A 57,285-nucleotide genomic window follows, 5' to 3' on the forward strand; every position below is an offset into this window, starting at 1 on the left:
CGGCGCCAACATGCAGATCACCGCGATCGTCGACGGCGCGCTGTCCGTCGTGTTCGGTGCCGACGCGCTGTGGGCGATACCCGCGCTGCTGATCGGCAACGTGCTCGGCGGCGTCGTGATGGCGCTGCACTCCGCGCAGGGGCCGCGGCTCGGGGTGCCGCAGATGATCTCCAGCCGCGCGCAGTTCGGCGTGCACGGCGCCGTCCTGCCGCTGCTGCTGGTGATCCTCATGTACCTCGGCTTCGCCGCGACCGGCAGCGTGCTGGCCGGGCAGGCGCTGTCCGCGATGCTGCACATCGACGACACGTCCGTCGGCATCCTGGTCTTCGGCGTGCTGACCGCCGTGGTCGCCGTGACCGGATACCGGCTCATCCATGCCGCCGGCCGGGTCGCCACCGTCGTCGGCGTGCTCGGCCTCGGCTATCTGCTGGTGCGGGTGTTCACGCGGTACGACGTCGGCGCGCACGTCGGGACCAAGGGCTTCGAGGCGGCGACCTTCCTGCTCGCCGTGGGGCTCGGCGCCGGATGGCAGCTGACCTTCGGCCCGTACGTCGCCGACTACTCGCGCTATCTGCCGCGCCACACCAGCACCCGGGCGACGTTCTGGTCGACGTTCGCCGGTTCCGTGATCGGCTCCCAGTGGGCCATGACGCTGGGAGCGCTCACCGCCGCCGTCGCGGGGAAGGCCTTCCTCACCGACCAGGTGGGCTTCCTCGGCGAGCTCGCCGGGCCCGCGTCGCTCGCCTTCCTCGTCTATCTGGTGATCGTGGTCGGCAAGCTGACCGTCAACTGCCTGAACGCGTACGGCGGCTTCATGTCGATCCTGACCACCGTGACTGCGTTCGACGGGCGCTCGCGCATCTCGGCCGGCGCCCGCGCCGCGTACATCGTGTGCTTCACCGCGGTGTCGATCGGCATCGCGCTCGCCGCCAGCGCGGACTTCCTCAACAACTTCAAGAACTTCGTGCTGCTGATCCTGATGGTGTTCACGCCGTGGAGCGCGATCAACCTGGTCGACTACTACCTGGTCTCCCGCGAACGCGTCGACATCCCCGCCCTGTACGACCCGGCCGGCCGCTACGGGCGCTGGAACGTCACCGCGCTGACCTGTTACGTCGTGGGTGTGGCCGTGCAGATCCCGTTCCTGGCCACCAAGCTCTACACGGGCGCGATCACCAAGCGGCTGGACGGCGCGGACATCTCCTGGATCGTCGGTCTGCTGGTCACCGCGGCGCTGTACTGGGTGTGGGTGCGGCGCACCGCCGACCCGCCCGCCGCGACCGTGCACCCGGCCGGCACCGACGGCGGCGAGCGGGTCACCGCGCCCGTCGGCTGATCCGTACTCACCCCACGGGAACGACATCCGCCCACAGGGCGGTGGCGCCGGGCGAGAGCGGTACGACCGCTCGGCCGCCCGGCGCCCCGTCGTACCCGTGGCCCCGCTCGTACCCGTGCCCGCGCTCGGGCTCGGGCCCGCGCTCGTCCTCGTCCTCGTTCCACCACAGGCCCTGGCCGGCGGTCATGACCTGTCCGTCCGTCTCCGCCCGCCAGTGGCCGCTCAGCACGTAGCAGACGCCCGCGTGGCCGGCGGGCGGCACGAACGGACCGGTGAGCCGGTCCACCCGGGCCGTGCGCCGGCCACGCCGCACCATGACGTTGAGCACGCGGCAGGCGCCGCCCGGCAGTTCGGCGGTCAGCTCCAGGTCACCGGGGAACGCGAAGGGCTCGCCCGGGCGCGCCAGCAGCCGGTCGAACGTGCCGGGAGCGGTCAGCCGGACGCCGTCGCCCGCCAGGAGAGTGAGCGTGCGGTCGATCCCGGGAAACGCCGAGAACGGCCCGTCCCGGTCGATGTCGGCGACGCTCGCACGCCATGCGAACTCCTGGGCGCCGGCCGGCCACGAGACGATCTCCCGGGTGGCGCCGCCGCCGTTGCGCCACCGGCCCGCCGTCAGCGTCTCGACATCGAAGTGGTGCATGTGTGCGGCCTTTCCGGAGCTCGGGACCCCTCCAGGGTGTCACGGCCGCGCCACCGCGCCTCCTAGGGGCTTGGCACCACGACGGCCGTGCAGAGCAGGTCGCGGCTCAGCGACCAGCGGCCGGTGAAGACCGTGAGGCGGACGCCGGCGACGGTCGGTGGCGGGACGAGCAGGCGGGCGTGGAAGGTGCCGTCGTCCGGGTCGAGGGTGATCAGGGCCTCCTCGAAGTCCAGCCAGCGGCCGGTGAGCGGGAACCACGTCTTGTAGACGCTCTCCTTCGCGCTGAACAGCAGCCGGTCCCAGCACACCTCGGGCCGCGAGGCCGCGAGCCGGTCCAGCGCGCGGCGCTCCTCCGGGAGCGCCACGAGGTCGCGGGTGCCGGCGCTGGGCAACGGCAGATGGGGTTCGGCGTCGATGCCGAGGGACAGCAGGTGGTCCGTGCGGGCGACCGCCGCCGCGCGGTAGCCGGCGCAGTGGGTCAGGCTGCCGGTGGTCCCGGACGGCCAGCGGGGCGCGCCGCGCTCGCCCCGCAGGATCGGAGCGGGCGGCACGCCGAGGGCGGCGAGCGCGGTACGGGCGCAGTGGCGGGCGGTCGCGAACTCCCCGCGGCGCGACTCGACGCTCGTCGCGACGAGCGCCCGCTCCGCCTCGTACAGGACGGCGTCGGGCAGGTCGCCGAAGGCCTCCTCGACCTCGACGCCCGCCGGCAGCAGCTCCTCGATCACCCGGCGGCCCCCGTGGCCCCGGCCGGGCCGGGCGGGCCGGCGTCGGCGTCGGCGTCGGCCGCCGCGGGCAGGATCGGCACCAGACGGCCGGGCGGCGTGTCACGGCGCCGCCACTCGCGCGGATAGCCGAGCGAGACCTCCACGAACGGCACGCCGTCCTTGTGGAGGGTGCGAGGGATGTGGAGGTGCCCGTAGACGACGGCCTCGGCGTGGAACCTGCGGTGCCAGTCCGCGGTGGCCTCGGTGCCGCACCACAGCGCGAAGTCCGGCCGCCACAGCACCTCGGTGGGCTCCCGTACCAGCGGGAAGTGGTTGACCAGGACGGTCCTGGTGCCGGGCGGGAGGGCGGCCAGGCGCGCCTCGGTGGCCGCGACGCGGGCGCGACACCACGCGTCCCTGCTCGGGTACGGGTCCGGGTGCAGCAGGAACTCGTCCGTGCACACCACGCCCGCCTCGTAGGCCTGTTGGAGCGCGGCCTCCTTGGTGGTCACACCAGGGCGCCGGAAGGTGTAGTCGTACAGCAGGAAGAGCGGCGCGATCGTGACCGGCCCTCCGGCGCCGCGCCACACCGGGTAGGGATCCTCGGGCGTGACCACGCCGAGGGAGCGGCACATCTCGACGAGGTGGAGGTAGCGCTCCTCTCCGCGCAGGCGCACCGGGTCCTGCTTCGGTGTCCACAGTTCGTGGTTGCCGGGCGCCCAGATCACCTTCGCGAAGCGGTCGGAGAGCAGCTTCAGCGCCCACTCGACCTCGCTCGCGATCTCGCCGACGTCGCCGGCGACGAGCAGCCAGTCCGCGTCCGAGCGCGGGCGCAGCTCCTCCACGATGCGGCGGTTCTCGGCGTAGTGGATGTGCAGGTCGCTGATGGCGAGCAGCGAGCCGGCCGTCTCATGCTCCGTCACGGGTTCATTCTCCATGGCGGACCCGTGCTCCACGAGGGGTCGGTGCGCCAGGGCGGGTCCCGTTCGTGGCGTCCTCGCCGCGGAGGACGAGGAGCTGCTCCCGCAGCAGCGCGGACAGGCCCGCCTGGTCCTGGACGAGTCCGAAGTGGCCGCCCGGGACGGTCCGTTGCTCGAAGGTGCCGCTGGTGTACGCGGCCCAGTGGCGCGCCTCCTCGGTCGTGACCCGCGGGTCCGTCTCGCCCGCGAGGGCGAGGACGGGACAGCTCAGGACGGCCGGGGAGAGGGCGCGCCGGTAGGTCTCGACCGCCTGGTAGTCGCCCCGGACGGCGGGCAGGATCATGCGGACGAAGCCCTCGTCGGCGAGCAGGGCGTCATGGGTGCCGCCGAGCGCGCGCAGTTCGGCGACCAGTCCCTCGTCCGTCCGGGTGTGCACCAGGTCGCCGTCCGGGCGCCGCAGGTGCGGGGCGCGGCGGCCCGAGACGATCAGACCGCCGACGGGCACGCCCCGCGCCTGGAGCCGCTCCGCCGTCTCGAACGCCACGAGCGCGCCCATGCTGTGCCCGAACAGCACCAGCGGCCGCCCGTCGGCCGCCGCGGCGAGCCGGTCGGCGGCGTGGTCGGCGAGCACGGTCAGGTCCGTGACGACCGGTTCCGTACGGCGGTCCTGACGGCCCGGGTACTGCACGGCGAGGACCTCGGCGGCGTCGTCCCGCGCCAGGTCCTCGGCGAGCGGGCGGAAGAGGGTGGCGGCGCCGCCGGCGTGCGGGAAGCAGGCCAGGCGGACGGCGGCGGCGGGCGCGGGACGGGCGGTTCTGAGCCAGTCCCGGCCGGCGGTCTGTGTCGCGGTCATGGGCGGGTGACGTTCCTTTCGAGGTGCGGTGGCCGGTTCGACCAGGTCGGCCGGTTCGCGCCGGCCGGTGGGTTCGCGCCGGCCGGTCGGATCGACCGGGTCGGTCGGTTCGACCCGGTCGGTGTCACAGGTCGCGGCGCCGGCCGTCCGCGCCGAGCGGGGACCACCACTGGTCGTAGTTGGTGGCGCCGTCGCCGAAGAAGCCGGCCCGGCCCTCGACCACGCGGCCGTCCTCCCAGCGGAAGACCTGCACGCCGAGGGCGTCGAGGACGTCGAAGGGCGAGGTGCTGCCGGCCGGGGCGCCCGGGCGGACGGCGTGCACCTTCACGACGTCCATGTTCTCGTTGCCGCTGATCATGGAGGTGACCAGTTCGACCTGGAAGTCGCCGCCGGCGGCGTCGGTGAGGGCCTGCCGGAAGGCGAGCAGCGCGTCGAGGCCCTCGTGCCAGCCGGCCTGGCCGTGCCGGCCGGGGACCGAGAAGCGGACGTCCTCGGCCCAGTACTGGGCGGCCTCGTCCCGGTCGCAGGAGACGAGGGCGATGTAGGCCTTCTCGACGAGGGCGGGGGTTATCTCGGTCATGTCGTGCGCTCCTGTACGTGGTGGATGGCACCGTCCCGGCCCGAGAGCCAGTCGTGGACGGCGTGAGCGGTGGTGGCGGCGTGCTCCTCGAGCATCGAGAAGTGGTCGCCGGCGGTCTCCCGCGTGGTGGCGTCCGAGGCCCAGGCGGGCCGCGGTTCGTCCTCGGCGCCGGCCGGTGGCCGGGCCGCGCGCAGGAAGAGGGTGGGGGCGCCGGGCGGAGTGGGGCTCCACTCCTCGAAGACCCGGACGTAGGCGCCCATGGCGGTCAACGACGGTCCCCCGACGGCCGTCCGCTCCCCGTGCCGGGCGAACAGGCCGTCCGTGAGGGCGCCGGCGAGGGTCTCGCTCGTCTCGCTCTGCAGATACGTGTCGAGCAGGACGAGGGCGTGCGGGGCCTCGCCCGTGCGCGCGAGGCGGGCGGCCACGGCGTGGGCGATCCAGCCGCCCGAGGAGTAGCCGAGCAGGGCCACCGGCCCGGCGGCCGCGTGGCGGCGCACGGCCGCCGTCTGCACCTCGACGACGGCCTCCCAGTGGGCCGGGAGCGGCTCGCCGGGCCGGAAGCCGGGCTGCGGCAGCGCCACCACCTCGCGCCGTCCGCGCAGGGCGCCCGCGAACCGGGCGAACTGGTGCGGTCCGGAGAGCGCGACCACCGGCGGGAAGCACAGCAGCGGCACGGTCGTGCCGTCGCCCGCCGCGAGCCGTACGGGCTCGGGCGTACGGGTCAGGTCGGCGGCGCCGGTGAAGGACGGCAGGAGCCGGGAGGCGGTACGGAGCAGCTGGATGCCGTCGAGGGTGCGCCCGGCCGCCCTGGCCTGCCGGAAGAGCACGCCGACGGCGTCCTCGCCGGAGGGTTCGGCGGCGGGGGCCTGAGCGGGCCGGACGGAGCCGACGGCGGAGACGGTGGTGGAGGCAGTGGTGGTGGGCGCGGCGGCGGAATCGGGCGTGGACGGGGCGCCGCGCAGGGCGAGTTCGTCCCGCAGGTGCGTGACGAGGGCCGGGAGCGTCGGGTGGTCGAAGACCACGGTGGCCGCGAGCCGCAGGCCCGTCGCCCGGTCGAGGCGGTTGCGCAGTTCCACGGCCGTCAGCGAGTCGAGACCGAGTTCCGGCAGCGACCGGTGCTCGTCGACCTCGTCCGGTGACGGGAAGCCGAGGACGTTCGCCGTCTCGGTGCGCACGGTCGCGCGCAGCGCGTGCTCCAGCGCGGCGCCCTGGAGCGTGTCCAGGGCCGCGGTCCGTGGCGCGGGACCGTCCGCGCGGCCCGGCCGGTCCGGCCCGCGCGTCCGGTCCGGCCGGGGCCGGGCGAGGGCGCGGAGCGGTGCGGGCAGTGCCGGGTCGTCGGCGTGGGCCGCGAGCCGTCCCGGTACGAGCGCGAGCGGGGCGAGGACGGCGTCGGGCAGGTCGCGGCCGACGGCGGCGTCGAAGAGGGCGAGGCCCTGTTCCGGGGTGAGCGCCTCGATGCCGGCGCGGGCGATCCTGCGCAGTTCCGGGTCGCCCGCCATGCCGCCCCGCTGTGCCCAGGGGCCCCAGGCGAGCGACACGGCCGGCAGGCCGTGCGCCCGGCGGTGGGCGGCCAGGGCGTCGAGGAAGGTGTTGGCCGCCGCGTAGTTGGCCTGTCCGGGAGCGCCGAGCAGACCGGCCGCGGAGGAGAAGAGCACGAACGCGGAGACCTTGCTCTCCCGGGTCAGCTCGTGCAGGTGCCAGGCGGACGCGGCCTTGGCGCGCAGCACGCGTGCGGTCCGCTCGGGCGTCAGTGAGGCGATGACGCCGTCGTCGAGGATTCCGGCGCAGTGCACGATCCCGGTGACCGGGTGCTCCGCCGGCACGGCGGCCAGGACGGCGGCCAGCGCGGCCCGGTCGCCCACGTCGCAGCCGGCGACGGTCGCCGCGGCGCCGAGCCGTTCCAGCTCGGCCGCCAGGGCGTTCGTCCGCGGGTCGTCGGCGCGGCGGCCGACGAGCAGGACGCGGCGGACGCCGTGGGCGGCGACCAGGTGACGGGCGATCAGGCCGCCGAGGGCGCCGGCCGCTCCGGTGATCAGCACGGTGCCGTCGGGGCCGAAGGACGAGGCGGCGGCAGGTGCGCTCGCCGACGGCGTCAGGCGGGGCGTGCGCGGCCGTCCGTCGCGTATCGCCACCCGGTCCGCTCCGGCGGCCAGCGCGGACGGCAGCGCGCGCCAGGACGCGGCGCCGCCGTCGACGTCGACCACCGCGAAGCGCCCGGGATGCTCGGCGGCGGCCGAGCCCAGCAGGCCCCACAGGGGCGCGTGGGCCAGGTCGGGCGCCTCCTCGTCGCCGTCGGTCACGACCGCGCGCCGGGTGACGGCGACGAGCCGCGCGCCCGTCCGCCGTTCGTCGGCCAGCCAGTCCCGCACGAGCTCGAGGGCCCGTAGGACGGGCTGGGACGCGAGCGGCGTGTCGGAGGCCGGGAACGGTACGAGGACGACGTCGGCGTCCTCCGGTACGCGGGCGAGGTCGGGCACTCGCGGGAGGGAGCCGAGCGCGTCCATCTCCTGGGTGGCGGCGGGCAGTTCGGAGGTGAGGACCGCCCAGGTGGCGGGCGCCGGGGCGGGTCCGGCGGCGGTGTCGGGCACCGGCAGCTGCGGCCAGTCGAGCCGGAGCAGCGTCCCGGCGGCGCCGGCGGCCGGACGCAGGGTCAGGGAGTCGGCGGACAGGACCGGCGCTCCCGTGCGGTCGGTCAGTTCGAGGGCCACGGCGGCCGCGGAGCCCGACCGCGCCAGCGGTGTCAGCCGGACCCTCACCTCCCGGGCGCCGGTGCGGTGGAGGCGGATGCCCTGCCAGGCGAACGGCAGGGCTCCGGGCGCCGTCGGGCCGGCCGTACCGGAGCCGTGACCGGCGTCGGGACCGGCGTCGAAGCCGAGGCCGAGGGCGTGCAGGGCGGCGTCCAGGAGGGCCGGGTGGACGCCGAACCGCCCGGCGCCGGCGTCCTCCGGCAGCACGACCTCGGCGAGCAGGTCGTCGCCGTCGCGCCAGGCGGCCCGCAGGCCGTGGAAGGCGGGACCGTAGGCGAGGCCGGCCTCGGCGAGGCGCGCGTACGCGGCGTCCGGATCGAGGGCCGGCGCCCCGGCCGGCGGCCAGGGTCCGGCAGCGGCCGACGGCTCCGGACCGCTCCCGGGTGTCCCGGGTGTCCCGGGTGCGAGCGTGCCGGTGGCGTGCCGGGTCCAGTCGGTCTCGTGGGCGGCCCCGGTGGCGGCGTAGAGGCGGAAGGACCGCCGGCCGTCCTCGTCGGGTTCCGCGACGGACAGCCGCAGCGGCAGGGCGCCTCGGCCGGGCACGGGCAGCGGCGTCTCCAGGACGAGGTCGTCGACGACGGGGCAGCCGAGTGCGGCGCCCGCCCGCAGGGCCAGTTCGACGACGGCCGCACCGGGCAGGACCGGGGCGCCGGCGACCTGGTGCTGGTCGAGCCAGGGCAGCACGCGCGGGTCCAGGTCTCCGACGAAGACGGTGCCGGCGACGTCCGGCGCGGACACGCCCGGGCCGAGGACGGGATGGTCCCGTCCGGTGTCGGCGGTCTCGGCCGCGAGCCAGTAGCGGCGGCGCTGGAAGGCGTACGTCGGCAGGTCCACGGGCCGGGCGCCGGTGCCGTCGAAGTACGCCGTCCAGTCGACGGTGGCCCCGCTCACATGCGCCTCGGCCACGGCCGCGGCCAGCGCCCGGGGCTCCGGGAGCCCGGGCCTGAGGACGGCGACCACCGCGCGCTCGCGGTCGGCGAGGCTGTCGCGGGCGGCGGCGGTCAGGACGGCGCCGGGGCCGATCTCGAGGAACGTGGTGGCCCCGTCGGCCTCCAGGCGCGCGACGGCGTCCCGGAACCGCACCGGCCGGCGCAGCTGCCGTACCCAATAGGCGGGCGAGCACAGCTCGTCGGCGGTGGCGGGCCGCCCGGTGACGGTGGAGACGACGGGCAGGACGGGCGCGTGGAAGTCGACGTCCTCGGCGATCAGCCGGAACTCGTCGAGCAGGCCGTCCATGTGGGCGGAGTGGAACGCCCGGTTCACGCGCAGCGTCCGGGTCCGCCGGCCGTCCGCCGCGAGCCGGGCGACGGCCTCCTCGACGGCGTCGGTGTCGCCGGAGAGGACCACCGAGGCCGGGCCGTTGACGGCGGCGAGCGCCACCCGCTCCGAGAGCAGCGGCAGGACCTCCTCCTCGGACGCCTCCACGGCGGCCATGGCTCCGTGCCCGGCCCGCTCCCGCATCAGCCGGCCGCGGGCCGCGACGAGCCGGGCCGCGTCCGCCAGGTCGAGGACGCCGGCCGCGTGCGCGGCGGCCAGCTCCCCGACCGAGTGCCCGGCGACGGCGTCGGGCCGAAGGCCCCAGGCCTCGAGCCGCTTCAGCACGGCCCGCTGGAACGCGAACAGGGCCGGCTGGGTGTAGTCGGTGCGGTCCAGGAGCGCGGCCGTGGCGGGATCGTCGCCGTCCGGGCCGGCGAACAGGACGTCGCGCAGCGGCCGGTCGAGGAAGGGATCGAAAGCCGCGCACGCCTCGTCCAGGGCCGCGGCGAAGACCGGGTCGGAGGCGGCCAGTTCGCGTCCCATGCCGGGCCGCTGGCTGCCCTGGCCGCTGAAGAGGAAGGCCACGGTGCCCTCGCCCGCCCGTGCGGCCACGAGCCGTCCCGGGCCGGTCGCGCCGGTGTCGGCGAACCGTTCCAGGGCGGCGGCCCGCTCCTCCCGGCCGCCGGTGAGGACGGCGGCCCGATGGCGCAGCGCGCTGCGGGTGGTGGCGAGGCTGAAGGCGAGGTCGCGGTCCGAGGCCGTGGTCGCGGTGGTCCGCGCGTGCGCGGCCAGGCGTCGCGCCTGCGCGCGCAACGCCTGCGGCGTCTCGGCCGCGAGCAGCCACGGCGCGCCCTCGTCCTCGCCGGTGTCGGACGGGGAGGAGGACACGGAGCCGGCGGGAGCGGCGGGAACGGCAGGGGTCTCGGGAGTGGCGGGAGCGGCCGGAACGGCAGGGGCCTCGGGGACCTCCGGGACCTCGGGAACGGCGGGGCCGGTCGGAACGGCCAGGTCGTCGGGGGCCTGCTCGATGATGACGTGGGCGTTGGTGCCGCTGATCCCGAAGGACGACACACCGGCCCGCCGCGGTGCACCGGTGTCGGGCCAGCTCCTCGGCTCCGTCAGGAGCCGCATTCCGTCACCGGACCAGTCGACATGCGGCGTGGGCCGGTCGACGTGCAGGGTGCGGGGCAGCGTGCCGTGGCGCATCGCCTGCACCATCTTGATCACGCCGCCGACACCCGCGGCGGCCTGGGTGTGGCCGATGTTCGACTTGAGCGAGCCGAGCCAGAGCGGCCGCTGCCCGGTGCGCTCGCTCCCGTACGTCGCGAGCAGCGCCTGCGCCTCGATCGGGTCGCCGAGCCGGGTGCCGGTGCCGTGCGCCTCCACGGCGTCGACCTGGCCCGGCGTCAGGCCGGCGGCGGCCAGCGCCTTGCGGATCACCCGCTGCTGCGCGGGACCGCTCGGCGCGGTGAGCCCGTTGCTGGCGCCGTCCTGGTTGACGGCGCTGCCGCGCAGGACGGCGAGCACCGGATGGCCGAGGCGGCGGGCGTCGGAGAGCCGCTCCACGAGGAGGACGCCGACGCCCTCCGCCCACCCGGTGCCGTCCGCCGCGGCGGCGAACGACTTGCAGCGGCCGTCCGGCGCGAGTCCGCGCTGCCGGCTGAACTCGACGAAGGGGCCGGGCGTCGCCATGACGGTGGCGCCGCCGGCCAGCGCGAGGGAACACTCCCCCGCGCGCAGCGCCTGAGCGGCGAGGTGCAGGGCGACCAGAGAGGAGGAGCAGGCCGTGTCCACCGTGACGGCGGGCCCTTCGAGACCGAGGGCGTAGGCGACGCGGCCGGAGGCGACACTGCCCGCGGTGCCGGAGCCGAGGTAGCCCTCGACGTCCTCCGGTGCGCGCCGCACCCAGGAACCGTAGTCGTGGTACATCACGCCGGTGAAGACGCCGGTGCCGGTGCCCCGGACCGCGCGCGGGTCGATCCGCGCCGCCTCCAGGGCCTCCCAGGAGACTTCCAGGAGCAGCCGCTGCTGCGGGTCCATGGCCAGGGCCTCGCGCGGGCTGATGCCGAAGAAGCCCGCGTCGAAGTCGGCGGCGCCGTGCAGGAAGCCGCCGTGCCGGGTGGCGATGGTGCCGCTCCGGCGGCCGGTGGCACCGGGCCGGGACTCGGAGGCGGGGTCGGGGCCGGGGTCGTAGAGTCCGTCGATGTCCCAGCCGCGGTCGCGCGGCATCTCGGTGACGGCGTCGCGGCCGGACAGCACGAGCTGCCACAGGTCCTCGGGCGAGTTCACGCCGCCCGGGTAGCGGCAGGCCATGCCGATGACGGCGATCGGCTCGTCCGGGTCGGCGGCCCTCGTCGCCGCGGACCGCGCGGAGGCGGCCGCCGGGGCGGCGGAACCGGTGGACGGCGACGGGCCGAAGAGCGTCAGGCGCAGATGGCCGGCGAGCTCGGCCGGGGTGGGATGGTCGAAGACCATGGTCGTGGGCAGCCGCAGGCCGGTGGCGGCGTTGAGGCGGTTGCGCAGTTCGATCGCGCCGAGCGAGTCGAAGCCGAGCTCGGCGAACGTGCGGCCGTCCGGCAGTTCCCGCGCTCCCGCGTGGCCGAGCACGCCCGCGGCCTCGCCGCGGACCAGCGCGGTCAGTTCCCGCAGCTGCTCGGCCTCGGGCAGGGCGGCGAGGGTCCGTACGGGGTGGGCGCGGCGGGGTTCGCCGGCGGCGGCACGCGACCGGCGCCGTGCGGGGCGGGCGCCCGGCAGGTCGTGCAGCAGCGCCGGTACGGAGGTGCCGTCGCCGCCGCCCAGACGGCGCGGGTCCAGGTGGAGCGGGGCGGCCACCGGTACGTCGCCGGCGAGGGCCGCGTCGAAGAGCGCGAGCCCCTCCGCCGCCGGGATCGGCCGCATCCCGAGCCGGGCAAGACGGCGGCGCGTGGCCGCGTCGGCTCCCGCGACCATGCCGGACGCGCCGTCCCACAGGCCCCAGGCCAGGGACAGGGCGGGCAGGCCGAGCCGGCGGCGGTGGACGGCGAGGGCGTCGAGGAAGCCGTTGGCCGCCGCGTAGTTGGCCTGGCCCGGCGCCCCGAGCAGACCGGCCGCCGAGGAGAAGAGCACGAACGCGGCCAGGTCCTTCCGGTCCTTGGTCAGCTCGTGCAGATGCCAGGCGGCGTCCGCCTTGGGCGCCATGACGGCGCGCACCCGCCCGGGAGTGAGCGTCTCGACGGTGCCGTCGTCGAGGACGCCGGCCGCGTGGACGACGGCGGTCAGCGGATGCTCCGCCGGAACGCCCGCGAGGAGCGCGGCGAGCGCTTCGCGGTCCGCCACGTCGCACGCCGCGAGGGTGACGCGCGCGCCCAATGCCCGCAATTCTTCGGCGAGTTCGGCGGCGCCGTCGGCGTCGGGCCCGCGCCGGCTCGTCAGCAGCAGCCCGCGCACCCCGTGCTCGGCCACGAGGTGCCGCGCGAGCAGCCCGCCGAGGACTCCGGTGCCGCCGGTGATCAGCACGGTGCCGTCGGGGTCGAGGCCGAGGGCGGCGCCGGGGCCCGGCGCAGCCGGGTCCGCAGGCGGGGCGGGCTCGGGGGCCGGTGTGGCGGGGACCGGGGCGAGGCGTGGGGCCAGGAGGCGGCCGGCGCGGAGGGCGAGGGCGGGTTCGTCCGCGGCGAGGACGGCCGGCAGGTCCCGGGCCAGGGCCCCGGGGTCGTCGGTGTCCACCAGCACGATCCGTCCCGGGTGCTCGGACTGGGCCGAGCGCAGGATGCCCAGGGCGGCGGCGTGGGCGAGGTCCGTCACGTCCTCGGTCCGCGCGGTCGCGACGGCGCCGCGGGTGACGGCGACCAGCCGCGTGTCGGCGAGCCGGGGATCGGCGAGCCAGGCCTGGACGCGCTCGAGGACGTGGACGGCGGCCGCGCTCGCGGCGCCCGCGGGGCTCGCGGGACTCGGCGAACTGTCGGTGGCGGGCGGGTCGAGGAGCGGCAGCAGGACGGTGTCGGGCGGCGGCGCGGTGGAGGCCAGTGCCTCGTCGAGGGGTGCGCTCACGCCGTACGCCGCCGCTTCGGCGGGGACGCGGGGCTCGGTCCAGAGCACGTGGAGGAGCGGTTCGCGTGCCGCCTTCGCCGCGCTTTCGGCGAGTCGCCCGGCCGGGCGCAGGGCCAGGGACTCGACGCTGAGCAGCGGCCGGCCCGCCGGGTCGACGGCTTCGATGGAGACCGCTCCGGGACCGGCGGGTGCGAGGCGGACGCGTGCCCGGCCGGCTCCGGCGGCGTGGAGCCGGACGCCGCGCCAGGCGAACGGCAGCTGGGCGCCGTCGGACGTGCCCGGGAGCTCGCCCAGGGCCAGGGCGTGCAGGGCGGAGTCGAGCAGGGCGGGGTGGAGCCCGAACGCCTCGGCCGTGCCGTCGTGTTCGTCGTCCAGGGCCACCTCGGCGGCCAGCTCGTCGCCGCGCCGCCAGACGGCCCGGAGTCCCTGGAACGCGGGGCCGTAACGCAGTCCTTCGGCGGCGAGCCGGTCGTAGAGGCCGTCCAGGTCGAGCGCGGTCGCGCCGGCGGGCGGCCAGACCCAGGCCGGTGAATCGCCGACGGACGGGGCGCCGACGGATGGGGCGCCAAGGGACGGATCGCCGGCGGACCGAACACCGGCGGCTCGGTCGCCGACGGTCGGGACTTCGGCGGCCGGAACATCAGCGGCCGGGTCGACGACGGACCGGCCACCGACGGACGGAACATCGGCGGACGGCTCACCGACGGCCGGGTCAACGACGGACGGGCCACCGACGGCCGGGCCGGCCACGACCGGGTCACTGGTCGGGGCCGCCGACAGCAGGCCCGAGGCGTGCCGTACCCACGGCCGGCCGGGCAGGGCGGTCTCGTCGCGCGCGTACACCTCGATCGCCCGGCGGCCCTCGCCGTCGGGCGTGCCGACCCGGATCTGGACGAGCACCGCGCCGTCGGCCGGGATCACCAGCGGGGCGAGGAGCGTGAGTTCGTCGAGCCGGTCGCAGTCCGCCTGACGGCCCGCGCGCAGCGCGAGCTCCAGGAACGCGGTGCCGGGCAGCAGGACCTGGTCGCCGACGGCGTGGTCGGACAGCCAGGGCTGGGCGCCGGGGGCGAGCCGGCCGGTGAGGAGCAGTTCCTCGGAGTCCGCGACGACGACGCTCGCGCCGAGCAGCGGGTGGTCCGGGAAGCCGAGGCCGGCCGCGGACACGTCGAGCCGGCGCCGGGGCGGCGCCTCCAGCCAGTGGCGGGTGCGCTGGAAGGCGTACGTGGGCAGCTCCACCGTCCGCGCTCCGGTGCCCCGGAAGAAGGCCGCCCAGTCGACGGCGGTGCCACGGGCGTGCAGCCGGCCGACGGCCGCGGTCAGGGCGGCGACCTCGTCGTCGCCGGCGTGCTGCGCGGACAGCGCCGCCGCGCCGGTGCCGTCGAGGCAGGCCTCCGCCATGGGCGTGAGGGCGGCGGTCGGTCCCAGTTCGAGGAAGGTGCCGACGCCGGACTCCTGGAGGTGGCGGACGGCGTCGGCGAACAGGACGGGCCGGCGGGCGTTGCGTACCCAGTACTCGGGAGTGCACAGCTCCTGTTCGCTCACCGGGCGGCCGGTGACGGTGGAGACGAAGTCGATGCGCGGCGCCCGGTAGGCGAGACGGGCGGCGACCTCGCGCAGTTCGTCGAGCATCGGCTCGACGCGGGCGGAGTGCGAGGCGTAGCTGACGTCGAGGCGCCGGGTCCTGCGGCCCTGGCCGGCCAGGGTGGCGGCGAGGGCGGTGACGGGTTCCTCGTCGCCGGCGAGGACGACGGCGCCGGGGCTGTTGACGGCGGCGATCTCGACGCCGTCGGTCAGCAGCGGAGTGACCTCGTCCGCCGAGGCGGCGACCGCCACCATGGCCCCGCCGGCGGCGAGCGCCTGGGTGAGCCGGCCGCGGGCGGCGACCAGGGTCGCGGCGTCGGCGAGGGTGAGCACTCCGGCGACGTGGGCGGCGGCCAGTTCGCCGCCCGAGTGGCCGACCACGTGGTCGGGTTCGACGCCCCAGGAGGCGAACAGCCGGTAGAGCGCCACCTCGATCGCGAACAGCGCGGGCTGGGCGTAGGCCTGCCCCGCGAGCAGCCGGTCCGCGTCACCGCGCCGTGCTCCGCCCGCGGCGGACTCGTCGCTGTCGCCGCCCGCGCCCTGCTCGCTGCCCGCGCCGTCCTCACCGCTCTCGCTGCCCGCGCCGTCCGCGCCGCTCTCGCCGAGGACGAGGGGCCGCAGCGGGTGCGGGAGGTGCCGGTCGAACTCCGCGCAGACGGCGTCGAAGGCCTCGGCGAAGGCGGGGAACGCGGCATAGAGGTCGCGGCCCATGCCGGGCCGCTGGCTGCCGCCTCCGGTGAACATCACCGCGAGGGCGCCCGGAGCGGTACGCCCGTGCCGCAGCGCGGCGGTGGGCCGGCCGGCCGCGAACGCCTCGAGCTCGCGCAGCAGTTCCTCGCGGTCGTGTCCGGCCACCACCGCCCGGTGCTCCATGGGCGTGCGGGTGGTGAGCAGCGAGTGCCCGACGTCGAGCGAGCCGTGCCCGGGGCGGCCGCGCAGGTACGCGGCGAGCTTTCCGGCCTGGGCCCGCAGGGCCTGCTCCGAGACGGCCGACAGGGCCCAGAGCGGGGCCGGGCGGGCGGTCGCCTCGCCCGAGCGCGCCGACGGGATCTCCGCTGCGTCCGCGGCGTCCGCAGCTTTGACGGCTCCCGAGGCGTCCGCGGACGTCGTACGGGCCGCCGAGGCGACGGTCTCGCCGTCGGCGGAGGACGTCGGGGACGCGGCGGCCGGTGCACCGGCCCGTACGTCGTCCTCGGCGGCCGGCGGCTCCTCGACGACGACGTGGGCGTTGGTGCCGCTGAAGCCGAAGGAGGACACGCCGGCCCGGCGCGGCCGGTCGCCGCGGGGCCAGGGCCGGGCCTCGGTGAGCAGCTCGACCGCGCCCGACGACCAGTCGACGTGCGGGTTGGGCGCGTCGACGTGGAGCGTCCGCGGAAGCTCCTCCTCCCGCAGCGCGAGGATCATCTTCATCACGCCGCCCACGCCCGCGGCGGCCTGGGTGTGGCCGATGTTCGACTTCAGCGAGCCCAGCCGCAGCGGCCGGTCCTCGGGCCGCCCGGCGCCGTAGGTGGCGAGGAGCGCCTGCGCCTCGATCGGGTCGCCGAGCTTGGTGCCGGTGCCGTGCGCCTCCACTGCCTCCACGTCGGCGGTCGTGAGGCCGGCGTCGGCGAGCGCCTGCCGGATGACCCGCTGTTGCGCGGGGCCGTTGGGGGCCGTGAGCCCGTTGCTGGCCCCGTCGGAGTTGACCGCGGTGCCGCGGATCACGGCGAGCACGCGGTGCCCGAGGCGGCGGGCGTCCGAGAGCCGCTCGACCAGGAGCATGCCGGCGCCTTCGGCCCAGCCCGTACCGTCGGCGGAGGCGGAGAAGGACTTGCACCGGCCGTCCGAGGCGAGGCCCTCCTGGCGGCTGAAGTCGACGAAGGGCAGCGGCGAGGCCATGACGGTGGCGCCGCCGGCCAGCGCGAGGGAGCACTCGCCGCGGCGCAGCGCGGCGACGGCGAGGTGGAGGGCGACGAGGGAGGAGGAGCAGGCGGTGTCGACGGTGACGGCCGGGCCCTCCAGACCGAAGGTGTAGGCGACGCGGCCGGAGGCGATGCTGCCGGAGGTCCCGGTGCCGAGGTAGCCCATGACCTCCTCGGGCAGTTCGGGGAGCCGGGCCGCGTAGTCGTGGTACATGACGCCGGCGTAGACGCCGGTCCTGCTGCCGCGCAGCGTGGCCGGGTCGATGCCGGCGTGCTCGATCGCCTCCCACGCGGTCTCCAGGAGCAGCCGCTGCTGCGGGTCCATGGCGGTCGCCTCGCGCGGGCCGATGCCGAAGGGCGCCGGGTCGAAGTCGGCGACGTCGTAGAGGAATCCGCCCGCGTGCGCGTCGCTGGTGCCGGCGGCGTCGGCGTCCGGGCCGTGCAGGGCGTCGAGGTCCCAGTCGCGGTCGGTGGGGAACGCGGACACGGCGTCGCGGCCCTGGGCGACGAGCCGCCACAGGTCCTCGGGCGTGCGGACGCCGCCCGGGTAGCGGCAGGCCATGCCGACCACGGCGACGGGCTCGTGCGCCGCGTCCTGCGTGTCGCGCAGTCGCTTGCGGGTCTGCCGGAGTTCGGTGGTCAGCCGCTTGAGCGAGTCCAGGACCTTCCGGGAGTCGGCTGCGGTGGTGTCGGCGGTGCCCGTCATCAGGCGTCCCCCAGTTCCTCGTCGATGATGGCGAGCAGTTCGTCGATGTCGGCGGAGTCGAGCGCGTCGGCGTCCACGGTGTCCACGGTGTCCACGGCGCCGTTCGGGCCGCCGGCGCCGCCCGTGCCGTCCGCGCGTGCGGTGGCCTGGTCCCAGGCGGTGAGCAGCGCCTTGAGCCGCATGCGGACGGGTTCGGCCGCCGCGGGGTCGGTGGCGAGCTCGGGCAGGGCGTCGCGCAGCCGGTCGAGGTCGGCGAGCGCGGTGTCGGCGGCGCCGGGTCCGGCCGGCAGGAGTTCGTCCCCGAGCCAGGCGGCGAGCGCCGCGGGCGTGGGGTGGTCGAAGACCACGGTGGCGGGCAGCCGCACGCCGGTGGCCGCGTCGAGCCGGCCGCGGATCTCGACGGCGCCGAGCGAGTCGAGTCCCGCCTCGGTGAAGGGCCGGTCGGCGGCGACGGAGCGCGGTGTGCTGTGGCCGAGCACCAGGGCGGTCTCGGTGAGCACGAGGTCGAGCAGCAGGCTCGCGCGTCCGGCGGCGTCGAGCGGCCGCAGCCGCTCGACGAGCGCGGGTCCGCCGCCCCCGGCGGCGCCGGCGGGGCCGGCGGGTGCGGTGCCGGCGGAGGCGGCGCTCCCGGTGGCCGGGGCGGCCGGGGCGTTACGGGCGGGGAGCGGGCGCACGAGGCGCTTCAGGACCGCCGGGAAGACGGCTTCCTCGCGGCGCGAACGGAGCGCCGACAGGTCGAACCGGGCGGCGACCAGGTCGGGTTCGGGCCGGCGCAGGGCCTGGTCGAGCAGCGCGAGCCCGTCGGCCGGCGCGATCGCGCCGAACCCGGCGCGGACGATCCGGTTCCGCTCGGCGTCGGTGAGTCCGCCCGCCATTCCGCCTCCCGCCTGGTCCCACAGGCCCCAGGCGATCGAGGTGGCGGGCAGTCCGGCGGCGGCGCGCCGCCGGGCGAGGCCGTCGAGGTAGCTGTTGGCGGCGGCGTAGGCGGCCTGCCCGGCGGAGCCGAGCACACCCGACGCCGAGGAGAACAGCACGAAGGCGGACAGGTCCTGGTTCTTCGTCAGCTCGTGCAGGTGCAGCGCGGCGAGGGCCTTGGGGCCCATGACGCGCGCCAGGCGCTCCGGTGTGAGCGAGGCGATCACGCCGTCCTCCAGGACGCCGGCGGCGTGCACCACTCCGGTCAGGGGCCGTTCGGCCGGTACGGCGGCGAGCAGCGCGGCCAAGGCCTCGCGGTCCGACACGTCGCAGGCCGCGACCGTCACCTCCGCTCCCGCCGCCCGCAGCTCGGCGGCCAGCTCCGCGGCTCCTTCGGCCTCGGGCCCGCGCCGGCTCGTGAGCAGCAGGCTCCGCACGCCGTACGCGGCGACGAGATGCCGCGCGACGAGCGCGCCGAGGTCACCGGTGCCTCCGGTGACGAGCACGGTGCCGCTGCCGCCGAACGGGTCCCGGCCGGGAGCCGCGGGCCCGGCGACGGCGGACGCGGCGGACGCGGCGCCGTCGGCGCCGTCGGCGCCGGGCACGGCGGGCGTGGACGGCCCTGCGGACGTGGCCGGGTCGACGGGCGTGGGCGGGTCGGCGGGCGTGAGCGGGCCGGCGGGCGTGGACGGGCCGGCGGGCGTGAGCGGGCCGGCGGGCGTGGACGGGTTGACGGACGTGGGCGGGTCGGCGGGCTCGGTGAGGCGCGGGAGCAGGAGGCGGTCCTCGCGCAGGGCGAACTGGTCGTGGCCCGAGGCGAGGGCGGCCGGGAGGCTGTGCCAGGAGGTGTCGCCGCCGTCCAGGTCGGCCAGGACGACCCGGCCCGGGTACTCGGCCTGGGCGGCACGGGCGAGGCCCCAGACCGCCGAGCGGGCCGGGTCGACCGCGGGCTCGCCGGACCCGGCGGCGATGGCGCCGGTGGTGAGCAGCACCAACCGGCCTCGCCCGGAACGCTCCTCGTCGGAGAGCCAGGCCCGCACCGCGTCCAGCGCGGTCCGCGCCGGGCCGTCGGCGTCCTCAACAGCCCCGGTGTCCCCGGCCGTCACCGGTACGAGCGCGAAGGCGGCCTCCCGGTCGGCCGGGGCTATCGGGGCAGCCGTGTCAGCCGGGTCCGTCAGGTCGGTCCGGTCGACCAGGTGGGCGAGCGGCGCCGGGGGCGGCGCGGCACCGAGCCAGGTCATGGTGGGCGGTTCGGCGGGGCGCGCCAGGTCCTCCGGCACCCAGTCCATCCGGTACAGCGCACCGGTCGTGCCCGCGTCCGCGCCGCCCAGCCGGCGGGCGGACGCCCGCCGTGCCATGAGGCGTTCGACCGTGACCACCGGGTCGCCGTGGGCGTCGGCGAGGTCCATCGTCACGGTGGACTCGCCGGCCGGTGCGACCCGGACCCGGAGCCGGGTGGACCCGGCCGCGTGCGGCCGGACGCCCGCCCAGGAGAACGGCACCGCCGCGCCCGACGCGGAGCCGAGGCCGTCCATCGCGGCCGGATGCTGCGCCGCGTCCCAGAGCGCCGGGTGCAGGGCGAAGGCGCCCGGGTCCGCGTCGTCGGGCAGGGCCACTTCCGCGTACAGCGTCTCGCCGTCCCGCCAGGCCGACCGTACGCCGCGGAACAGCGGCCCGTACCGGACGCCTTGGGCCGCGAAGTCCTCGTACAGACCGTCGACCGGTACGGCGTCGGCACCCGGCGGCGGCCACGCGCGCAGGTCGCGCGCGGGCGCCGGGGCGTCGTCGCCGAGGGCGCCGCTCGCGTGCAGCGTCCACTCCCCCGCGTCCCCCGCGTCGGCGGCCGGGCGGGTGTAGAGGTGCAGGGACCGGGCGCCGGAGTCGTCCGGCGCGCCGACCAGCACTTGCAGGTCCACGGCCTCGGCGGCGCCGGTGGTGGTGCCGTCGGCGCCGAGCAGCAGCGGCGCGTGGAGGGTCAGCTCCCGCACCGTCGGAAGCGCGACCGCCGCCCCGGCCCGTACCGCCAGTTCCAGCCACAGCGTGCCCGGCACCACCGTCGCGCCGAAGATCTCGTGCTCCGCGAGCCAGGGCAGGGCCTCGGTCGAGAGCCGGCCGGTGGCCAGCCACCGGTCCGCGTCGGCGATCCGTACGAACCCGCCGAGGACCGGATGTCCCGCGCCCCGAGCCTCCGTCGGGAAGGCGCCGGGCGTGCCCTGTCCGGCGAGGCCCCGGCGCGGCCAGTAGCGGCTGCGCTGGAAGGCGTACGTGGGCAGGCCGACGACGCGGGCACCGCGGCCGGCGAGGACGGCGCGCCAGTCCACCGGGACGCCGTGGGCGTGCAGCAGGCCGACGGCGTGCAGCAGCGCCGCCTCCTGGGGCCGGTCCTTGCGCTGCGCGGCGACGACGGTGCCCGCCCGGCCCTCCAGGCTGTCGGCGGCCGACGACGCGAGCGCGCCGGCGGGCCCCACCTCCACGTAGAAGGTGGCGCCGTCCTCGTCGAGGGCGCGGACGGCGTCGTGGAACCGTACGGTGCCCCGGACGTGGCGGACCCAGTGCTCCGGCGAGGTCAGCTCGTCGGCGGTCGCCGGGCGGCCGGTGAGGGTGGAGACGACGGGAATGCGCGGCGGGTGGTACGTGAGCCGCTCGGCGACGCGCGCGAACGCGTCGAGCATCGGGTCCATCAGCGGGGAGTGGAAGGCGTGGCTCACCCGCAGCCAGGAGACCCGGTGGCCCCGGTCGGCGAGGGTGGTGACCAGCGCCGCGACGGCGTCGCGCTCGCCGGACAGGACGGTGGACCGGGGCCCGTTGACGGCCGCGACACCGACCCGGCGCTCCGCACCGTCGCCGGCGGCGGAGCCGTGCGTGTCGATCAGCGCGGCCACCTCGGCCGGGCCGGCACCGACGGCGGCCATGGCGCCGCCCTCGGGCAGGGCCTGCATCAAACGGCCCCGGGCAGCGACGAGTTCGGCGGCGTCGGACAGCGAGAGCACGCCCGCCACGTGGGCGGCGGCGATCTCGCCGACCGAGTGCCCGGCGAGGAGGTCCGGGACGACGCCCCACGACTCCAGGAGCCGGAACAGCGCGACCTCGTAGGCGAACAGGGCGGGCTGGGCGTACTCGGTGCGGTCGATCGCCGCGTCCGTACGCCCGGCCTGCCCGGCCCCGTCGGCCTCGCCGCCCAGGACGACCTCGCGCAGCGGTCGCGAGAGGTGCGGGTCGAGGGCGGCGCAGGCCGCGTCGAAGGCCTCGGCGAAGACCGGGTGGGCGGCGTACAGTTCGCGGCCCATGCCGACGGTCTGGCTGCCCTGGCCGGCGAAGAGGAACGCGACGCGGTGTCCTTCGCGCGCCTCGGCGAGCACCAGTCCCGGCGCGTCCCGGCCCTCGGCGAGCGCGGCCAGTGTGGCCCGGTTCCCGGCCGGGTCCTCCGCGACGACGACGGCGCGGTGGCGCAGCGCGGCGCGGGTGGTGGCGAGCGACCAGCCCACGTCCAGCGGCGCCAGGCCCGGCTCCGCTGCCGTCTCCGCCTCCAACTCCAGCTCCAGCTCCAGCTCCGGCGCCGGCTTCGACCCCGTCTCCCGCTCCGACTTCGGCTCCAGCTCCGGCCCCGCCTCCCGGTCCGACTGCGGCTCCGACTCGGACTGCGGCCCCGGCCCCGGCTCCGGCCGGGCGGTCGTCAGGTGGTCGACGAGCCGGCGCGCCTGCTCCCGCAGCGCCTCCGGGCTGCGGGCGGACAGCACCCACGGCACCGGACGGCCGTGCGCCGGGTCCACCGCGGCGGCCGCGGTGGTCTCCGCGGGACCGGCCGGCGGTTCCTCGATCACCACATGGGCGTTGGTGCCGCTGATGCCGAACGAGGACACACCCGCGCGGCGCGGCCGCTCGCCGCGCGGCCAGGGCCGCGGCTCGGCGAGGAGTTCCACCGCGCCGGACGCCCAGTCCACGTGCGGCGTCGGCTCGGTCAGGTGCAGGGTCTTCGGGAGCCGTTCGTGGCGCAGGGCCTCGACCAGCTTGATGATGCCCGCGACGCCGGACGCGGCCTGGGTGTGGCCGATGTTGGACTTCACCGAGCCGAGCAGCAGCGGCCGGTCCTCGGGCCGGCCGGCACCATAGGTGGCGAGCAGCGCCTGCGCCTCGATCGGGTCGCCCAGCTTCGTGCCCGTGCCGTGCGCCTCCACGGCCTCCACGTCGGCGGTCGTCAGGCCGGCGTCGGCGAGCGCCTGCCGGATGACCCGCTCCTGCGCCGGGCCGTTGGGCGCCGAGAGGCCGTTGCTCGCCCCGTCGGAGTTGACGGCGGAGCCGCGGACCACGGCGAGCACCCGGTGGCCGAGCCGGCGGGCGTCCGACAGCCGCTCCACCAGGAGCACGCCGACGCCCTCGCTCCAGCTGGTGCCGTCCGCGTCCGCCGAGAAGGAGCGGCAGCGGCCGCCGGGCGACAGCACCTTCTGCCGGTTGAACTCGGTGAAGAGCAGCGGACTCGCCATGAGCGTGACGCCGCCGACCAGGGCGAGCGAGCACTCGCGCCGGCGCAGCGCCTGCGCGGCCCAGTGCAGCGCGACCAGCGAGGAGGAGCAGGCGGTGTCCACGGTGACGGCCGGGCCGTCGAAGCCGAAGGCGTACGCGAGGCGTCCGGCCAGGACGCTCGCGGCGTTGCCCGTCCCGACGTAACCCTCCAGGTCGTCCTTCCCGGTGGCCAGCACCCGCGGGTAGTCCTGGCCGTTGGTGCCGACGAAGACGCCGACCGGCGCGCCGGAGGCCGACCGCGGGTCGATGCCGCCGCGCTCGAACGCCTCCCACGTCGTCTCCAGGAGCAGCCGCTGCTGCGGGTCCATGGCCAGGGCCTCGCGCGGCGAGATGCCGAAGAAGGCCGCGTCGAAGTCGGCGACGCCGTCGACGAAACCGCCCTGCCGGGCGTAGGTGGTGCCGGGGCGGTCCGGGTCGGGGTGGAACAGCTCGGCCAGGTTCCAGCCGCGGTCGCGCGGGAAGTCGCCGATGACGTCGGCGCCGCTGTCGAGGACCTGCCAGAGCTCCTCGGGAGAGTTCACTCCGCCCGGGAAGCGGCAGCTCATCGCGACGACGGCGATCGGGTCGTCCGCGGTGGCGGACGGAGCCGGTGCGGCGGAGCCGAGGGCGGCCGCGCCGGGCGGGGCGGCGTCAGCGGCATCGGCGGAGGCGTCGGCCGGCTGATCGGCCGTGAGGGCCAGGACGAGGTCGGCGACGGCTGCCGGGGTCGGGTGGTCGTACACGAGCGTGGCCGGAAGCCGCAGCCCGGTCGCCGCACCCAGCCGGTTGCGCAGCTGGACGGCGGTGAGCGAGTCGAGGCCGAGTTCCTGGAAGCGGGCGTCGGACGCGATCGCGTCCGTGTCCGGGTGGCCGAGCACGGCGGCGGCTTCGGTACGGACGAGGCGGACGAGCGCCGCGCGGTCCCGGACCGGCGCGGCGGGCACGGCGGGCGAGCCGGCGTCCGAGCGCGGCGCGGCGGCGGGCGGGGCCAGGAGGACCGCCTGCCCGGAGTGCCGGGCCTCGGTGAGGTGCTCCAGGGCCCGCCCGGCCCGCTCGGTCGGCCAGCTCGGGACCTCCGGCGGCGGCAGCGTGCCGTCGGCGAACAGCGGGGCCAGCTCGGCGAAGAGCGAGCGGACCCGGTCGCGCCCGGCCTCGGCCAGGTCGGCGGTCAGATAGCGCACGCCGGGGTGGTCCGCGGCCACGCGGGACGGCTCGCGGCGCTCGGTGCGGCCGGTCTCCACGAACCGGCCGCCGTGCGGCAGCATCCGCAGGCCGGCGTCGATGTGCTCGCCCGCGAGGCAGTTGACGACGACGTCCGCTCCGCGCCCGTCGGTGGCGCGAAGCAGCGGCTCGACGAAGCCGGGCGTGGCCGCGGAGGCGATCCGTTCCTCGGGCAGTCCCAGGTCCCGCAGGGCCGCGGCGCCGTCAGGAAGGTCGGTGGCGAGGTCGGTGGCGAGGACCCGTGCCCCGTGGTGGAGCGCGAGCCGCGCCGCCGCCAGGCCGGTGGAGCCGCCCGCGGCGTGGACGAGGACGGTCTCGCCCGGGGCGAGGCCGGCCACCCCGAACAGGGCCTGGTGGGCGGTGAGATGGGCGAGCGGGGCGGCCGCGGCCTGGGCGAAGGACCAGCCCTCCGGGACCGGGGCGGCGTAGCGGTGGTCGGTGACGGCGAGCGGGCCGGCGGCGCCGTCGGGGAAGAGGCCCATGACGCGGTCGCCCGGGGCGAGGCCGGTGACCTCGTCGCCCGTCTCCAGGACGACGCCCGCCGCCTCGACGCCGAATCCGGTGCCGTCGGCGTCGGTATCGGTTGCTTCCGAGGCGTGGGTGGCGAGGCCGAGACCGACCAGGACGTCGCCGAAGTGCAGGCCGGTGGCCCGGACCGCGACGCGGATCTCGTACGGGGCGAGCGCGCGCAGGACGTCGGGCGCGGGCACGGGAGCGAGGGCGGCGAGGCTGCCGGGCTCGGTCACCGCGAGGCGCCACGGCTCCTCGTCCGCGCCGGCGGCCGCGAGCCCGTCGGCGGCCCGGACTCCGGCGCCGGGGCCCGGAATTCCGGCCGCCGGCGTCCGCTCGTCGTCACCCGGCAGCCAGAAGCGGGTGCGCTGGAAGGCGTACGTGGGCAGGTCCACGCGCTGCGCCGGGCCGAAGTACCGGTCGGCGTCCAGCCGTGCGCCGGCGGCCACCGCCTCGGCGACCGAGCCGGCGAACCGGCGCGCGGTCGCGTCCTCGCGGTGCAGGGAGCCCACGACGGCGACGTCGGCTCCGGCGTCCTCGGCCGTCTCGTACAGGGCCTGGGCGAGGACGGGATGCGGGCCGCACTCGACGAAGAGGTCGAAGCCGTCCGCCAGCATGGCGCGGGTGGCCTCCTCGAACCGCACCGGCTCGCGCAGGCTCCGGTACCAGAAGCCGGCGTCCTGCGCGGCCGGTTCGAGGAGGTTGCCGGTGGCGGCGGAGTACACGGGCAGCCGGGCCTCGCGGGGCACCACGGGCGCGAGGGCGGCGGACAGCTCCTCCCGTACCGCTTCGACCTGCGGCGAGTGGGCGGCGTAGTCGAGGGCGACGCGCCGGGACCGTACGCCCTCGGCCTCGCACCGCGCGTGCAGCGCGTCGAGCTCGGCCGGTGTGCCGGCGACGACGACGGAGCGCGGTCCGTTGACCACCGCGACCGACAGCGAGCCGGGTGCGGGCAGGCCGGCCAGCAGGGCGCGGACGTCGTCGGCGGCGGCGGACACGGCGAGCAGGCCGCCGCGGCCGCTGATGGCGGCGAGCGCCCGGGCGCGCAGGGCGACCACGCGGGCCGCGTCCGGCAGGGACAGCGCGCCGCTGACGGCCGCGGCGGCGATCTCGCCCTGGGAGTGCCCCACCACGCCGGAGATCTCGACGCCGCAGGACTCCCACAGGGCCGCGAGCGAGACCATCACGGCCCACAGCGCCGGCTGGACGACCTCGACGCGCTCCAGGTCGGCGGCGTCGGCCTCGCCGCGCAGGACGGCGGTCAGCGACCAGTCGGTGTACGGGCGCAGGGCCTCGGCGCACTCGTCGATGCGCCGGGCGAACACGGGCGAGGCGTCGAGCAGTTCGCGGACGCGGCCGGACCACTGGCCGCCGGCACCGGGGAAGACGAGGGCCACCCGGCCGGCGCCGGCGAGGGCCGGCGCGGCACCCGGGGCGGCGGTGCCGGCCGCGATCGCGTCGACGGCGGCGAGGAGTTCGGCACGGTCGCCGCCGACGGCGGTGGCGCGGTGCGCGAAGGCGGTACGGGTCCGGGCGAGCGACCAGCCGACGTCCGCGGGACGCAGTGCGGGGTGGGCGCGGACGTGCTCGGCCAGGCGGGCGGCCTGGGCCCGCAGCGCCTCGGCGCTGCGGGCGGACAGCGTCCACACCGGCGGGAGTCCGGGCAGGTCGGAGCTCCCCGCCGTGTCCGCGCCCGCACCCGGGCCCGTGTCCGTGTCCGCACCCGGACCGGTGGCCGCGCGTACGGCTACGTCAGGGCCCGTGTCCGCGGCGACGGCCGGCCCGGGTGCCGTCCCCGATGTCGGTTCCGGCCCGGCCTCGGGCGCCTCCTCCAGGACGACGTGCGCGTTGGTGCCGCTGATCCCGAACGCGGACACACCCGCGCGACGCGGCTCGCCGGTGGCCGGCCAGGGCCGGGCCTCGGTGAGCAGTTCGAGCGGACCGCCCCGCCAGTCCACGTGCGGTGAGGGCTCGTCCGCGTGCAGGGTCCGCGGCAGCACGCCGTGCCGCATCGCCATGACCGTCTTGATGACGCCGGCGACGCCCGCGGCGGCCTGGGTGTGGCCGATGTTCGACTTGAGCGAGCCGAGCAGGAGCGGCCGCCCGGCCGGCCGGTCCGGCCCGTACACCGCCGCGAGCGCCTGGGCCTCGATCGGGTCGCCGAGCGTGGTGCCGGTGCCGTGCGCCTCGACGGCGTCGACCTGGGCGGGCCGGAGGCGGGCGTGGGCGAGGGCCTGGGTGATGACGGCCTGCTGGGCGGGCCCGTTGGGCGCGGTGAGCGCGCCGCTCGCACCGTCCTGGTTGACGGCGCTGCCGCGGACGACGGCCAGGACCGGGTGGCCGTTGGCGCGGGCGGCGGAGAGCCGTTCGAGGAGGAGCAGGCCCGCGCCCTCGGCCCAGCCGGTGCCGTCGGCGCCCGCGCCGAACGCCTTGCAGCGGCCGTCCGCGGCCAGGCCGCGCTGCCTGCTGAAGCCGACGAAGGTGGCCGGCGTGGCCATCAGCGACACGCCGCCGGCCAGGGCCAGGTCGCAGTCGCCCTGCCGCAGCGCCTGGGCGGCGAGGTGCACGGCGACGAGGGAGGAGGAGCAGGCGGTGTCGAGCGTGACGGCCGGGCCCTCCAGGCCGAAGGTGTAGGCGAGGCGCCCGGAGGCCACGCTGCCGGCGCTGCCGGTGCCGAGGTAGCCCTCGGTGTCCTCGTCGGGCCGCCGGACCCGGCTGCCGTAGTCGTGGTACATGACGCCCGCGAACACGCCGGTACGGCTGCCGCGCATCCGCTCGGCGGGGATGCCGGCCCGCTCGAACGCCTCCCAGGCGACCTCGAGGAGAAGTCGCTGCTGGGGGTCCATGGCGAGCGCCTCGCGCGGGCTGATGCCGAAGAACGCCGGGTCGAAGTCGGCGTAGCCGTCGACGAACCCGCCGTGGCGCGTGTACGAGGTGCCCGGGTGGTCCGGGTCGGGGTGGTAGAGCGCGTCGAGGTCCCAGCCGCGGTCGTCGGGGAAGCCGGTCACGGCGTCGGTGCCGTCGGCGACGAGGCGCCACAGCTCCTCGGGCGAGCGGACGCCGCCGGGGAGCCGGCAGCTCATCGCGACGACGGCGATCGGCTCCTGGGCGGCCGCCTCGGCCTCGTCGAGCTTGCGGCGGGTCTCCTGCAGGTCGGCGGTCACCCACCGCAGGTATTCGACGAGTTTGTCGTCGTCGGCCATCGGAACCAACCTCATCTGTGGTCGTGGGAGGGGCGGGCGGGTGTCGGGTTCAGGGGAGGGCGGGCCGCGCCGGGCGCGGCCCGGCCGGTCAGCGGCGGCGGAGGTTCTCGTCGATGAAGGCGAGCAGCTCGTCGGCGGTGGCGGGCGGGCCGGGCGGCGGCCCGTCGGGATCCGTGCCGGCGGCGGACGGGTCCCGAGGCGCCGGAAGGTCCTCCCGTGCCTCGGCCGGACCGTCGCCGTTCGCCGGGGCGAGCGCCGGGAGGAGCGCCGCGAGGCGGGCGCGGACCCGTGGGTCGGGCGGCGCGGCGGCGAGGGAACGTTCCAGCCGGTCCAGTACGGCGAGCAGCTCGTCGGCCGGATCCTGCGCGCCCCGCTCTCGGTGTGGCTCCTTGTCCGGCGCCGTCTCGGCCAGCAGCTCGCCGAGACGCCCGGCCAGGCGGGCCGGCGTCGGATGGTCGAAGACGAGGGTCGTGGGCAGCTGCAGGCCGCTCAACTCGGTGAGCCGGTTGCGCAGTTCGACCGCCGTGAGGGAGTCGAGGCCCAGGTCGAGCAGCCGGTCGTGGGCGTCGACGCCCGCGTGCGAGGACCGGCCGAGCACCGTGGCGACCTCCCGTCGGACCAGGTCGAGGAGCAGGTCGGGACGCCGGTCGGGCGCGGCGGCCCGCAGACGGTCGCGCCATCCTCCGGCGCAGCGGGCCGCGCGGTGACGGGAGGTGCCGGTGGCCGGACCGGTGCCGGTGGCCGGGCTGGCGTCGGTGCCGCTGCCGCTGCCGGTGCCAGGGTCGGTGCCGCTGCCGGCTCCGGGCACGACGTCCGCCAGGAGCGGGTCGAGCCGTCCCTCCGCGGCCCGCGCGCGCAGGGCGGCGGTGTCGAGGCGGACCGGGGCGAGGGCGGCGGCGCCGTGCCGGAGCGCCGCGTCGAACAGGGCGAGGCCCTCGCCGGGCGCGAAGGCCGCGACTCCGGACGCGGCCATCCTGGCCCGGTCGGCGGCGCCGAGCGCGCCCGCCATGCCCCGGTCCTCGTCCCACCAGCCCCAGGCCAGGGCCGTGGCGGGACGCCCCTGGGCCCGGCGCAGGGCGGCGAGGGCGTCGAGGAAGGCGTTGGCGGCGGCGTAGTTACCCTGGCCGGCCGAGCCGAGCACTCCGGCGGCCGACGAGAAGAGCACGAACGCGGTCAGCTCCCGGTCCCGGGTCAGCTCGTGCAGGTGCCAGGCGGCATCGGCCTTGGGCCGCAGCACGCGGTCGAAGCGGTCGGGCGTGAGGGTTTCGAGGACGCCGTCGTCGAGGACGCCGGCGCAGTGCACGACGGCCCGCAGCGGCCGGTCGGCGGGCACGGAGTCGAGCAGCCGGGCGAGCGCCGCGCGGTCGGAGACGTCGCAGGCCTCGACGCGCACGTGGGCGCCGGGACCGCCGCGTTCGGCGAGTGCGGTGAGTTCGGCGGCCAGCAGCGCGGCGCCGGGAGCCTCCTGGCCGCGCCGGCCGGTCAGCAGCAGATGCCGTACGCCGTGCTCGGTGACCAGGTGCCGCGCGAGCGAGGCGCCCAGCGCTCCGGTGCCTCCCGTGACCAGGACGGTGCCGGTGACGTCGAACCGCGGCCACTCCTCGAGTCCGTCCTGCGACCGTGCGGCCGGTTCGGACACGAGGCGGGACACGGAGAACTCGCCTCGCCGCAAGGCGAGTCGGGGCTCGCCGACAGCCGGGAGCGAGCGCAGGGCGGCCGTGGAGACGGCCTCGCCGTCGGTGTCCAGGAGGAGCACGCGGCCCGGGTGTTCGCGCTGCGCGGACCGCCCGAGGCCCCAGACGGCCGCGGCCGCGGGATCGGCGGGCGCGTCGTCGGGCCCGGTGGCCACGGCACCGCGCGTCACGAGGACCAGGCGGGTGGCGCCGAGGCGCGGTGCTGCCGCCCAGGACCGCAGCAGCGCGGCCGTGTGGTCAAGTGCGGCGCGTGTCCGGGCCGGGAGGTCGGCCTCGTCGCCGGCCAGGGGCACGGGTGCGAGGACGAACTCCGGTGCGGGATCCCCGCCGTCGAGCGCAGCCGTCAGGGCGTCGAGCCCGTCGTACCGCACGGCGCCGGGCACGGCGTGAAGCCCGTACGACAGGTCCGGTCCGACGACCGCGAGGCGTACGGGAGCGCTCGCTGCGGCCTCCGCCGTGGCCCTCGTCCACCGCACCGCGTACAGCGCGCCGGCCGGTCCGTCGCCGGCCGGTCCGCCACCCAGCGGTGCCCCGTCCAGCGGTCCGTCGCCCGCCGGTCCGCCGTCCAGCGGTCCGGCCTCGGCGGTCGGCGCGGCGGTCTCGCTACGGGCCGGGGCCGGGCGCAGCAGCAGGGAGCGGACGGTGGCGACGGGCCGGCCGGCCGGGTCGGCGAGGTCGAGCGCCACGGTCGTGTCCCGGACGGTGAGCCGGACCCGCAGCCGGTCCGCGCCCTCGGCGCGCAGCGCCACGTCGCTCCAGGCGAAGGGCAGCAGCGGCGCCGTGCCCGGGCCGTCCCGGTGCGTCCGGAGAGCGGCGGCGTGCAGGGCCGCGTCCAGCAGGGCGGGATGCACGGCGAACCGCCCGGCCTCGGCCGCCTCCTCCGGCTCCAGGACCACCTCGGCGAAGACGTGCCCGCCGAGGGTCCAGGCCGAGCGCAGCGCCCGGAACGCCGGGCCGTAGCCGACGCCGCCGGCCGAGACCCGCTCGTACAGCGGGCCGACCGGGACGGGTTCGGCGCCGGCCGGCGGCCAGGCGGCGTCCGCCGCCCATCCGGCGTCGCCGGCGGGCGCGTCGGTCGTGTCCGGCGCCGTGGGCGCGAGGGTGCCCGAGGCGTGCAGCGTCCACGGTTCACCGGACGCGGCCCGGGCCTCCGCCTCGCCGGGGGCGGGCTCGGGCCGGGCGTGGACGGTCAGCCGGCGCAGGCCGTCGGGGCCGGCCGCCGCGAGGCGCACGTTCAGCCGGACGGCTCCGTGCTCGGGCAGGACCAGCGGCCGGCCGAGGGTCAGTTCGGCGAGGTGGCCGAGGCCGAGCCGGTCGCCGGCCCGCAGCGCCAGCTCCACGAAGGCGGTGCCGGGCAGCAGGGCCTCGCCGCCGACGCGGTGGTCGGCGAGCCAGGGATGGGCGGCGAGGGACACGGTGCCGGTGAGGACCAGGTCGCCGGTCTCCGGGAGTTCCAGCGGCGGGCCGACGAACGGATGGCCGGACGTCTCCCGGGCGGTGGCGGACGGCGCCTCGGCGTCGGTCGCGAGCCAGTAGCGCTCGGGTCGGAAGGCGGCGGTCGGCAGGTCGACGCGGCGGGCGCCGCTGCCGGCGAAGAAGGCGTGCCAGTCGACGGCCGCACCGCGCACGTGCAGGCGTCCGAGGGCGTCGGCCAGGGCGTCGGGCTCGGGCCGGTCGCGGCGCAGGGCGGCGACGGCGGTCAGGTCCGGGTCGCCCCAGCCCGTGACGAGGCCGGCGAGGGAGCCGTCGGGCCCGGCGTCCAGGAGGGTCCGTACGCCGTCGTCGGCGAGGTGGCGCACGGCGTCGTGGAACCGCACCGGACGGCGCACCTGTTCGGCCCAGTACGCGGGCGAGCACAGGGTCTCGGCGGTCGCCGGGCGTCCGGTCACGGTGGAGACGACCGGGATCGTGGGCGCGTGGTAGGTCAGCTTGTCGGCGACGGCCCGGAGTTCGTCGAGCATCGGGTCCATCAGCGGGGAGTGGAACGCGTGGCTGACGCGGAGCCGGGTGACGCGGTGCCCGTCGTCGCCGAGCCGCCGCGCGAGGGCGAGGACCGGGTCCGTACGGCCCGAGAGGACCACGGCCGAGGGGCCGTTGACGGCGGCGACGGCCACGTCGTCGGTGAGCAGGGGCAGGATCTTCTCCTCCGGCGCGTCCACGGCGACCATCGCGCCGCCCGGCGGCAGGGCCTGCATGAGCCGGCCCCGGGCCGTCACCAGCGCGGCGGCGTCGGACAGGTTCAGCACTCCCGCCACGTGGGCGGCGGCGAGTTCGCCGACGGAGTGGCCGACGAGGGCGTCGGGGCGAACGCCCCAGCGGGCGAGGAGCCGGAAGAGCGCCACCTCGACGGCGAAGAGCGCGGGCTGGGTGTAGGCGGTGGTGTGCAGCAGGTCGGCCTCGTGCGTGTCCTCCTCGGCGTCGATCACCTCGAGCAGCGGCCGCGGCAGGTGCGGGTCGAGCGCGGCGCGGACGGCGTCGAACGCCTCGGCGAAGACCGGGTGGCGCTCCCTCAGCCGGCGTCCCATGGCGAGCCGTTGGCTGCCCTGGCCCGCGAACGCGAGGGCGAGGCGGCCGCCGGCCGTGCGTCCCCACGCCTGTCCGGGCGTCTCCTCGCCCGAGACCAGGTCGTCGAGACGCTCCAGGAAGTCCTCGCGGGAGGCGGCGACCAGGGCCGCCCGGTGTTCGAAGGCGGCCCGGCCGGTGGCCAGGACGTGGCCGACGTCGAGCGGGCGCAGGTCGGGCCGCTCGTCGAGGCGGCGGCGCAGCTTCGCGGCCTGGGCACGCAGGTGCTCGGGGCTGCGGCCGGACAGGAGCCAGGGCACGGCGCCGGGACCGGCGGGCCCGTGGGCCCGGGAGGCCGTGGTCGCGGGCGGTGCCGCCGGCGCGGCCGGCTCGGGCGCGGCGGCCGGGGCGGCCGGGGCGGCCGGGGCCTGTTCGAGGATGACGTGGGCGTTGGTGCCGCTGATCCCGAAGGACGACACGCCCGCCCGGCGGGGCCGGCCCGCGGCGGGCCAGGGAAGGCTTTCGGTGAGCAGCCGGACCGCGCCGGAGGACCAGTCGACGTGCGGTGTGGGCTCGTCGACGTGCAGCGTCCTCGGCAGGGCGCCGTGACGCATCGCCATCACCATCTTGATGACGCCGGCGACACCGGCCGCGGCCTGGGTGTGGCCGATGTTCGACTTGACCGAGCCGAGGAACAGCGGCCGGTCCGGGGCGCGGTCGGCTCCGTAGACGGCGAGGATCGCCTCGGCCTCGATGGGGTCGCCGAGCGAGGTGCCGGTGCCGTGCGCCTCGACGGCGTCCACGTCGGCCGGGGCGAGGCCGGCGCCGGCGAGCGCCTGGCGGATGACCCGCTGCTGCGAGGGCCCGTTGGGCGCGGTCAGTCCGTTGCTGGCGCCGTCCTGGTTGACGGCGGAGCCGCGGAGCACGGCGAGGACGGGGTGGCCGTTGCGGCGGGCGTCCGAGAGCCGTTCGAGGAGCAGGACGCCCGCGCCCTCGCCCCAGCCGGTGCCGTCGGCGGCCGCGGCGAACGGCTTGCAGCGTCCGTCGGCGGCCAGGCCGCGCTGGCGCGAGAACTCGACGAAGGGTGTGGGCGTGGCCATCACGGTCACGCCGCCGGCCAGGGCGAGGTCGCTCTCGCCCGACCGCAGCGACTGCGCCGCCAGGTGCAGGGCGACCAGCGAGGAGGAGCAGGCGGTGTCGACGGACACGGCGGGACCTTCGAGACCCAGGGTGTACGCGATACGGCCGGAGGCCACGCTGCCGGCCGTGCCCGAGCCGAGGTAGCCCTCGACCTCCTCGGGGACACGGCGGACCCAGGAGCCGTAGTCGTGGTACATGACGCCGGCGAAGACACCGGTGCGGCTGCCGCGCAGCGAGGCCGGGTCGATGCCGGCCCGCTCGACGACCTCCCAGGAGGTCTCCAGGAGCAGCCGCTGCTGCGGGTCCATGGCGAGCGCCTCGCGGGCGTTGATCCCGAAGAAGGCGGCGTCGAAGTCGGCCGCTCCGCGCAGGAACGCGCCGCGCCGGGTGTAGCTGCGGCCCGGCCGGCCCGGCTCGGGGTCGTACAGCTCGTCCGGGTTCCAGCCGCGGTCGGACGGCATGTCGCCGACGGCGTCGACGCCTCCGGCGACCAGCGCCCACAGGGCTTCCGGGCTGGTGACGTCGCCCGTGGCGGCGTCGCCGCCGGGATAGCGGCAGGCCATGGAGACGACGGCGATCGGGTCGTCGTCGGCGGGCGCCGCCGGGCGCCGCCGGGGACGGTCCTGTGCCGGGAGCCCGCCTTCGAGCCCGCCTTCGAGCTCGCCCTGGATCTGGCGCTGGAGCTGTTCGGCCAGGTAGGCGGCGAGCTCGCGCGGGGTGGGACGGTCGAAGACGAGTCCCGCGGGCAGGGTGAGGCCGGTCTCGGAGCCCAGGCGGTTGCGCAGTTCGAGCGCGGTGAGGGAGTCCATCCCGAGCTCGGAGAAGGGCCGTTCGTCCTGGGTCTCGTCGAGAGTGTCGAGCCCGAGCACTGCCGCGGCCTGGGCCCGTACGAGTGCGGTGAGCGTCCTCGTCCGTTCGGCGTCCGCCAGGGTCCGCAACGGCCCGGCGAAGGCGCCGGCCGGTGCGGTGGTGGCGGCGGCGCGCCGGGCGGCGGCCGGCCGGACGAGCCCGCGCAGCGGCGCCGGGACCGTCCGTCGCCCGTCCGCGGCGGGCCCCGCGAGACCGTCGGGATCCAGCCGTACGGGTACGAGGACGGGCTCCTCCCGCGCGGCGAGCGCGGCGTCGAGGAGCGCGAGGGCGTCGTCCGTCGCCAAGGGCCGCACACCGGTGCGCGCGAGCCGCCTGAGGTCGGTCTCGTCGAGCGCCGCGGTCATGGCGCTGCGCTCCTGCCACAGTCCCCACGCGAGCGAGGTCGCGGGACGTCCCTGGGCGCGGCGCTGCGAGGCAAGGGCGTCGAGGAAGGCGTTGGCGGCGGCGTAGTTGCCCTGCCCGGCCGAGCCGAGCACGCCGGCGGCCGACGAGAACAGCACGAACGCGGTCGGCTCCCGGTCCCGGGTCAGCTCGTGCAGCAGCCAGGCGGCCTCGGCCTTGGGCCGCAGCACGCGGTGCAGGCGGTCGGGCGTCAGTGCCGTGACCGCGCCGTCGTCCAGCACGCCGGCGGCGTGCACCACGGCCGTCAGCGGATGCTCCTCGGCGATGCCGTCGAGCAGGTCGCCCACCGCCTCGGCGTCGGCGAGGTCGCAGGCGGCCACCGTGACCCGCGCGCCCAGCTCCTTCAGCTCCTCGCGCACCCCCTCGGCCCCGGCCGCCCGGGCGCCGCTCCGGCTGGCCAGCACCAGATGCCGCACGCCGTGCCGCACGACGAGGTGCCGCGCGACGATCCGCCCGAGCACGCCCGTACCACCGGTGACGAGCACGGTCCCGTCCGGGTCGAACGCGGGAGCGGCGGCGTCACCGCCGTGCGGCGCGGCGACGGGGACGAGGCGGGGAGCGTGGAGGCGGTCGGCGCGGAAGGCCAGTTGGGGTTCGTCTCCCAGGGCGGCGGACAGCAGGGTGCCGGGCAGACCGGCGGTGCCGTCGAGGTCGGCGAGGACGAAACGGCCGGGGTGCTCGGTCTGGGCGGAGCGGATCAGGCCCCAGGCCGTGGCCTGGGCGGGGTCGGCGGTGTCGGCGGGCGTGACGGCGACGGCCGACCGGGTCACGACGACGAGCCGGGAGCGTGCAAACCGGGTGTCGGCCAGCCAGTCCTGGGCGAGCGCGAGGACGTGGGCCGCGGTGGCCTCGGCGAGGGCGGGCACGCTGTCGCTCGTCCCCGCCGGCTCGGCGGTGGCGAGGACCAGGTCCGGTACCGCTTCGCCCGCGTCGAGCGCGCCGCGCAGGGCGGCGAGGTCGGCGTGGCGGCGTACCGGCGCGTGCGTTCCGAGCCCGTCGGCGGAGCCGAGCAGGACGGCCGCGGCCTCCGCGACCGGCGCGGGAGCCGGAACGACCGGCCACGCGAGCCGGTGCAGCGCCGGGTCCCCGGCGGCCGCGGGACGGCCGGCTGTCAGGTTCTCGGGCGCGGGCCGCAGGACGACGGCGCCGACGGACGCCACCCGCCGTCCGCTCTCGTTGTACGCGGTCAGCCGGCCCGCGTCCGGGCCCTCGGTCGTGAGCGTAACCCGCAGGCTCGTCGCGCCCTCGGCCACGACGGTGGTGTCCTGCCAGGCGAACGGCAGGAGGACGGGATCGTCCTCCGAGGCGCCGGCGGCCAGGCCGAGGGTGTGCAGCGCCGCGTCGAGAAGGGCGGGATGGAGCACGTGACGGCCGGCCGTGGCGGCCTCGGGCGCGGCGAGGGCGACCTCGGCGAAGACGGTCTCCTGTGTCCGCCAGGCACGCGAAAGGCCCTGGAAGGCGGGGCCGTAGCCGTAACCGCGGCGGTCAAGGCGGTCGTAGAGATCGGTGACGTCGATCGCCGTCGCGGCGGCCGGCGGCCAGACGCCGAGCGTTTCGTCCTCGGTCCCTTCGGCCGACTCGGTCCCTTCGGCCGTCTCCGCCGTGTCCGCCGTGTCCGCCGTGTCCGCCGTGTCCGCCGTCTCGGCCGATTCCGCGAGGGCGGCGGGCGCGAGCAGGCCCGTGGCGTGCTCCGTCCACGCCGCGGCCTCGTCCGCGCTCTCGGGCCGGGAGAAGATCCGTACGGTGCGCCGGCCGTGCTCGTCGGCCGCGCCGACCGCGACCTGGAGCGCGACCGCGCCGGACGGCGGCGGCACGAGCGGGGCGGTCACGCCGAGTTCGGCGAGCGCGGCGCAGTCGGCGTGGGCGCCGGCCCGCAGCGCCAGGTCGACGAAGGCGGTGCCCGGCAGCAGCACGGTGTCGCCGACGCGGTGGTCCGTGAGCCAGGGCAGCGTGTCCTCGGACAGCCGGCCGGTGAGGACGTACTCGTCGGTGCCCGCGAGGCGCAGGGCCGCCGACAACAGCGGGTGGTCCAGCGGCTCCTGGCCGGGTCCGCGCGAGCCGGCGGTGCGGCCGGCGGAGGCGGCGGAGGCGGGCAGCCAGTACCGCCTGCGCTGGAAGGGATACGTGGGCAGCTCGGCCTGCGGGCCGTCCGCCCGGCCGAGGACGGCCGTCCAGTCGACCTCGCCGCCCCGGGCGAACTCCTCCGCGACGGCGGTGACAGCGGTGACGGCGGCGCCGTCGTCACCGGCGTCACCGGCGGGCAGGGCGGCGGGGGCCACGACACCCTCGGCGCCGGCGGCGACCGCCGCGAGGCCGGTGAGCAGCTCCTCGCGGTCGGCGCCGAGGACCACCGCACGGTGCTCGAACGCCGTACGGGTCGTGGCCAGCGCCCGGGCCACCGCGATCGGCTCGGGCTCCGGTGCCGCGTCCGCCGGCTCGCTCAAGGAGGCGTGCAGGCGGGTGGCCTGGGCGCGCAGGGCCTCAGGAGTACGGCCGGAGAGCGTCCAGGGAACGGTGCCGCCGGAGCCACCGGTGCCGCCGGTGCTGCCGTTGCCATCGACGTCACGGACCCGGTCCTCCGGCTCGGCCGGCGTGGCGGGCTCTTCGAGGATGACGTGGGCGTTGGTGCCGCTGATGCCGAAGGAGGAGACCGCGGCCCGGCGCGGGCGGTCGGCGGTGGCGGCCGGGGCACCGGCGGCGGGCCAGGGAAGCGGTTCGGTGAGCAGTTCCACCGCGCCGGAGGACCAGTCGACGTGCGGCGTCGGCTCCTCGGCGTGGAGCGTCTTCGGCAGCAGGCCGTGGCGCATCGCCATCACCATCTTGATGACGCCGCCGACGCCGGCCGCGGCCTGCGTGTGGCCGATGTTCGACTTGAGCGAGCCGAGCCGGACCGGAGCACCGGCCTCCCGCCCTCGGCCGTACGTGGCGAGGAGGGCCCGCGCCTCGATCGGGTCGCCGAGCCGGGTGCCGGTGCCGTGGGCCTCGACGGCGTCCACATCCGCGGCGGTCAGCCCGGCGTTCGAAAGCGCCTGCCGGATGACCCGCTCCTGCGCCAGGCCGTTGGGCGCCGTCAGACCGTTGCTCGCTCCGTCCTGGTTGACCGCCGAGCCGCGCACCACCGCCAGCACCCGGTGGCCGTTGCGCCGCGCGTCCGACAGCCGCTCGAGCACCACGACGCCGACGCCCTCGCCCCAGCCCGTACCGTCGGCGTCCGCGGCGAAGGCCCGGCACCGTCCGTCCGGCGAAAGGCCGCGCTGACGCGAGAACTCCAGGAACACGCCCGGGCTCGACATCACCGTCACACCGCCCGCGAGGGCCAGCGAGCACTCGCCCTGCCGCAGCGACTGCGCCGCCAGGTGCAGGGCCACCAGGGAGGTGGAGCAGGCGGTGTCGACGGAGACGGCCGGGCCCTCCAGACCGAGGGCGTAGGCGATACGGCCGGAGGCCACGCTGCCCGCGCTGCCGGTCAGGACGTAGCCGTCGGCGCCCTCGGCCGGCTCGGCGAGACGCGGACCGTACTCGCCGAGTGAGGTGCCGACGTAGACGCCGGTGTCGCTGCCGCGCAGGGACGCCGGGTCGATCCCGGCCCGCTCGAACGCCTCCCAGCCCGTCTCCAGGAGCAGCCGCTGCTGCGGGTCCATGGCGAGCGCCTCGCGCGGGCTGATCCCGAAGAAGGCCGCGTCGAACTCGGCGGCGTCGTAGAGGAATCCGCCGTGGCGGGTGTACGTGGTGCCCGGCCGGCCCGGCTCCGGGTGGAACAGCCGCTCGACGTCCCAGCCCCGGTCACGGGGCATCTCGCCGATGGCGTCGGCGCCCGAGGCGACGAGCCGCCACAGGTCCTCGGGACCGGTGACGCCGCCGGGATAGCGGCAGGCCATGCCGACGATGACGACCGGGTCGTCCTGGCCGCCGTCGGCGGCGGGCGCCGGCCGGGGCGCGGCCGGGGCGGGGTCCTGGGCGTCGCCGGTGAGCATCGACAGGACGAGGCGGGTCACGGCCTTCGGCGTGGGGTGGTCGAAGACGAGGGTGGCGGGCAGGGCGAGTCCGGTGGCGGCGCCGAGCCGGTTGCGGAGTTCGAGGGCGGTCATCGAGGTCAGGCCCAGTTCGGAGAAGGGCCGCCCGTCCCGTACGCGTGCGGGGTCGGCGAAGCCGAGGACGGCGGCGACCGCGCCGCGTACGACTCCGGCGGCCTCGCGCTCCCGCTCGGCGGCGTCGAGGCCCGCGAGGCGGAGGGCCAGTCCGTCGCGAGCGGGCTCCCGGCCGCCCGCGTCCCCGCCCGCGCCCGTGCCCGTACCCGTCAGGACGACGGAGCCGGGGCCGTCGGCGGAAAGGCGGCGCGCCTCGGGCAGTTCGGCGAAGAGAGGGCGGGGCCCGGCGACCGTGGCGGCGGGCAGGAAGGTCGCCCAGTCGACCCGGGCGACGGTGACGCAGACGTCGTCGTCCGCGAGCGCCACGTCCAGGGCGGCGAGGCCCTCGTCGGCGCCGAGGCGGCCGAGGCCGAAGCGCGCGAACTCCTGCGCCACGGCGGCGTCCGCGGCCATGCCGGCGCCTTCCCACGCGCCCCAGGCGACCGAGGTGGCGGGCAGCCCTGCGGCACGGCGGTTCTCGGCCAGCGCGTCGAGGAAGGCGTTGCCGGGCGCGTAGCCGCCCTGGCCGGGCATGCCCCAGGTGGCGGCGACGGAGGAGAAGAGCACGAAGGCGTCGAGTTCCGTGCCGCGGGTCAGCTCGTCCAGGTGGCGGGCGCCCACGGTCTTGGCGCGCAGGGCCCGTTCGAGCTGGGCGGGCGTGAGCGCGGCGACGAGGGCGTCGTCGACCCGGCCCGCGGCGTGGACGACGGTGGTGAGGGGCAGGTCGTCGGGCACGGCGGCGAGTACGGCGCCGAGGGCCTCACGGTCGGCGACGTCGCACGCGGCGAAGGTGACGCGGGCGCCGAGCGCGGTCAGTTCCGCGCGCAGTGCGTCTGCTCCCGGAGCCTGTTCGCCGCTGCGGCTGACCAGCACCAGGTGTTCGGTCCCGGTCGCGGCGAGCCGTCGGGCGACGCGCGCGCCGAGGGCGCCGGTACCGCCGGTGACCAGGGCGGTGCCACCGGTGCGCCGGCCGCGCCGGCCGGTGGCCCGCCCGCCGGCCCGGTGACCGGGCCGCCGAGGAGCGCGCTCCAGACGGCGGGCGAGGAGGTCGCCGCCCGGCCGCAGGGCGAGCTGGTCCTCGGCGCCCGCGCCGCCGGCGAGGACGCCGCCGAGCGCTTCGGCCGTGGAGGCGTCCGGCCGTGCGGGCAGATCGAGGAGTCCGCCCCGGCGCTCCGGGTGCTCCAGGGCCACGACCCGGCCGAGGCCCCACAGTTGGGCCTGGTCGGCGTCGCCCGGCGGGTCCTCGGCCCCGGTGGTCACGGCGCCGGTCGTCGCGTACCAGACCGGGGTACGGGCGGAGAGGTCGCCCAGTGCCTGGGTCAGGGCGAGGGTGGCGGCGAGGGCCGCGGGGACCGACGGGTGGCCGGGCGCCCGGCCCTCGGCGAAGGCGAGGAGGGACAGCACTCCGGCCGGCCGCGCCTCGTCGAGGTGGGGCCGCAGCAGCGCGGCCAGCTCCTCGCGGCCGGCCGCCGGGTCCGCGGTCAGCACGTGTACGGCGGCGCCGCGGGCGGCCAGCGCGTCGCGCGCGGCGTCGGCCCAGGGCCCGGTCCCGGAGCAGGAGTGCGGGCCCTCGGGCACGACGACGAGCCAGGTCCCGTCCGCGACGGCTCCGGCGGCCGTGCCGACGCGCCGCCAGCGGATCCGGTACCGCAGCGCGTCCACGGCGGCCTCGGACCGGAGCCGTCCGTGCCAGCGCGAGAGGGCGGGCAGCGCGGCGCCGAGCGCGGCGAGCTCCGGCCCGTCCTGGACCGTCCCGCTCGGTTCGTCGCTCAGTTCCTCGCGCAGCTCTTCGCGCAGCTCTTCGGCGAGGGCCCGCGGGTCCTCGGCGTGTACGGCGGCCCAGAAGCGGCGCTCGGCGTCTTCGGCCACGGTGTCGGTCCCACCGTCGGCAGCGGCGGGATCCGAGAGGGCGGCCGCGTGACGTCGTGCCCCGGGCGCGAGCCAGTAACGCTCGCCCGCGAAGGGATAGGTGGGCAGTTCGACGGTGCGGGCGGCGGCGTCCGCGAACAGCGGCGCCCAGTCGACGTCCGCGCCGCCTGCGAAGTCCGCGGCGAGCTTCGCCGCCGGCCCGCCGTCCGGTGCCTCGGCGGCGGATCCGGCAGCGGCCACCACTCCTTCGGCGCCGGCGGCGACCGCGGCGAGGCCCGTGAGCAGCTCCTCGCGGGTGGTGCCGAGCACCACCGCGCGGTGCTCGAACACGGCGCGGGCGACCGTGAGGGTGTACGCGACGTCCAGCGGGCGCGGCGCGTCCTCGTCGCCCAGGCGGCGCCCGAGGCGCCGGGCCTGCTCGCGCAGGGCCGACGGCGTCTTCGCGGACAGCACCAGCGGCAGCGTCGCGCCGGCCGCGTCGGTCGCGCCGGCCGGCCCGCCGGCTCCGGCCTCGGGCCTCGGCGTCACCGCCGCCGGCTCGGACGCCTCGGCGGTCTCGGACGTCGTCCCGGCCGTCAACGCCGGCTCTTCGAGGACGACGTGGGCGTTGGTGCCGCTGATGCCGAAGGAGGAGACGCCCGCCCGGCGCGGCCCGCTGCCCCGCTCCCACACCGTGTCCTCGGTCAGCAGCGACACGGCGCCGGAGCTCCAGTCGACGAACGGCGAGGCCTCGTCGACGTGCAGCGTCCTGGGCAGCACGCCGTGGCGCATCGCCATCACCATCTTGATGACGCCGGCGACGCCGGCCGCGGCCTGGGAATGGCCGATGTTCGACTTGACGGAGCCCAGGAACAGCGGCCGGTCCGGGGCGCGTTCCGCACCGTACGAGGCGAGCAGCGCCTCGGCCTCGATGGGGTCGCCGAGTCGGGTGCCGGTGCCGTGGGCCTCGACGGCGTCCACGTCCGCGGCGGTCAGCCCGGCGTTGGCAAGCGCCTGCCGGATGACCCGCTCCTGCGCCAGGCCGTTGGGCGCCGTCAGACCGTTGCTCGCTCCGTCCTGGTTGACCGCCGAGCCGCGCACCACCGCCAGCACCCGGTGGCCGTTGCGCCGCGCGTCCGACAGCCGCTCGAGCACCACGACGCCGACGCCCTCACCCCAGCCCGTACCGTCGGCGTCCGCGGCGAAAGCCCGGCATCGCCCGTCCGGCGACAGGCCGCGCTGACGCGAGAACTCCAGGAAGAATCCAGGGCTCGACATCACCGTCACACCGCCCGCGAGGGCCAGCGAGCACTCGCCCTGCCGCAGCGACTGCGCCGCCAGGTGCAAGGCGACGAGCGACGAGGAGCAGGCGGTGTCTACGGAGACGGCCGGGCCCTCCAGGCCGAGCGTGTAGGCGATACGGCCGGAGGCCACGCTGCCCGCGCTGCCGGTGAGCAGGTGGCCTTCGGTGCCACCCGCGGCCTCGTGGAGGGCCGGGCCGTAGTCGGAGGCCATGAGACCGGTGAAGACGCCGGTGTCGCTGCCGCGCAGGGACGCCGGGTCGATCCCGGCCCGCTCGAACGCCTCCCAGCCCGTCTCCAGGAGCAGCCGCTGCTGCGGGTCCGTCGCCAGCGCCTCGCGCGGTGACATGCCGAAGAAGGCGGCGTCGAACCGGTCGGCCTCGTGCAGGAATCCGCCGTGGCGGGTGTAGGTGGTGCCGGGATGGTCCGGGTCGGGGTGGTAGAGGGCGTCGAGGTCCCAGCCGCGGTTGTCGGGGAAGGCGGTGACGGCGTCGCGGCCGTCGGCGACGAGCCGCCAGAGGCCCTCGGGGTCCCGGACGCCGCCGGGATAGCGGCAGGCCATGCCGACGATGACGACCGGGTCGTCCTGACCGCCGTCGGCGCCGGACGCCGGACGGAACGGCGCCGGGACGAAGCCCTGCGCCTCGCCGGTGAGTTCGTCGCGGAGCCGGTCGGCGAGGGCGCGGGGCGTGGGATGGGCGAAGACGACGGTGGCGGGCAGGCGCAGGCCGGTGGCGGCGGCGAGCCGGTTGCGGAGCTCGACGGCGGCGAGGGAGTCGAAGCCCAGGGCCTTGAACTCCAGCCGGCTGTCGACCTCGGCCGCGGAGGCGAGACCGAGGACGGCCGTCGTCTCCTCCTGGACGAGCCGGAGCAGCAGCGCGGTCTCCGCCTCGGCGTCCCGCGCCGCGGCGAGCCGCTGCCGCCAGGAGGGGCCGGTGGCGGTGTCCGGCGCGGGGTCCGCCGTGGCCGGCGCGGCCGGGGCGGCCGGGGCGGCCGGGGCGGCGGGCACGGTGGCGGCGTCGGGCAGCCAGTGGGCGCGGCGCTGGAAGGGGTACGTGGGCAGGTCGACCGGCCGTCCGCCGCGCACCGCGCGGGTCCAGTCGACGTCGGCTCCGGCCACGTGGGCCTGGGCGAGGGAGGTCAGCAGCCGGGCCCGGTCGCCCTGGTCGCGCCGCAGGGTGCCGACGACCGCGGCCGGGTCGTCGGGCGCGGCGGCGAGGTCGAGGGTCTCCTGGACGCCGACGGCGAGGACGGGATGCGGGCTGGACTCGACGAACAGCCGGTGGCCGTCCGCGAGCAGGGCGCGGACGGTCTCCTCGAACCGCACGGTGCCCCGCAGGTTGCGGTACCAGTAGGCGGTGTCGAGGCTCGTGGTGTCGTCGGTCCGGGAGGCCGTGACGGTGGAGTAGAAGGCGGTGTCCGTGACGGGCCGTGGCGTGATGTCGGCGAGGGCGGTGAGCAGTTCCTCCCGTACGGCTTCGACGCCGGGCGAGTGCGAGGCGTAGTCGACGTCGATGCGCCGGGCGCGTACGTCCTCCGCCGTCCAGGCCGCGAGGAGGAGGTTGAGGACGGCGGAGTCGCCGGCGAGCACGGTGGAGGAGGGACCGTTGACGGCGGCCACGGCGACCCGGTCCTGCCAGGGCGCGATGCGGTCGGCGACGTCGGCGACGGGCAGCGGTACGGACATCATGCCGCCGGTGCCGGCCAGCCGGGCCAGGGCGCGGGAGCGCAGCGCGACGATCTTCGCGGCGTCGCGGAGGCTCAGCACGCCGGCGACGTGGGCGGCGGCGATCTCGCCCTGGGAGTGGCCGACGACCGCGTCGGGCACCACGCCGTGGGCCTTCCACACCGCCGCGAGGGACACCATCACCGCCCACAGGGCGGGCTGTACGACGTCGACGCGGTCGAGCGGGGCCGCGCCGGGCTCGCCGCGCAGCACGGCGGTGAGCGACCACCCTGTGAACGGGGCGAGGGCGCGTTCGCACGCGGCGATACGGGCGGCGAAGACCTCGTCCTGCGCAAGCAGGTCGCGGCCCATCGCCTGCCACTGGGAGCCCTGGCCCGGGAAGACCAGGACGGTGCGGCCGCGGGTGGCGGGGCCCTGGGGCACGACGGCGGTCCGGGCGGGCCGGCCATCGGCGACGGCGGCGAGGCCCGCGGCCAGCTCCTCGCGGCCGGCGCCGACGACGACCGCGCGGTGCTCGAACCGCGAGCGGGTGGTGAAGAGGGAGTGGGCGACGTCGACGGGGTCGAGGCCGGGGCGGTCGCTGACGAGGCGGGCGAGGCGGGCGGCCTGCGCGCGCAGGGCCTCGGGCCCGCGCGCGGACAGCACCCAGGGCACGGCGCCGGGCTCCCCGCCCGAAGCTCCGCCGACGTGCTCCGCGCCGGACGTCTCGTCGCCGGGCCCCGCGTCCGGGGCCTCGCCGACGCACTCGGCGCCCGAGACCTCGTCGCCGGGCTCCCCACCCGAAGCCTCTCCGCGCTCCGCGCCCGGAGCCTCGTCGCCGGCGCGCTCGGTGCCCGAAGCGCCCTCGACGGGCTCCGCCTGCGCGGTGCGCGGCGGCTCGGCGAGGACCACGTGGCAGTTGGTGCCGCCGACGCCGAAGGAGCTGACTCCGGCGACGAGTTCGCGGTACTCGTCGGGCCACGGGCCGAGGCCGGTCTGGACGCGCAGGTTGAGCGCGTCCAGCGGGATGCCGGGGTGGGGCGTCTCGTGGTGGAGGGTCGGCGGAAGCTGCCGGTGGCGCAGGCTCAGCACCACCTTGACGAGGCCCGCGATGCCGGCGGCGCCTTCCAGGTGGCCGATGTTGGTCTTGACGGAGCCGACCCGCAGCGGGGCCGTTCCGGCGGCCCGGGAGCGGCCGAGCGCGGCACCGAGCGCCTCGGCCTCGACCGGGTCGCCGACGGGCGTTCCCGTGCCGTGGAGTTCGACGTACTGGACATCGTCCGGGGCGGTGCCGGCGCGCGTGTGGGCCTGCCGGAGGACGTCCTCCTGGGCCCGCGGGTCGGGCACGGTCAGGCCCGCGCCGCCGCCGTCGTTGTTGACGGCGCTGCCGCGGATCACGCAGAGGACGCGGTCGCCGTCGGCCAGCGCGCGGTCGAGGCGCTTGAGGACGACGAGGGCGCCGCCCTCACCGCGTACGTAACCGTCCGCGCCCGCGTCGAACGTGCGGACCCGTCCGCTCGGGGACAGGCCGCCCATGGCGGCGGCGGCCGCGGCGGTCTCGGCGGCGAGGGCGAGGTTCACACCGCCGGCGAGGGCGAGTTCGCTCTCGCCGCGGCGCAGGCTCTCGCAGGCGAGGTGGACGGCCACGAGCGAGGAGGACTGGGCCGAGTCGACGGTGAGACTGGGCCCGCGCAGTCCGAGCCGGTACGAGAGGCGGTTGGCGATGACGCCGCGCTGGGAGCCCGTCAGGGCGTGCCGGCCGGCGGCGCCCGCGCCCTGCCGGCGCAGCAGGGTGGCGTAGTCGTCCCAGATGGCCCCGACGAAGACGCCGGTCCGGGTGCCCTGGACGTGCTCGGGGACGATCCGGGCGTCCTGGAGGGCCTCCCAGCCCAGTTCCAGCATGAGCCGCTGCTGCGGGTCCATGGCCGCGGCCTCGCGCGGTGCGATGCCGAAGAACGCCGCGTCGAAGCCGGTGACGGTGGACCAGTCGAGGAAGCCGCCGTGCCGCAGGCCGGCGGCCGCCGCCCCGGTCCCGGTGCCGTCGTCGAGGGCGTCCGGGTCCCAGCGCTCGGGAGGCGTGGGCACGACGGCGTCGACGCCGTCCCGCAGGAGCCGCCAGAACTCCTCCGGGTTCGCCGCGCCGGGCAGCCGGCACGCCACTCCGACGACCGCGACGGGCGTGTCGTGGGCGTCGTCCGGCGCGGCGGGTGCCACCGCGTGGTCTGCGTCGTGTCCGTGGGCGGCGGGGCCGGCCATGTCGTTCCCTCCGTGGCTTTCCGGTGCGGAGCGGTGGGGCGCTGCTCCCGGTCGTGCGCGACGCCTCGCGCGGGGCTGTCCGTGCCGTGCCGTGCGGGCCGCCCGTGCCGTGCCGTGGCGGCCTCCGTGGCGGGCCGGCGGTTCGACGACCGCGCTCACCGCGACCGCCGTACCGCCGCACCGCGGCCCGGGCCGGGCCGGTGCGGGCCGTGCGGGCCGGGGCGGGCCGGGGCGGGCCGGTACGGGCCGGCTCAGGCTGCTGGCTTGATCCAACTCAGACCGGTTCCGGCCGGCTTGAGCCGACTCAGGCCGGTGCAAGCCGGCCCAGCCAGACCAGGCCGGACCAGGCCAGGCCAGGTCGGCCCCAGCCAGCCGGCTCAGCCGGTCGGCTCAGCCGATCGGCCCCGGCCAGCCGGCTCAAGCCCGTCGGCCCCGGCCGGTCGGTCCCAGCCAGCCGGCTCAAGCCGGCAGGCTCAGGCCATCGGCTCAGGCCATGGGCTCAAGCCCGTCGACCCCGGCCGGTCGGCTCAAGCCAGCCGGCTCAGGCCATCGACTCAAACCAGCCGGCCCCGGCCCGTCGGCCCAGCCCCGCCGGCTCAGGCCATGCGACCCACATCACCTCACGTCACCAGCACCACGCGCCCGGTGGTGCGTCGCTGTTCCAGGAGCTCGTGGGCGCGGGCCGCCTCGGTCAGCGGGATGCGGGCGTGGATCGCCGGGCGTACGGAGCCGTCGGTGACCATGCGGACGAGGTCGCGCACGGCCTGCTGGGCCTGGCGCGGGCGGTGTTCGAGGACGGCGGGCATGCTGAAGCCGATGACGCTGCGCATGCCGAGGAGGTCCAGGACCGGCAGGTCGGGCTGGGCGGTGTCGCCGCCGGAGCCGCCGAAGACGACGAGCCGGCCGTACGGGGCGAGCAGCCGGACGTCGGTGACGAGCTGCTTGCCGCCGATGCCGTCGAGGATGACGTCGACGCCGCCGCCGGCGGCCTCGGTCACCCGCTCCGGCCAGTCGGGGGCCGTGTAGTCGACGGCGTGGTCGGCGCCCAGGGACAGGATGAAGTCCCGCTTGCTCGCGGAGCCCGCGGTGGCGATCACCCGGGCCGCGCCGAGGCGGCGGGCGGCCTGCACGGCGATGTGTCCGACGGCGCCCGCGCCGGCGTGCACGAGGACGGTGTCGCCGGCGGCGACCGCCGCGGTCCGCAGCAGGTTGAGGGCGACGCGGCCGGTGGAGCCGAGCAGGGTGGCCTCGGCGTCGTCGATGCCGTCGGGCACGGGCAGGACGCGGGAGGCGGGCGCCGCCACGTAGTCGGCGTAGGCGTCCCGCGCCTTCCACACGACGACCCGGGTGCCGGGCGCGAGACCCTGGACGTCGTCACCGGTGGCGACGACGGTGCCGACGACGTCGGTGGACGGGCAGTGCGGGAGCGTGGGCGCGCCGAGCGGGAAGGTGCCGCGGCGGCGCTGGACGTCGGCGTGGTCGACGCCGATGGCCGTGGCCCGTACGAGCACGTCCTGCGGCCCGTACGCGGGCAGGTCGGCCTCCTCGGTCCGCAGCACGTCGGGGTCGCCGAAGGCGTGGTAGCGCACGATGCGCACGTGCGTTCCTTTCGGTGGGTCTCGGGGTGTCGGGGACACGAGGTGGCGGGCTCACGGGAGCACGGAGCCCGGTGGCGGCCTCAGTCCAGGGTGGTGCGGTCCCGCAGCCGCGTGCACCAGTCCCACACGTCGGTGTGGAGCGTGTGCAGCGGGCACAGCACGAGGACGGCCTCGCCGGCCGTGCCGTGCCGGAACCGCAGCGTCGGACCGCCGTCCTCCAGGTCCACTCCGTGCGGCCGCAGCCACCAGTCGTGCAGGGTGACGGCGATGTGGTGCAGCCGTGCGGACTTGGCGGCCAGGGTGCGTTCGCCGGCGAGCCGGCGGGCGGCCGTGCAGTCGGCCCCGCCGCACTCGGTGGTCCGGGCGGCCGGGTTCAGGGGCGTCCACCGGTCGAGGACGTCCATGTCGTCGCGGGAGAATCCGCTGGCGGGAGTGCAGTCCAGGAGGAGGACGTCCTCCCGGGCCGGATGCACGTCGGTCTCGTCCATACCGACATGCGTGCTCCGTCAGTCACCCATGCCGATGCCGCCGCTCACCGGCACCACCGCACCGGTGACGAAGGCCGCGTCGTCGGAGGCCAGGAAGCGGACCACGGCGGCGACCTCCTCGGGGGTGCCGGTGCGCTTGAGCGGCGTGTTGCCGATGAGTTCGGCCCGTCGCTTGTCGGTGACGTGCTGGATCATGTCGGTCTCGATCAGGCCGGGCGCGACCACGTTGGCCGTGATGTTGCGGCCGCCGAGCTCCCAGGCCAGCGAACGGGCCAGGCCGACGAGGCCGCTCTTGGAGGCGGCGTAGTTGGTCTGGCCGGGCGAGCCGAGGGTGCCCATCACCGAGGACATGAAGACGAGCCGGCCCCACCGCTTGCGCAGCATGCCGCCGGTGGCGTGCTTGACCAGGCGGAACGCTCCGGTCACGTTGGTGTCGAGGACGTCGTGGAAGTCGCTCTCGCTCAGCAGCGGCATCAGGGCGTCGCGGGTGATGCCGGCGTTGGCGACCAGCACCTCGACGTGGCCGAACTGGGCCTCGACCTCGGCGACCGCCTGCTTGACGGAGGCGTCGTCGGTGACGTCACAGCGGACGCCGAACAGGTCCGCGGGCGGTTCGCCGTTGCGGTACGTGACCGCCACCTTGTCACCGGCCTCGGCGAAAGCGCGGGCCACGGCGAGACCGATGCCCCGGTTTCCTCCACTGATCAGGACGGTGCGGCTCATGACGGGATCCTTTCGGGGTGCGGCGTGAGGTCGGAGCCGTCCTGCGCGAATCCGCAGGCGGCCCGGAGGGCGCGCACGGCGCCCTCGGTGTCGGTGAAGTGCAGTCCGCGCCAGCCGGCCCGGACCGCGCCCTCGCAGTTCTCCGCGAGGTCGTCGGCGAGCAGGTTCTGCTCCGGCGGAAGCCCGGAGCGGCGCGCCGCCAGGTCGAAGACCTCCCGGTCGGGCTTGCGGCAGCCCACCTCGAAGGACATGACGAGGTCGTCGAAGTCCTCGGGCGGCACCATCAGGCGCCAGTACGGGTCCCAGCCGGGCGGCATGTTGGACAGCAGGCCCACGAAGACGCCGGCGGCGCGCAGGCGGCGCAGCTCCTCGATCCAGGGCTCGTTGACCCGCCGATCGGCGAACCACCGTTCGGCGAAGCCGGACATGTCGGCGGTGACGCCGAAGGAGTCGCGCAGCACCTGCTCGACCTTGCGGCCCCACTCCTCCTCGGTGGCGAGCGGGGTGTCGAGGACCTCCATGGAGCCGGCGCCGTAGGACTCGCCGACGACGCGCATCGCCGCGTGCAGGGTGCGCGGCTCCAGTCCCATGGGGCGGCAGAAGGACTCGACCGCCCAGGACAGCGGCGGGGTGAGGACGCCGCGGAAGTCCGTCCAGACGGCGCGTACGGGGGCGGTCACGCCGCCGCGCCCGTCTCGACCGGGCTCGCGGCCTCCTCGGCGAGGCGCACGGAGACGGTGGCGATGACGCGTCCGGACTGCTCGAAGACGACCTCGAGGGTGTTGGCGTCGCGTTCGGGCATGGTGGCGGCGAGGGTGACGGGGGCGTCGAGCTCGGCGAAGCGGAGGAAGGCGGCGTCCATGCCGAGGACGTGGGTGCGGCCGAGCCGGCGGCCGCGCCAGAAGGCGGCCAACAGGCTGAGCTGGCGGGCGCCCTCGAGCAGGGTCATGGCCGGGAAGTGGTCGTACTCGTGGTCGAAGAGGCTGCGGTTGGCGAAGTCGGGAGTGAGCCGCGCGGTGAGCCGGCCGTCGTCGAAGACGGGCGAGGAGAGCACCACGTTGCCGCGGACGTTGCGGCCGACCTGCTCGGGCGCGAGGACGGCGGAGCGGTCGGGCGCCGGGACCTCGCGGGTGGAGGGCGCCTCGCCGCCGCGCTGGAACTCGCGCAGCGCCTTGTACTCGGTCTTGGTGAGGGCGCTGACCTGCATGGTGGCGACGCCGACGGGGCGGCCGTTGAAGGTGAGTTCCTGGGCGACGCCGACCTTGCGGGCGCGGTCGGCCTTCATCCGTACGGTCGGGTACTCGGTGAGCAGCTGGAGCTCGCCCGGGTCGCTGCCGATGCGCAGCGCGTCGGGGTCCTCGAGCTGGACGGACACCTCGTTGACGAGGAAGGAGGTGTCCATCGGGATGTCGAGGAAGGTGTGGGCGGCGCAGACGGCGGCCTGGCGGGAGGCCTCCAGGACGAGCAGGACGTCGGTGACGGCCGGCTCCTGGACGTGGTCGTTGTAGTAGCTGTGGGACAGCGGGGTCTGGGCGCCGGCGAGGTAGACGGAGTCGCCGACCTGGCGTGCGTCGGTGACGAACACCTCGGCGACCGCGGCACGGTGCACCAGGTGCCGGTCGACGGTGTGGGCGAAGCGTATCTGCAGGGCGGGCTCGGCGGCCTGGGCCACCGCGGTCTCGGACATGTGGGGTTCTACTCCGTGCTTCGTGTGAGGGGCGCTGGGAAGGGGCGCGGTTCAGCCGCGGGCGGCGCGGCGGCGTCCGCCGCCCACGACGGCCACGGCCGCGACGGCTCCGGCCGCGAGGAGCAGGCCGGTCACGGTGAGGGTGGCGGCGTCGGGGTGGGCCAGCGACTGGCCGCGCAGGGCCTGCCAGGTGACGATGGCGACGAGGCCGGCCCAGACGATGCCGAGGTCCACGACCAGGCCGGTGGCGACGCGCTCGTCGGCGAGGAGCGAGCCGCGCCGGCGGCGGCCGGCCCGGACGAGGGCGAGGGCGGCGAGCGGCACGACCTGCAGGGCGTGGATGCCGACGAAGTGCGGGATGCGCAGATCGCCGCCCACGGTGCTCCAGTTGGTCAGCGGCATGCCGGGGCCGCCGTCGGCCACGCCCACGTTGTGGGCGCCGACGAGGGTGGGAAGTCCGGCGTCGAGCGCCTGCTGCTGCTCGGGCGTGGCCGGGTTCATGAGCATGCCGAGGGCCATGCCGATGATGGCGAGCCACAGGCCGAACCGGACGCCCCAGCGCAGCGGGAGGGGCAGCGACCGGTCCCGGAGGACCAGCACGCCGGCGACGAAGTTGGACGACCACAGGACAATCACCGCGACGGTCATGCTGTTCATGAACGCGATGTTGACGTCGGTGGTGTGGTTGAAGTGGCTGAACGTGCCGCGGCCCGCCTGGATGCCGATGATCAGCATCTCGGCGAGGGAGCTCAGGGCGATCAGGGTGCCGGCCCACCACGCCGTTCGCGGGAAGCGGGTGACGCGCGGCAGGAGCCAGGCGAGCGTCAGCCCGTAGACCGCGAGGGAGAAGGCGAAGTGCAGCGGCTTCAGCCAGATCGGTGCTCCGTTGAGGACCCGGTCGTCGAGGGCCAGGGCCACCAGGGCGCCGAGGGTCACGACGCCCATGGCGCCGGAGAAGACGGCCAGGGGCCGGTGGAGCGCCGGGCCCGGGGCCACGGGCGCGAGGGCCGCCGCCGTGTCGCCTTCCCGGGTCGCACTTATCGCTGAGGGCATCGGAATTCCCTTTCTACGCCGCGCCTTTCGGGGCGTTCCGGGAACGAGCATGGGTGCCGTCCGGCGCCGTCTCAACGCCAGTGCCACCAAGAGGGACGGGCACTACCTCGAAAGTGACATCGAGACACATCACCCCTGGTCGAAGGGGTGCCACTGGTCGATACACGGCTGCTGCCACTTGCGGCGACGAGGTGGGCGCCTTGGTGGCAAATCCCTTCTCCTGCCCTGTCCGGCCTGCCAGATTCCTTCTCACCGGTCGTCGGAGGTCGACGGCCGAGAGGGGAGACCTACCGTGTCGAACAACTCTGTGGCGCTGTCGTCCGAGGAGATCGAGGCCCGCATCCGGATCATCGTCGCCGAGGAGCTGGAGCTGGAGGACGAGCCGGCCGAGCTGGACGCCTCCGCGCAGTTCGTCGAGGACTTCGACGCGGACTCGCTGGCCCTGATACAGATCCTCGCCCGGATCGAGAAGGAGCTGGGCATCGCCGTTCCGGTCGACCAGAGCGAGAACCTGACCGACCTGTCCGCCCTGTCCGGTCACGTGATCTCGCTCGCCTCGGAGGCGGAGCGTGCCTGAGACCACCGCACGGCGCGTCGTGGTGACCGGGCTGGGTGCGGTGAGCAGCCTCGGCATGAGCGCCGACGCCCTCGCCGACTCGGTCCGGGAGGGCCGGAGCGGCATCTCGCCGATCCGTTCCTTCGACACCGCGGGCTTTCCGAGTGTGATGGCGGGTGAGGTGCACGACTTCGAGCCGCGCGCCGCACTGCGCCGGCTCGACACGGACCGGTGGGGGCGCTCCAGCCTCCTCGCCGCGGCCGCGGCGGCCCAGGCCGTCGAGGACGCCGGTCTGGACCGTGCGGAGCTGTCCCGGGCCCGTGCGGGTTCGGCGATGGGCACGACCAGCGGAGAGGCGCCGGCCGTCGACCGGCTCACCCAGGAGTGGGTGGCCGGCGGGCTGAAGAGCCTCTCCCCGCACCTGGTGTCCCAGGTGCCGGCGGGCCGGATCGCGGCCGCCGTGAACACGGAGCTGGGTCTGACGGGCGAGGCGCAGACGCTGCCCACGGCCTGCTCCGCGAGCAACTACGCCATCGGTTACGCGGCCGACCTCGTCGGCACCGGCGAGGCCGACTACATGATCGCCGGCGGCGCGGACTCGGTGAACCGCTACACCCACGCGGGCTTCCTGCGTCTGGGGGCGCTCTCCGAGGACGTGTGCCGGCCGTTCGACAAGGACCGGGCCGGCATCCTGACCGCCGAGGGCGGTGTGGCGCTGCTGCTCGAGCCGCTCGACCGGGCCGTGGCCCGCGGCGCGCGGATCTACGCGGAGGTGCTCGGCTACGGGCTCAGCTGCGACGCCAAGCACATGGTGCACCCGGACTCCGGGAGCATCGCCGAGTGCATCCGGCGGGCCCACCGCAACGCGGGCGTCACGCCGGACCAGGTCGACTACATCAGCGCCCACGGCACCGGTACGCCGACCAACGACATCACCGAGGTCACCGCGATCCGCGAGGCGTTCGGCGACAAGCTGCCGCCGGTCAGCTCGGTGAAGTCCATGCTCGGCCACACCATGGGCGCGGCCAGCGGTTTCGGCGCCCTGATCTGCTGCAAGGCGATCGAGCAGGGCTTCCTGCCGCCCACGGCGAACCTCCGTGAGACGGACCCGGCGCTCGGCCCGGGCCTGGACCCGGTGCCGAACAAGGCCCGTCCGGCCGAGGTCCGCATCGCGCAGAACCACGGCTTCGCCTTCGGCGGCAACAACGCCATCACGATCCTCGGGAAAGTGTCATGACGACAACGCTCGCTTCGAACCCCGGCGCCGCACCGGCGACCGCGCTGCCCCGGGTGCGTCCCCTGGCCGTCACCGCCCACGGTGTCGTCTCGCCGGCGGGTCTCGGTCTCGACGCCCTCGCCGAGGCGCTGCGCGGGACCCGCGAGGCCTGCGACGACGCCGGCCAGCTGCCGCTCGGTGAGGCGGAGGCGGACGGTCTGCCGGGCGCCGTGCGGGTCGTGCCGGACTTCCGGATCGCGGACCACGTGGGCCGCAAGGGCACCCGTCACCTGGACCGGACGACGGCGCTGGGCCTGGCCGCGGTGGCGGTGCTCCGCTCCGGTTCGGCCGATCCGGTGGACGCCGTCTCGGCCGACGACCCGGAGTGGTCGGCGACGGGTGTGGTCATCGGCAGCACCTCGGGCAGTGTGCGCAGCAGCAGCGAGTTCGCCCGCGACACGCATGTCCAGGACCGTCCCTACCTGGTGAACGCGGCCGCGTTCCCGAACACGGTGATGAACTCGGTCACCGGCCAGGTGGCGATCTGGCACGGTCTGCGCGGCATCAACGCCACCCTGTCCGGTGGCACGACGGCGTCGCTGAACGCGTTCCGCTACGCCCGCAACGCCCTGGCCCAGGGGCATGCCGAGCGGCTGGTCGTGGGCGGTGTCGAGGAGCTGTGCCCGCAGACGGCCTGGGGCTGGCAGGCCACGGGCTGCCTGACCGAGGGCACGCCGGTGGGCGAGGGCTGCGCGGTGTTCACCGTCCGGGACGCCGAGGCGGCCCGTGCGGCGGGTGCCCCGGTGCTCGCCGAACTCCTGGCCTGCGAGACGGCGTTCGTGCCCGAGGGCGAGCGGCCCGGTCCGGCCCTGGCGCTGGCCGGCCTGATCGGCCGGGCCCTGGAGCGCAGCGGTGTCGACGCCTCCGAGGTGGAGCTGGTGTCGCTGGGCGCCACCGGTCTCGCCGGCCTCGAGGAGGCCGAGCAGCGGGCGGTGCGCAAGGCGCTGGGCGACCGCCCGGTGGCGAGCGTCCGCGTCAAGGACGTCGTCGGCGAGGCGTACAGCGCCGACGGCGCCCTGCAGCTGGCCGCCGTCCTGGCCCACTGGCAGGGCGAGGGCGCGGCTCGGGGCCGGGTCGCGCTGGTCACCTCGGTCGGGCACGACGGCAACGTCGCCTGCCTGGTCGTACGGGACGGAGCCGCCCGATGAGCACGCAACGGAACGGCGCCGGCGTCCTCGTCGTCGGCGCCGGGCCGGTCGGTCTGGCCGTGGCCACGGGACTGCTGCAGCAGGGCGTCCCGGTCCGGCTGGTCGACCAGGCCGAGCGGCCGAACCCGCACGCCAAGGCGATCACGCTGTGGCCGCGGGCGCTGGAGGCGCTGGACCGGCTGGGTGCCGCCGAGGAGATCCTGGACCGCGGTCTGGCCCTGCACGCGCAGAACTACCACTCGGGTGGCCGCAAGGTCGCCCGGCTCACCTTCGACAAGGTCCGGGACACCCGGTTCCCGTTCGCGGTGTCGCTGCCGCAGCAGGAGACCGAGGAGGCGCTGCGCCACCGCTTCGAGGCGCTGGGCGGCAAGACGGAGTTCGGTGTCCGGCTGACCTCGCTGGAGCAGGACGGCGAGGGCGTGACGGTGACGCTCGCCGACGGCGAGGAGCGGGAGTCGACGCTGCGGGTGGACTGGCTGGTCGGCGCGGACGGCGCCCACAGCACGGTGCGCTCCGCGCTCGGCACGGGCTACGAAGGGGAGACGTATCCGCAGCAGTTCCTGCTGTCGGACGGCCCCTGCGACACGCCGCTCGCCCAGGACGAGGCGCACTACTTCATGACGGCCAAGGGCGTGCTCGTCGTGGTCGGCCTGCCCGGCGGCAACTTCCGGGTCTTCACCAGTCTCGCGCCGGACGCCGAGATCGCCGAGGACGTACGGGCGGAGGTGCAGCGCGCGGCCTCCGAGCGCTGCCCGGTGCCGATCCGGCTGACCGGCGAGCACCGTACGGGCGTGTTCCGGGTGCACCGCAGGATCGCCGACCGCTTCCGCGACCGGCGGGTGCTGCTGGTCGGCGACGCGGCGCACATCCACAGCCCGGCCGGCGGCCAGGGCCTCAACACCGGTATCGAGGACGGCGCGACGCTCGCCTGGCGGCTCGGCTCGGTGGTGGCCGGCGGTTCGCCCGAGTCCTTCCTGGACCGCTGGGAGGCGGAGCGCCGCGCGGTCGCCCAGGGCGTGCTCGGCGACACCGATCTGCAGACCCGGCTGTGGATGATGAAGGGCTGGAAGCGCACCGTGCGTGACACGGCGCTGCGGGCCGGCGAGCGCTCCGGTCTGCTCGACCGGTTCGTCATCCCCCGCCAGACCCAGCTGTCCCTGATCCATCCCGGCCCGCGCCGGTCCTTCGGCCGGCTGCGCGAAGGCGCGCGCCTGCCGGACGTGCCGCTCTCCCCCGCGCGTGACGCCGGCGGCGTCCGTGTCGAGCGGCTGCACGACCTGCTCGACGGCGGCCGTCCGCTGCTGCTGGTGTTCGCCGCCGACCAGCGGCGCACGTCCCGTACCGCCGAGGCGTTCCAGGCCGCCGCCGCGCTCGACCGCCCCGGTCACCACACCCTCGTCGTCTCCGGCGCCCCGTTCCCCCGGGACAGGAGCGGCGTGCCCGTGCTCGCCGACCCTGCCGGAGCGCTGCACGCGGCACTGGGCCTGCGCGGCCCCGCCGTGTGCCTGGTGCGCCCCGACGCGGTGGTCTCCACGCTCAGCAGACCGGGCGATCTCCGCCTGGTCAAGGACCTCGTGGAGCTGCCCGCCCACCCGCACCCCGTACAAGAACCGCTCACATAAGGAGCTCGACCCCATGACCACCCCCGACACCCGGCCCGCCGCCGGGACCCGACCGGGGCTCACCCTGCTCGTGGTGTGTCTCGGCGTACTGATCGTGCCGCTCGGCGTCAGCGGCACACCTGTCGCGCTTCCGGACATCGGCCGCGAACTCGGCGGCGATCTGGCCTCTCTGCAGTGGGTGGTCAACGCCTACAACGTGATGGCGGCCAGCCTGATGATGGTCGCCGGCTCGCTGGCCGACCTCATCGGCCGCAAGAAGATGTTCGCGTTCGGCACCGCGCTGTACGCCCTGTCGCTGGTCGCGACGGTGCTCGCGCCCAGCGTGCTCGTGATCGACATCGCCCGTGGTCTGGCCGGTGTGGCCGCGGCCGCGCTGATGACCTCGGCGACCGCGATCGTCGCCACCAGCTTCGACGGCGCCGAGCGCGCCAAGGCCTTCGCGGTGGCCGGCATGACGCTCGGCGCCGGTCTGGCGCTCGGCCCGACGACCAGTGGTCTGCTGGCCGGCGCGTTCGGCTGGGAGTCGGTGTTCTACGCGCACCTGGCGCTCGTGGTGCTGTCGATGCTCGGCCTGCCGTTCCTGGCGGAGTCGCGCAACCCGGACGCCGGCCGCATCGACTGGCCCGGCACGATCACCTTCAGCCTGGCGCTCGTGCTGTTCACGCTCGGCATCATCCAGGGCCCGCAGAGCGGCTGGGGCAGCGCGACGGTGCTGGGCCTGTTCGCCGGTTCGATCGTGCTGGTCGTGGTGTTCGCCGCGGTCGAACGGCGCCAGAGCGCGCCGATGTTCGACCTGTCGCTGTTCAAGGAGCGCCGCTTCCTCGGCGTGAACCTGCTGAACGTCGCCTTCTCGTTCGGCTTCATCGGCCTGCTCCTCGTGCTCCCGGCGTACCTGATCGGTGCCAACGGCGCGAGCAGCGAGGGCGCCGGACTGATCATGCTGCTGCTGACCGGTCCGGTGCTGTTCTGCCCGCTGATCGCCGGCAAGCTGGTCGCGGGCGGCATGCAGATGCGCACGGTCCTGGGTCTCGGCCTGTTGCTGATCGCCGCGGGCTGCGCCCTGCTGACGATCGTTCACCCGGACATCTCGGTCGCCGGTCTGGCGGCGCCGCTGCTGGTCTCCGGTGTCGGCGTGGGTCTGATCATGGGTGTCCTGGACGGCGCCGCGGTCAGCACGGTGCCGCCGGAGCGGGCCGGTATGGCCGCCGGCATGTTCAACACCATCCGCCTGGCCAGCGAGGCGATCGCGGCCGTGGTGATGGTCGCCGCCCTGGCCTCGCTGGTGCGCTCGCAGATCTCCGACGGTCTCGGCCGCTTCCTCGGCCAGGACGCCTCGGCCGGCCGCGCCTCCGACCAGGTCGCCAGCGGTGACACGGCGAGCGTGGTGGCGGACGCCCCGGCGAAGCTGCGGGACTCCTTCCTGGACTTCCTGTCCCAGGGCCACACCGACGCCCTGCGGGTCGTCCTGTGGGCCTCCGCCGCGCTGTGCGCGGTGACCGCGGTGGTCGTGCACCTGATGCTCGCCGAGAAGCCCGCCCCGGCGGCGGCCGGCGGCGACGTCGCCGCGCCGCGTGAGCGGACGCTCGTCGAGGACTGACGGCCCGTCTGCTCCACCCCCCCTCCCGGGGGGGGCGGGGGGGGGCCCCCCCCCCCCGCGCCCCCCCCGCGGGGGGGGGGGCGCGGGGCCCCCCCCCCCCCCCCCCCCCCCCCCCCCCCCCACAACCCCAC

Annotated in this window: 20 protein-coding genes (1 of these 20 cut by a window edge); 6 read left to right on the top strand and 14 right to left on the bottom strand. The window is 76.6% G+C overall.

What is annotated here, in order from left to right; genetic code table 11:
• Window positions 1–1,336, top strand: the 3' portion of a protein-coding gene (locus ACIGO8_RS07615) for a purine-cytosine permease family protein (protein ID WP_399725418.1). 77 nt of this gene lie to the left of the window's left edge; only the last 1,336 of its 1,413 coding nucleotides appear in the window; its start codon lies beyond the left edge, outside the window; the stop codon is at window positions 1,334–1,336.
• Window positions 1,337–1,343: 7 nt separating this feature from the next.
• Here the strand turns inward: ACIGO8_RS07615 and ACIGO8_RS07620 are convergent, their stop codons facing one another.
• The 14 genes from ACIGO8_RS07620 to ACIGO8_RS07685 form a co-directional block, all read right to left on the bottom strand.
• The gene (locus tag ACIGO8_RS07620) at window positions 1,344–1,976 is read right to left on the bottom strand and encodes a HutD family protein (RefSeq protein WP_399725421.1); all 633 of its coding nucleotides are present in this window, start codon (window positions 1,974–1,976) and stop codon (window positions 1,344–1,346) included.
• A gap of 62 nt (window positions 1,977–2,038) precedes the next feature.
• Window positions 2,039–2,701 carry a 4'-phosphopantetheinyl transferase gene (locus tag ACIGO8_RS07625; RefSeq protein ID WP_399725424.1) on the bottom strand — a complete coding sequence of 221 codons (663 nt, stop codon included), beginning with the start codon at window positions 2,699–2,701 and terminating at the stop codon, window positions 2,039–2,041.
• Entirely contained in the window at window positions 2,698–3,618 is a 921-nt protein-coding gene (locus ACIGO8_RS07630) for a metallophosphoesterase family protein (protein ID WP_399725426.1), read from the bottom strand. Before ACIGO8_RS07630 ends, ACIGO8_RS07625 begins: the two co-directional genes overlap by 4 nt.
• The gene (locus ACIGO8_RS07635) at window positions 3,608–4,453 is read right to left on the bottom strand and encodes a thioesterase II family protein (RefSeq protein WP_399725429.1); all 846 of its coding nucleotides are present in this window, start codon (window positions 4,451–4,453) and stop codon (window positions 3,608–3,610) included. Before ACIGO8_RS07635 ends, ACIGO8_RS07630 begins: the two co-directional genes overlap by 11 nt.
• 124 nt (window positions 4,454–4,577) lie before the next feature.
• Complete coding sequence (locus tag ACIGO8_RS07640; RefSeq protein ID WP_399725432.1) at window positions 4,578–5,033, bottom strand: nuclear transport factor 2 family protein; 456 nt, start codon at window positions 5,031–5,033, stop codon at window positions 4,578–4,580.
• Window positions 5,030–17,251 (bottom strand): type I polyketide synthase, encoded by a 12,222-nt coding sequence (locus ACIGO8_RS07645; RefSeq protein ID WP_399725435.1) that lies wholly within the window; start codon window positions 17,249–17,251, stop codon window positions 5,030–5,032. Before ACIGO8_RS07645 ends, ACIGO8_RS07640 begins: the two co-directional genes overlap by 4 nt.
• A complete protein-coding gene (locus ACIGO8_RS07650) occupies window positions 17,251–27,600 on the bottom strand; it encodes a type I polyketide synthase (RefSeq protein ID WP_399725438.1) in 10,350 nt (3,449 codons plus the stop codon). The genes ACIGO8_RS07645 and ACIGO8_RS07650 overlap by 1 nt, the downstream gene beginning before the upstream one ends.
• 88 nt (window positions 27,601–27,688) lie before the next feature.
• On the bottom strand, window positions 27,689–45,406 hold the full coding sequence (locus tag ACIGO8_RS07655) for an SDR family NAD(P)-dependent oxidoreductase (protein WP_399725441.1): 17,718 nt from the start codon (window positions 45,404–45,406) through the stop codon (window positions 27,689–27,691).
• Between the two features lie 620 nt (window positions 45,407–46,026).
• Window positions 46,027–47,004: a zinc-binding alcohol dehydrogenase family protein gene (locus ACIGO8_RS07660; protein WP_399725444.1), complete on the bottom strand. Its 978-nt coding sequence runs from the start codon at window positions 47,002–47,004 to the stop codon at window positions 46,027–46,029.
• Window positions 47,005–47,084: 80 nt separating this feature from the next.
• Entirely contained in the window at window positions 47,085–47,492 is a 408-nt protein-coding gene (locus tag ACIGO8_RS07665) for a hypothetical protein (RefSeq protein ID WP_399725447.1), read from the bottom strand.
• Between the two features lie 18 nt (window positions 47,493–47,510).
• Window positions 47,511–48,215, bottom strand: coding sequence for a 3-oxoacyl-ACP reductase FabG (gene fabG, locus ACIGO8_RS07670; protein ID WP_399725450.1), 705 nt, complete (start codon window positions 48,213–48,215; stop codon window positions 47,511–47,513).
• Window positions 48,212–48,895, bottom strand: coding sequence for an HAD family hydrolase (locus tag ACIGO8_RS07675; protein ID WP_399725453.1), 684 nt, complete (start codon window positions 48,893–48,895; stop codon window positions 48,212–48,214). Before ACIGO8_RS07675 ends, fabG begins: the two co-directional genes overlap by 4 nt.
• On the bottom strand, window positions 48,892–49,902 hold the full coding sequence (locus ACIGO8_RS07680; RefSeq protein WP_399725455.1) for an AfsA-related hotdog domain-containing protein: 1,011 nt from the start codon (window positions 49,900–49,902) through the stop codon (window positions 48,892–48,894). Before ACIGO8_RS07680 ends, ACIGO8_RS07675 begins: the two co-directional genes overlap by 4 nt.
• A 51-nt stretch (window positions 49,903–49,953) precedes the next feature.
• Window positions 49,954–50,955 carry a hypothetical protein gene (locus tag ACIGO8_RS07685; RefSeq protein ID WP_399725457.1) on the bottom strand — a complete coding sequence of 334 codons (1,002 nt, stop codon included), beginning with the start codon at window positions 50,953–50,955 and terminating at the stop codon, window positions 49,954–49,956.
• Window positions 50,956–51,247: 292 nt separating this feature from the next.
• Between ACIGO8_RS07685 and ACIGO8_RS07690 the strand changes: the two genes are divergently transcribed.
• Genes ACIGO8_RS07690 through ACIGO8_RS07710 form a run of 5 tightly spaced genes read left to right on the top strand, consistent with a single transcriptional unit; the run spans window position 51,248 to window position 57,154 of the window.
• Entirely contained in the window at window positions 51,248–51,532 is a 285-nt protein-coding gene (locus tag ACIGO8_RS07690) for an acyl carrier protein (RefSeq protein ID WP_399725460.1), read from the top strand.
• The gene (locus ACIGO8_RS07695; protein WP_399725463.1) at window positions 51,525–52,748 is read left to right on the top strand and encodes a beta-ketoacyl-[acyl-carrier-protein] synthase family protein; all 1,224 of its coding nucleotides are present in this window, start codon (window positions 51,525–51,527) and stop codon (window positions 52,746–52,748) included. Before ACIGO8_RS07690 ends, ACIGO8_RS07695 begins: the two co-directional genes overlap by 8 nt.
• Complete coding sequence (locus ACIGO8_RS07700; RefSeq protein ID WP_399725466.1) at window positions 52,745–53,935, top strand: beta-ketoacyl synthase N-terminal-like domain-containing protein; 1,191 nt, start codon at window positions 52,745–52,747, stop codon at window positions 53,933–53,935. The genes ACIGO8_RS07695 and ACIGO8_RS07700 overlap by 4 nt, the downstream gene beginning before the upstream one ends.
• The gene (locus tag ACIGO8_RS07705) at window positions 53,932–55,557 is read left to right on the top strand and encodes an FAD-dependent monooxygenase (RefSeq protein WP_399725468.1); all 1,626 of its coding nucleotides are present in this window, start codon (window positions 53,932–53,934) and stop codon (window positions 55,555–55,557) included. Before ACIGO8_RS07700 ends, ACIGO8_RS07705 begins: the two co-directional genes overlap by 4 nt.
• A 13-nt stretch (window positions 55,558–55,570) precedes the next feature.
• Entirely contained in the window at window positions 55,571–57,154 is a 1,584-nt protein-coding gene (locus tag ACIGO8_RS07710) for an MFS transporter (RefSeq protein WP_399725471.1), read from the top strand.
• Window positions 57,155–57,285 lie beyond the last annotated feature (131 nt).

This window comes from Streptomyces sp. NPDC053493, assembly GCF_044544825.1.
Lineage (GTDB): Bacteria > Actinomycetota > Actinomycetes > Streptomycetales > Streptomycetaceae > Streptomyces.

What these genes read in the sequence shown, in the direction of transcription:
- ACIGO8_RS07640 (WP_399725432.1), bottom strand. Translation starts at nt 5,033, where the DNA reads ATGACCGAGATAACCCCCGCCCTCGTCGAGAAGGCCTACATCGCCCTC.
- ACIGO8_RS07665 (WP_399725447.1), bottom strand. Translation starts at nt 47,492, where the DNA reads ATGGACGAGACCGACGTGCATCCGGCCCGGGAGGACGTCCTCCTCCTG.
- ACIGO8_RS07645 (WP_399725435.1), bottom strand. Translation starts at nt 17,251, where the DNA reads ATGACGGGCACCGCCGACACCACCGCAGCCGACTCCCGGAAGGTCCTG.
- fabG (WP_399725450.1), bottom strand. Translation starts at nt 48,215, where the DNA reads ATGAGCCGCACCGTCCTGATCAGTGGAGGAAACCGGGGCATCGGTCTC.
- ACIGO8_RS07710 (WP_399725471.1), top strand. Translation starts at nt 55,571, where the DNA reads ATGACCACCCCCGACACCCGGCCCGCCGCCGGGACCCGACCGGGGCTC.
- ACIGO8_RS07620 (WP_399725421.1), bottom strand. Translation starts at nt 1,976, where the DNA reads ATGCACCACTTCGATGTCGAGACGCTGACGGCGGGCCGGTGGCGCAAC.
- ACIGO8_RS07680 (WP_399725455.1), bottom strand. Translation starts at nt 49,902, where the DNA reads ATGTCCGAGACCGCGGTGGCCCAGGCCGCCGAGCCCGCCCTGCAGATA.
- ACIGO8_RS07655 (WP_399725441.1), bottom strand. Translation starts at nt 45,406, where the DNA reads ATGGCCGGCCCCGCCGCCCACGGACACGACGCAGACCACGCGGTGGCA.
- ACIGO8_RS07635 (WP_399725429.1), bottom strand. Translation starts at nt 4,453, where the DNA reads ATGACCGCGACACAGACCGCCGGCCGGGACTGGCTCAGAACCGCCCGT.
- ACIGO8_RS07705 (WP_399725468.1), top strand. Translation starts at nt 53,932, where the DNA reads ATGAGCACGCAACGGAACGGCGCCGGCGTCCTCGTCGTCGGCGCCGGG.
- ACIGO8_RS07700 (WP_399725466.1), top strand. Translation starts at nt 52,745, where the DNA reads ATGACGACAACGCTCGCTTCGAACCCCGGCGCCGCACCGGCGACCGCG.
- ACIGO8_RS07650 (WP_399725438.1), bottom strand. Translation starts at nt 27,600, where the DNA reads ATGGCCGACGACGACAAACTCGTCGAATACCTGCGGTGGGTGACCGCC.
- ACIGO8_RS07685 (WP_399725457.1), bottom strand. Translation starts at nt 50,955, where the DNA reads ATGCCCTCAGCGATAAGTGCGACCCGGGAAGGCGACACGGCGGCGGCC.
- ACIGO8_RS07630 (WP_399725426.1), bottom strand. Translation starts at nt 3,618, where the DNA reads ATGGAGAATGAACCCGTGACGGAGCATGAGACGGCCGGCTCGCTGCTC.